Genomic DNA, 57,671 nt, shown 5'->3' with positions numbered 1-57,671 from the left:
TGCGCGTGCGCTTCCGCGTCGACAAGAAGAACAGCGTCGAAGCGGTGAAATGCATTTCGTTCAGCGTTCCGAGGAACAGCACGGTGGCGCTGGTGGGCGAATCGGGCAGCGGCAAGTCGGTCAGCTCGCTCGCCGTCATGGGCCTGCTGCCGCCCGAGACCACGATGATCGATCCGCAATCGAAGCTGGTGTTCGACGGCCGCGACCTGCTGTCGATGGCGCCGGCCGAACGGCGCGCGCTGTGCGGCAAGGAGATCTCGATGATCTTCCAGGAGCCGATGTCGTCGCTGAACCCGGTGTTCACGGTGGGCTACCAGATCGGCGAAGTGCTGCGCCGGCACATGGGCATGAACGCGCGCCAGGCGCGTGCGCGCACGCTCGATCTGCTGGGTGAGGTCGGCATTCCCGACCCGGCCAGGAAGATCGACGCATACCCGAGCCAGATGTCGGGCGGCCAGCAGCAGCGCGTGATGATCGCGATGGCGATCGCCTGCGAACCGAAACTGCTGATCGCGGACGAGCCAACGACAGCGCTCGACGTCACGATCCAGAAGCAGATCATGGACCTGCTTGCGAGCCTGCAGCGCAAGCGCGAGATGTCGGTACTGTTCATTACCCACGACCTGGGGCTGGTGGGCGAGATCGCCGACCGCGTGATCGTCATGCGCCACGGCGAGGTGAGGGAAGAGGGCGAGGCGCGCCAGGTGCTGGACGACCCGCAGGATTCGTATACGCGCGCGCTGCTGCACTGCCGCCCGAAGCTGGACCAGCGTCCGATCCGGCTCCCGGTCATCGACGACTACATCGCTGGCCGTGCCGCGCCGTCGATCGATATCCCGCAGCGCACGCGCGGCTATGCGCCGGGCGATACGAACGTGCTGGAAGTGCGCAACCTGTCCAAGAGCTTCTGGTTCCGCGAAGGGCTGTTCGGCAAGCGCGAATTCCGCGCGGTGAAGGACGTGTCGTTCACCCTCCCGCGCGGCAAGACGCTGGGCGTGGTGGGCGAGTCGGGATCGGGCAAGACCACGGTGGGGCTGACGCTGCTGCGGCTGCACAAGGCGACCGGCGGCACCGCGATGTTCGAAGGGCGCGACCTGGTCTCGATGAGCGACCGCGATTACATGGCCTACAAGCGGCGCATCCAGATCATCTTCCAGAATCCGTATGCGTCGCTGAACCCGCGCTTTACCGTCGGGCAGATCCTGATGGAGCCGATGCGCATCCATGCGATCGGCGCCAACGATGCCGAACGCCAGCGTGAAGCCATGCGGCTGCTCGACCGGGTGGGCCTGCCGGCGCAGGTCTTCCACCGCTACCCGCACGAGTTTTCGGGCGGCCAGCGGCAGCGCATCGCGATCGCGCGTTGCCTGACCATGAAGCCGGAGATCCTGGTGTGCGACGAGTCGGTGTCGGCGCTGGACGTGTCGGTGCAGGCGCAGGTGCTGAACCTGCTGCAGGATTTGCAGGATGAATTCGGGATGAGCTATATCTTCATCTCGCATGACCTTTCGGTGGTGAAGTACATGGCCGACCAGGTGATGGTGATGCACCAGGGCAGTGTGGTGGAGATGGCGAATTCGGATGAGCTGTACAGGAATCCGCAGCATGCTTATACGAAGACTTTGCTGGAGCGCGATGAGCCGAGGGGCGTCTGAAGCGAAAGCTCGCGGGTCCGCCTGCCCTTACCCGCCCTACGGGGTGGATTGACATGGTAGGGCGGATAAGGGCAATGCCCGCATCCGCGTGCCGGCGTCAGCGGGATGCCTGGCGGTAGGCGCGCTGCGCGCTTTCCCACCCTACATCTGAATGCGTCTTCCGCGCCACAGGCAAGCGGATTTCAGCGGCGTCCCGAATGCACAAAACGGATTTCAGCTAACATGATCGGATGCCCGACCTGATCGCCCTGCTGCAAACCTACGGTGTCCTCATCGTCTTCTCCATCGTGCTTGTGGAGCAGGCCGGCGCGCCGATTCCGGCGTTTCCCATCCTGATCGTGGCCGGTGCGCTGGCTGTCGACGGCGATATCAGCTGGGCCGCGGCAGTCGCCGTCGCGGTAGGCGCCTGCCTGATAAGCGACATCTTCTGGTTCCGCGCCGGCCGCTTCTACGGCAAGCGCATCCTCAACCTGCTGTGCCGCATCTCGCTTTCGCCCGACTACTGCGTCAGCCAAACCGAGGACAAGTTCCGCCGCTACGGCGCCAAGTCGCTGATCGTCTCCAAATTCATTCCGGGCTTTAACATCATCGCCTCGCCGATGTCCGGCGCCCTCGGCGTGCCCACCAGGCGTTTCCTCGCGTTCAGCATCACGGGCAGCCTGCTGTGGAGCAGCGCCGGCATCGCCATTGGCGCCTGGTTCCACACGAGCGTCGACCAAGTGCTGGACCTCATCAGCGAGGCCGGCACGACTTCGCTGCTGGTGCTGCTTGCGCTACTGGCCCTGTTCATCGCCTTCAAGTATGTCGAGCGCCGCCGCTTCCTGCGCGGCGTCCAGGTCGAACGCATCGGCGTGGGCGAACTGCTGCACCTGATGGAAGAGGGCATGGATCCGGTCATCGTCGATGCCCGCAGCGCCACCGCGCGCCAGCTCGAGGCCGCCATCCCCGGCGCCGTGATCTACGGCGACTGCGACCCTGGCAAGCTGATGGCCACGCTCGACAAGGACCGCCACATCGTCGTTTACTGTAGTTGCCCTAACGATGTAACCGCTGCTCAACTTGCGATGCAGTTCCTCGCCAATGGCTTCCATCGCACCCGCCCGCTGCACGGCGGCCTCGATTCCTGGAACGCCCATCACGGGCATCTGGTCGCCGAACGCCCCGACCCCTCCGAACCCAATCCCTGCGTCAGGTAGCAAGACTACGCGCCGAATCGGCCGAAGCCCCGCACCGCGATGCGAGAGGCATATGCACGTCCGTCAGCGACTTACGCAACAGTTAATGTACTAAAACTACAAAGAAAGCTTGCATTTCCGCCGCCTGATCCATTAAGCTTTGAAGTCCTAACCGATTTCATGCCATGACAGATCAGCAACATTCCCTGCCGCCTCAAATTGCCCAGCCTGCCAGCTTCGCCGACGGACCGCGCCTGCTCGCCGACATAGGCGGCACCAACGCCCGTTTCGCACTGGAGACAGCGCCAGGCAGGATCGAACTGATCGACGTACTTCCGTGCAAGGACTATCCGACCCTGTCCGCCGCACTGCGCGCCTACCTGGCGTCGCCGAACGTGGTGGCGGCTGGCATCGCCGGCATCCGCCACGCCGCAGTCGCGATCGCCAATCCGATCACGGGCGACCTGGTGCGGATGACCAACCATCACTGGGAATTTTCGGTCGAGGCGATGCGCATCGAGTGCGGCTTCGACACGCTGCTGGCGGTCAATGACTTCACTGCGCTGGCCTGCTCCCTGCCGCATCTGTCCGAGCTGCAAAAGGTGCAGGTCGGCGGCGGTGTTGCGCGCAAAGGCAGCCCGATCGGCCTGCTTGGCGCCGGAACCGGCCTCGGCGTGTCCGGCCTGGTCCCGGCCGGCGAAGGCTGGACCGCGCTGCTGAGCGAGGGCGGTCACGTCACTTTCTCGCCGGCGAATGAAACCGAAGTAAAGATCCTTCAATTCGCATGGCGCGAGTACGAGCACGTGTCGGCCGAACGCCTGCTGTCCGGCGACGGGCTCGAGCTGATGTACCGCGCGCTGGCCCATATCACCGGGCTGCCGGACGAAGGCCTGACGGCGCCCGATATTTCGCGCGGCGCGCTGGCCGGCGACTGCCCGCTGTGCACGCAGGTCATCGATACTTTCTGCGGCATGCTGGGCACAGTGGCCGGCAACCTGGCGGTCACGCTGGGCGCGCAGGGCGGTATTTATATAGGCGGCGGCATCGTTCCCCGCCTGGGCGAACGCTTCGCGCAGTCGCCGTTCCGCACGCGTTTCGAGCAGAAGGGGCGCTTCGTCAACTACCTGGCGCAGGTGCCCACTTACGTCATTACCGCCGAATATCCCGCCTTCCTCGGCGTGTCCGCCATCCTGTCGGAGAAGCTTTCGGGCTGAACGCCTGCGGCGGGTGCGCACCGGGGCTTTTGTCCGCGCCCGCATTTTATCGGGTACAATTGGGTCCAGTTGAAGGGAACGATGTCGATCGACCATGTAGCGCGCATGCCGGAGCCAGCCTCCTTGCCGCTGCGTCGAACCAGCGTTTCACTTGAAGAATCAACGGTTTGCGCCCAGACTGAATATGGCGGCCGGGTGAGCGGGTCAGCTCTCGCCACAGAAATATTCCGCCCAGCGCGCACCAGCCCGGGCGATGGAATCCAGTTTTAACGTGTCTCCGCCAACGCCGCTTTCCTGCGGCTTTCCGCTGTCATTCGTTCGACTGGTCTGTTTTCACGCAGCGTCTCGCAGCTTATTTGCACTACCTTGCACTATCCGCATACGACATCGTTATGAATACTGATGAGGCCAAGCTAGTCCTCGAAACCGCTTTGCTGTGCGCGCGCGAGCCGATGTCCATCCATTCGATGAAAAAGCTGTTCGTCGACGTGGACGACAACGGCAGGCCGATGGGCACCGGGGTCGGCGCCGACACCATCAAGCTGCTGCTGGAAGAGCTGCGCCACGACTGGCGCGACCGCGGCATCGAGGTGGTGGGCCTGTCGAGCGGATGGCGCTTCCAGAGCCGCCCCGAGATGAAGCAGTACCTCGAGCGCCTGAACCCGGAAAAGCCGCAGAAGTATTCGCGCGCCACGCTGGAGACGCTGGCGATCATCGCCTACCGCCAGCCTGTGACGCGCGGCGACATCGAAGAGATCCGCGGCGTCGCGGTGAATTCGCAGACCATCAAGATGCTGGAAGACCGCGGCTGGGTCGACGTGATCGGCCACCGCGAAGTAATCGGGCGCCCGGCGCTGCTCGGCACGACCAAGCAGTTCCTGGATGACCTGGGATTGAACTCGCTGTCCCAGCTGCCGCCGCTGCAGGAGATCAGCAGCATGCAGGGCGGTTCCTCCGCGATGGAAGAACTGGAGGCGGCCCTGCAGGAGAATTTTGAGAAAGCGGCTGCCGCGACGACGGCGGCCAACAACGATGGTGAAGGCAGCGGTGACGCGCAGGAGATTCCTGGCGACGTACAGCAGGCAGCCGGCGCCGACACTTCACCTGTTGAAGTCCCCATTTCCGACCCTGCGCCAGAAACACCTGTAGAAGAAGCGCCAGGTCAGCATGACCAAGAAACGAAAAATGAATCCAACTGATACTCCAGAGACTCCAGCCGGCGCAACGCCAGCATCCACCGACGCACCGGTGAAGGCAAAGCGCCGCACCAAGGCACAGATCGAAGCCGACGCGGCCGCCGGCGTCGAAGCGCCGAAAAAGCGCGCCGCGAAGAAGGCCGTAGCGGCCGAAGGCGAAGCGCCAGTCGAGGCGGCTGCGGAAACCGCGCCGAAAGCGCGCAAGCCACGCGCTGCCAAAGTGGTGGCGGCCGAATCGGTAGCGGCCGAAGCGCCTGCGCAGGCAGCGGCGCCAGCGCAGGCAGCTCCGGCTCCAGCTCCCGCGGTCCAGGCCGAAGCGCCTGCGGTTGGAGGCGAAGCGCGCCAGGAGCGCGGCCAGCGTCCACCGCGCGGCCCGCGCCAGATGCGCGAGCAGCGCGGCCAGCGCGAAGCGCGCAAGCCGCGTCCTGAAGGCGAAGCGGCAGCGGCGCCGGTCGCCGAAGCAGGCGCCGAGGCGGTCGTTGCGGCCGAGCGCGGCCCACGTCCGGAGCGCGGTCCGCGCGAACCGCGTGCCGATGGTCAGCCTCGTCAGAAGAAGAACAAGAAGGGCAATCCCGGCCTCCAGCATCACAAGAAGCCGCGCCAGAACGACGCCGATGCGGCGTTCTCGTTCGTCACGTCGGAAGCCTTCGATGCCAACGAAGGCGGACGTTCGCAGCCTGCCAAGCCAGTGCGCCGCGACCTGACTTCGGACGACGATGCGCCGAAGCTGCACAAGGTGCTGGCGGAAGCGGGCCTCGGTTCGCGCCGCGACATGGAAGACCTGATCGTCGCCGGCCGCGTGTCGGTCAACGGCGAGCCGGCCCACATCGGCCAGCGCATCCTGCCGACCGATGCGGTCCGCATCAACGGCAAGCTTATCCAGCGCAAGGTCAGCAACAAGCCGCCGCGCGTGCTGGTGTACCACAAGCCGGCCGGCGAAATCGTCAGCCACGACGATCCTGAAGGCCGTCCGTCGGTATTCGACCGCCTGCCGACCATGAAGGCCGGCAAATGGCTGGCCGTGGGCCGCCTCGACTTCAACACCGAGGGCCTGCTGCTGTTCACGACCTCGGGCGACCTGGCCAACCGCCTGATGCACCCGCGTTACAACATCGACCGCGAATACGCGGTGCGTACGCTGGGCGAGCTGGAAGAGGGCATGCGCCAGAAGCTGCTGGCCGGCGTCGAGCTGGAAGACGGCATGGCGTCGTTCACCAAGATCGCCGACGGTGGCGGTGAGGGCATCAACAAGTGGTACCGCGTGGTGATCGGCGAAGGCCGCAACCGCGAAGTGCGCCGGATGTTCGAAGCGGTCGGCCTGACCGTGTCGCGCCTGATCCGTACCCGCTACGGCATCATGACCTTGCCAAGCGGGCTGAAACGCGGGCGTTGGGAAGAGCTGGAAGAGAACACCGTGCGCGATTTGCTGGCTGCGTTCGGCGTCGAGAAAAAGGGTGGCAAGGCCGAGCCGCGTGGTCCGCAGGGCCGTGGCGAGCAGAAGCCGCGCGAAGCGGATGGCAACCGCATGGATCGTGCAGACGCAAACCGCAATGCGGATCCTTTCCCGCAAAAGCCGCGCAGCGGCCGCCCGGGCGGTGCGCCGCGCGGGCAGGGCGGGTTCGGCGCAGGCGGGTTTGGCCAGGGCCAGGGGCAAGGACAGGGTCCTCGCCAAGGGCAGGGGCCGCGCCAGGGTCAAGGCCAGGGCCAGGGTGGAGGTCAGGGCGGCCGCGGCAAGCCGGCAGGTGCAGGCGCCGGTTCGGGCCGTCCGCGCCAGCCGGACCCGCTGCAGACCACGTTTGGATTTGGTAATGCGAGCGGCGCGCAGCGTTCGCAGGGGCCGCGTGGCGCGGGGCATGGTGCGCCGCGCCGTGGACGTCGCGGGTAAGTGAACTCGCAAACGGCGTCAGCACGTCATTCCCGCGAAAGCCCCGGCGGCCCCGCGGTAATCCATGCTGAGCTCGCAGTACTGCCTGGGTTAGTGCTTACTCTCGCTCAGCATAGGTTCCCGCGGGGCCGCCGAGGCCTGCGCGGGAAGTCGTTTCCGCCAGTGGTGGGAACGACGTGCGAACGGTGTGTTCCCTTAGCAATTGTTGCTGCGCAGCACTGTTGTATGCTTGCTTATTTACCGTACGACGGATTGCGACGCAAGGGCCAATGCGCTATAATCCTCCGACTAATAAAAGTTCTTCACAGGGTTTTTGTGCAAGTGCTTTCATCTGGTCAGGAATTTAAGAAGATGGGCATGTGCCCATTTTTTTTTTGGTAAATTGTTTTTAGTGGTCCTTTACTTGGACCTGTGATCTGGAGAAATTGTTTGCAGCAATTTGATTTAATCGCCAGGACAGTTGGTGGCCTGGGTTACGAACTCGTCGAGGTAGAGTGGGGCGAGCGCGGAATCTTGCGCGTATATATCGATTTCACTGCAGCGGATTCGGCCGAAAAAGGCCCGATCACGGTTGAGGATTGCGCCACGGTGAGTCACCAGCTGTCGCACGTACTGACGGTCGAAAACGTCAACTACGAACGCCTCGAAATCTCGTCGCCCGGCCTCGATCGCCCGGTGCGTACCATGTCCGATTTCGAGCGCTTCGCTGGCCACGAATGCACGGTAAAACTGCGCGTGGCGATGCCCGGTACGGCGAACCGCAAGACCTACACCGGTATCTTGCAGGCCCCCCAGGGCGAAACACTGGGATTGGAATTTGAAAGTAAGGATGGTCCGGCGCTGTTGGAGTTTACGCTCGCCGACTTGGATAAGGCACGTTTGGTGCCGCAGGTGGATTTTAGGAGCCGCAAAGCATGAGTCGCGAAGTATTGTTATTGGTTGATGCGCTGGCGCGCGAAAAAAACGTCGACAAGGAAGTGGTGTTCGGGGCGCTCGAGTTCGCCCTGGCGCAAGCCACCAAGAAGCGCTATGAGGGCGAAGTCGACATTCGCGTCTCGATCGACCGCGAGTCGGGCGAGTTCGAATCCTTCCGCCGCTGGCACGTGGTGCCTGACGACGCCGGCCTGCAGCTGCCAGACCAGGAAATCCTGCACTTCGAAGCCGTCGAGCAGATTCCCGATATCGAAGTCGACGAATACATCGAAGAGCCGATCGAGTCGGTCGAATTCGGCCGCCGCTTCGCGCAAGACACCAAGCAGGTCGTCCTGCAGCGCGTGCGCGACGCCGAGCGCGAACAGATCCTGGTCGACTTCCTCGAGCGTGGCGATGCGCTGGTTACCGGCACCATCAAGCGCATGGAGCGCGGCGACGCCATCGTCGAATCGGGCAAGATCGAAGCGCGCCTCCCGCGCGACCAGATGATCCCGAAAGAGAACCTGCGTATCGGCGACCGCGTGCGTGCCTACATCCTGCGCATCGACCGCAACATGCGCGGCCCCCAGGTGATCCTGTCGCGCACCGCGCCGGAATTCATCATGAAGCTGTTCGAACTGGAAGTGCCGGAAATCGAACAGGGCCTGCTGGAGATTAAATCGGCTGCCCGCGATGCAGGCGTGCGCGCCAAGATCGCTGTCTACACCGCCGACAAGCGCATCGACCCGATCGGTACCTGCGTCGGCATGCGCGGTTCGCGCGTGCAGGCCGTTACCGGTGAACTGGGCGGCGAGCGCGTCGACATCGTGCTGTGGTCGGACGACCCTGCGCAGTTCGTGATCGGCGCGCTGGCTCCGGCCAACGTCTCGTCGATCATGGTCGACGAAGAAAAGCACGCGATGGACGTCGTGGTCGACGAAGAAAACCTGGCGATCGCGATCGGCCGTTCGGGCCAGAACGTGCGCTTGGCCGCCGAGCTGACCGGCTGGAAGATCAACATCATGACGGCCGAAGAGTCGGAGAACAAGTCGGCGGCTGAAACCGCGGCGGTTCGCGCGCTGTTCATGGAAAAGCTGGACGTCGACCAGGAAGTGGCCGACATCCTGGTGGAAGAAGGCTTCGCCAGCCTGGAAGAAATCGCCTACGTGCCGATCTCCGAAATGCTGGACATCGACTCGTTCGACGAAGACACCGTGAACGAGCTGCGCACCCGCGCCCGCGACGCACTGGTGACCGAGGCGATCGCATCGGAAGAAGGCCTGGAAGGCATGGACGAGCAGCTGGTCAACCTGGAGGGCATGGACCGCAACACGGCCGGCAAGCTGGGCCTGGCCGGCATCAAAACGGTGGAAGCGTTTGCCGCGCTTGCCTACGACGAATTCGGCGCCATCCTGGCGCTGTCGTCCGACCGTGCACGTGAACTGATCGGAAATGAGTTTAATGATGTGAGCGACGATGAGATGAAGCTGGTCGATTCGAAGTACGACGATCGTGCCAAGGCGCTCCAGGCAAAAGCCTGGTCCCTGGCAGAAACGGCCAAGGCTTAATTTGAGTATCTTTATCATCTCCGCGACACATAGAAAAGAGGACTGAATGGCGAGTAACAACGTAGCCCAATTTGCCACCGAACTGAAGATGCCGGCAGATTTGCTGCTGACGCAGCTGCGTTCTGCTGGCGTCGAAAAAAGTTCGACGTCAGATCCATTGTCGAAAGATGATAAGGATAAGCTGTTGAACCACCTGCGCCGTACCCACGGTGCAGCCGGCGACACCGAAAAGAAGAAGATCACGCTGACCCGCAAGGAAACCACCGAGATCAAGCAGGCTGACGCCTCCGGAAAATCGCGCACCATCCAAGTAGCGGTCAAGAAAGTACGCACCTTCGTCCAGCGCGATGAGCCGGTAGCAGCGGCGCCCGTGGCGGCGCCTGCCGTACCAGTGGTCGACGAAGCCGAAGTGGCGCGCCGCGCCGAAGAAGCGCGCCGCCAGTCGGAGCTGATCGCACGCCAGGAAGCGGAACTGCGCGAAAAACAGGAACGCCTCGCCAAGCTCGACGCCGAAAAAGAAGCCCAGGCCAAGCAGGCCGAAGCCGACGCCAAGCGCGAAGCCGAAGAACAAGCCAAGCGCGCGGCTGCAGCCAAGGCCGCAGCCGGCGAAGCCGCGACCGACGACAGCCGCAAGGCCGCCGACGCGGAAGCCAAGGCCAAGGCCGACGCAGCCGCCAAGGAAGTAGCCGAACGCGCTGCCGCCAACGAGCGTGCACGCAAGGCAGTCGCCGACGAAGTCGCCCAGATCAAGGCCATGATGAACGCGCCGCGCCGCGTGATCAAGGCGCCTGAACCTGCGCCTGCGCCGGTTGCCGCCATCAAGCCGAAAGTCGCTGCCGAAGGCACGCTGCACAAGCCGGCCGATAAAAAGCCGGGCGAAAAGGCAGCGGACAAGAAACCGGCCGACAAGAAGTCGATCAAATCGGCCAACGTATCCTCGACCTGGTCGGACGACGCCAAGAAGCGTGGCGCGCCTGGTTCGATCAAGCCACGCGGTAACGTCGGCGCGCCAGGCGGCCGTGACGGCTGGCGTGGCGGCGCACGTGGCGGCGGCCGCCGTTCGTCGCACAGCGACGACCGCGAAACCAACTTCCAGGTTCCGACCGAAGCAGTGGTCAAGGACGTGCACGTACCTGAAACCATCACCGTCGCCGAGCTGGCGCACAAGATGTCCGTCAAGGCATCCGAGGTGATCAAGCAGCTGATGAAGCTGGGCCAGATGTGCACCATTAACCAGGTGCTGGACCAGGAAACCGCCATGATCCTGGTCGAAGAGATGGGCCACAAGGCATTCGCGGCTGAACTCGACGATCCTGAGGCACTGCTGGCAGACCAGGGCGAACACGCGCACTTCGAAGCGATGCCGCGCGCGCCGGTTGTTACCGTCATGGGTCACGTCGACCACGGTAAAACCTCGCTGCTGGACTACATCCGCCGCGCCAAAGTGGCGTCGGGCGAAGCAGGCGGCATTACGCAGCACATCGGCGCATACCACGTCGATACGCCACGCGGCATGATCACCTTCCTCGACACCCCGGGCCACGAAGCGTTTACCGCGATGCGTGCCCGCGGCGCCAAGGCAACCGACATCGTCATCCTGGTTGTCGCAGCCGACGACGGCGTGATGCCGCAAACGAAGGAAGCGATCGCCCACGCGAAAGCTGCAGGCGTACCGCTGGTTGTGGCGATCAACAAAATCGACAAACCGGGCGGCAACGTCGACCGCGTCACCCAGGAACTGGTGGCCGAACAGGTCGTGCCTGAAGAATACGGTGGCGAGTCGCCATTCGTCCCGGTGTCGGCGAAAACCGGCCAGGGCATCGACGACCTGCTGGAGCAAGTGCTGCTGCAGGCCGAAGTGCTGGAACTGAAGGCGCCGGTCGAAGCGCCGGCGCGCGGCCTGGTGGTCGAAGGCCGCCTCGACAAGGGCAAGGGCCCGGTTGCAACCATCCTGGTCCAGTCCGGTACCTTGAAGCGTGGCGACGTGATCCTTGCTGGTTCCTCGTACGGCCGCGTCCGCGCGATGCTGGACGAGAACGGCAAGCCGATCTCGGAAGCCGGTCCTTCGATCCCGGTCGAAATCCAGGGCCTGACCGAAGTGCCGGTCGCCGGTGAAGAAGTCATGGTCATGGCTGACGAGCGCAAGGCGCGCGAAATCGGCCTGTTCCGTCAAGGTAAGTTCCGCGACGTCAAGCTGGCCCGCCAGCAGGCAGCGAAGCTGGAAAACATGTTCGACCAGATGGCCGAAGGCGAAGTCAAGAACCTGCCGCTCATCATCAAGACCGACGTACAGGGTTCGATGGAAGCGCTGGTCGGCTCGCTGCAGAAGCTGTCGACCTCGGAAGTGCGCGTGCAGGTTGTGCACTCGGCGGTTGGTGGCATCACCGAATCGGACGTCAACCTCGCGGTGGCGTCGAAGGCGGTCATCATCGGCTTCAACGCCCGTGCCGATGCACAGGCGCGCAAGCTGGCCGAGTCGAACGGCGTGGACATCCGCTACTACAACATCATTTACGATGCGATCGACGAAGTAAAAGCAGCGCTGTCGGGCATGCTGGCGCCGGAGAAGCGCGAGACCGTTACCGGCCAGGTCGAGATTCGCCAGGTTATCCTGGTCTCGAAGGTTGGCGCGGTTGCGGGTTGCCTGGTCACCGATGGCGTGGTCAAGCGTTCCTCGTCGGTACGCCTGCTGCGCAACAACATCGTGGTATGGTCTGGCGAAATCGACTCGCTCAAGCGCTTCAAGGACGACGCAAAAGAAGTACGCGCCGGCCTCGAGTGCGGCCTGTCGCTCAAGAACTACAACGACATCCAGGTTGGCGACACCCTGGAAGTGTTCGAAGTTCAAGAGATTGCACGTACGCTGTAATCAGTTGCAGTAACCCGTAGGGCGGATAAGCGTGGCTGCCGCCGAGGCCGCATCCGACATTCCATTGGAATGGCGCGATGGGGACTTGGCGACAGCCAGTTTATCCGCCCTACGTTTTTCCAGCACCAGAATCGGGGTCAGACCCCAGATTCGGGGTCAGACCCCAAATTCGGGGACAGACCCCAAATTCGGGGTCTGACCCCGAATTTGGCGAGCGCGATATCGCGTCAACGATTTCCCTTTAGTAGTAAAGTAAGAACATGGCAAAACACAGCAAATCCATTCCAGTGCGCGGCGTCCGCGTGGCCGACCAGATCCAGCGCGACCTGTCCGAGATCATCGCGTACGAGTTGAAAGATCCGCGCGTGGGCATGGTCACGATCTCCGAAGTCCAGCTGACCCCGGATTACGCCCATGCGAAGGTGTTCTTCACCCAGCTCAAGGACGACAAGGAATCGGTCAAGAACACGCTCGACGGCCTGTCCAAGGGCGCCGGCTACATGCGCAACCTGCTGGGCAAGCGCCTGCACATCCACACCCTGCCGCAGTTGCACTTCATCCACGACATCTCGACCGCACGCGGCATGGAAATGTCGCTGCTGATCGACCAGGCCAACGCCACCCGCGCGGCCGATGCCGAGCCGGACGCACCGAAACCAGACGCTGAATAAACCCGGCGTCATGAAACAACACATCAAGAAAGTCCGCGACCTGGTCGACGGCGTGCTGCTGCTCGACAAGCCGGTCGGCCTGTCGTCGAACGACGCCCTGATCAAGGCCAAGCGCGTGCTCAACGCCAAGAAGGCGGGACATACCGGCACGCTCGACCCCTTCGCCACCGGCCTGCTGCCGCTGTGCTTCGGCGAGGCGACCAAGTTCTCGCAGGATCTGCTGGAAGCGGACAAGACCTACGAGACCACGGTTCACCTGGGCATCACGACCAACACCGGCGACACCGAAGGCGAAGCCATCGATACACGCCCGGTCGACGTGACGGTGGAGCAGATCCAGGCGGCGCTGGCGAAGTTCCGCGGCCCGATCCTGCAAGTGCCGCCGATGTACTCGGCGCTCAAGCGCGACGGCAAGGCCTACTACGAGTACGCGCGCGAAGGCATCACACTGGAACGCGAGGCGCGGCCGGTGACGATCCACAAGCTGGAATTCATTGCCTACGAAGCGCCGATGCTCAAGCTGCTGGTTACCTGCAGCAAGGGCACGTATATCCGGGTGCTGGGCGAGGACATCGGCAAGGAGCTCGGCTGCGGCGCGCACCTGAATGCGCTGCGGCGCGTGCAGGTTGGGGCGCTGACGGCCGAGGGCATGATCACGCTGGAAGCGCTGCAGGCGCATGCCGAACCCTTGAGTTTGCTGGCGCCGGTGGATGCGCTGCTCTCGTCGTTCCCCGAGGTTCGGCTCACTGAAGAGCTGGCGCGGCGCTTCCTGCAGGGACAGCGCCTGGCGCTCGGCAAGGAAGCGGTCGAAGTGCCGCAGGAGCAGGGCAGGGTGCGTGTTTACCACGACAGCAAGTTGCTCGGCACCGGCATCCTGCACGAATATGCGATCCTCGCGCCGGAACGCTTGATCGCCGCGAAGCAATAGTCCCGATTCCGGAATCGAAGGGCGATTCCGTTCCTGCCTGCTACTTTGTCGAAAAAATTAGCAAGCCCTTGAAATAACACGCCTTTTTAGTTTAGTGCGTCGCAGCACGTGCTATACTAGTGGGTTCCAGTAATCCGCAGCATCCGTACACCTCCGTACGCCACGTACATTCTCATTACGACCATGTCAAACACAAAACGCGCAATTCGCAACATCGCCATCATCGCCCACGTCGACCACGGCAAGACCACCCTCGTGGATCAGCTGCTGCGCCAGTCCGGTACCTTCCGTGAAAACCAGGCGGTCGATACCCGCGTCATGGACTCGAACGACCTCGAAAAAGAACGCGGTATTACGATTCTGTCGAAGAACTGCGCGGTGGAGTACGAAGGCACCCACATCAACATCGTCGACACCCCGGGCCACGCCGACTTCGGCGGCGAAGTGGAGCGCGTGCTGTCGATGGTTGACTCGGTGCTGCTGCTGGTCGATGCACAGGAAGGCCCGATGCCACAGACCCGCTTCGTGACCCGCAAGGCGCTGGCGCTGGGCCTGAAGCCTATCGTGGTCGTGAACAAGGTTGACCGTCCGGGCGCGCGCGCCGACTGGGCCATCAACCAGACCTTCGAACTGTTCGACAAGCTCGGCGCAACCGACGAACAGCTGGACTTCCCTATCGTCTACGCTTCGGGCCTGAACGGCTACGCCGGCCTGACCGAAGACGTACGCTCGGGCGACATGAAGCCGCTGTTCGACGCGATCCTGGAACACGTTCCAGTCCGCGACGACAATCCGGACGGCCCGCTGCAGATGCAAATCACCTCGCTCGACTACTCTTCGTACGTCGGCAAGATCGGCATCGGCCGCGTCAACCGTGGCCGCGTCAAGACCGGCCAGGACGTCGTTGTCATGAACGGCCCTGACGGCACCCCGATCAAGGGCCGCATCAACCAAGTGCTGAACTTCAAGGGCCTGGAGCGCGTGCTGGTCGACGAAGCTGTCGCCGGCGACATCTGCCTGATCAACGGTATCGACGAAATCGGCATCGGTTCGACCATCTGCGCACCGGACACCCCGGAAGCGCTGCCGATGCTGACCGTCGACGAGCCGACCCTGACCATGAACTTCATGGTCAACAACTCGCCACTGGCTGGCCGCGAAGGCAAGTTCGTCACCAGCCGCCAGCTGCGTGACCGCCTCGAGCGCGAACTGAAGGCCAACGTCGCGCTGCGCGTTGCGCCAACCGACGACGACACGATCTTCGAAGTATCGGGCCGCGGCGAACTGCACCTGACCATCCTGATCGAAAACATGCGCCGCGAAGGCTTCGAGCTGGCTGTGTCGCGTCCACGCGTGGTCTTCAAGATGGTCGATGGCGTGCGCCACGAGCCGTTCGAGAACCTGACGGTCGACGTTGAAGAAGCCAACCAGGGCGGCGTGATGGAAGAACTGGGCCGCCGCCGTGGCGACCTGACCAACATGGAATCGGACGGCAAGGGCCGCGTGCGCCTCGAGTACAAGATTCCTGCGCGTGGCCTGATCGGCTTCCAGGGCGAATTCATGACCCTGACCCGCGGTACCGGCCTGATGTCGCACGTGTTCGACGAATACGCGCCAGTGGACAACACCAAGGGCGAAATGGCCGGCCGCCGCAACGGCGTGCTGATCTCGCAGGACGACGGCGCCGCCGTTGCCTACGCAATCTGGAAACTGCAGGACCGCGGCCGCATGTTCGTCGTCCACAACGACCCGGTGTACGAAGGCATGATCATCGGTATCCACTCGCGCGACAACGACCTGGTCGTCAACCCGATCAAGGGCAAGCAGCTGACCAACGTGCGTTCGTCGGGTACCGACGAAGCAGTGCGCCTGGTGCCGCCTATCCAGATGTCGCTCGAATACGCGGTTGAATTCATCGCCGACGACGAGCTGGTGGAAATCACGCCTAAGTCGATCCGCCTGCGCAAGCGCTTCCTGAAAGAGCACGAGCGCAAGAAGGCCAGCCGCGAGGCAGCGTAATCACGCGTTCGGGACTTCGCGTCCCGGGTTGCAAAAAAACCGCAGGCGCCGGAAACGGTCCTGCGGTTTTTTTTGGTTCTTGTGGCGCTCATGATATCGTGGTCGGTGGTCGGTAAGTAGCACCCGCAGCAGGCTTTCCTGTTTCTGTTCCGCATCAGGAGACATCGTCATGCGTATTGGAAGATGCCACAGGTCTGCTATCAGCTCCGCAGCCTCGTTCTTCGTCCTTGGGATGGCAGCGGGGCACGCTGTTGCCCAAGTGGCGCAAGTGTCCGGTGTCGAGCAGGCGCCGCCAGCTGAAGCCGAAGTCGTGCAAAAGGTCTACGTGACAGCGCAGCGCCAGTTCCAGTTGCTGCAGGATGTGCCGATGGCCGTCACCGCGTTGACGGCATCCGACCTGGCATCGCGCCAGATCAACAACGCACTCGACCTGCAGTACAGCGTTCCGAACCTGACCTTCACTAAGGCACAATTCGATGGCGCGACCTTCACTATTCGCGGCGTGGGCGAGCTGTGCACGGGCCTTTCCTGCGACCCGGCGACCGCCATCCATATCAACGACATGCCTGTGCTGCAGTCGCGTATCTTTGAAACCGAATTTTTCGACCTGCAGCGCATTGAAGTGCTGCGTGGGCCGCAGGGAACGCTGTACGGCCGGAATGCGACAGCCGGCGTCATCAACTTCATCACGGCCCGGCCGACCTTCGATAAAAAACATGGCAGCATCCAGGTCGAAGCCGGCAGCTACGACACGCGCCGGGTGACCGGCATGCTCAATGTCCCTTTCAACGATACCGTCGGCCTGCGCCTGGCGGGAACGTATCTGAAGAGAAACGGGTACACCAGGAATCTGTTCGATAACAGCCGCATCGATGGACGCGATCTGTATGCGCTGCGCACGACGCTGCGCATCATGGCCGGAAAGTCGACCACCCTGGACGTGATCGGCTCCTGGTTCCGCGAGGACGACAATCGTACCCGCTTCACCAAGCAGCTGTGCGCCCGCGACGAGGTCGGCATCATGGGCTGCCGGGCGGACCGGCTCGGGACCGACACGCCCAACTTCCACGGCATCGTCGCAGGCGCATTGGTATCGCGCGAGCTGTTTGCCATTGCGAGCGGAGGCAATCCCATGATCGCCGGCCTGGGATTGTCGAGCGTGTACGGCCCGGACCCTGTGTACGGCGGGGTGCCTTCGCCCGCGGACGTTCGCGAGGTGAGTTCCGACATGCAGCCGTCTTACCGTGCCGACAACGCCCACCTGATCCTGCGCCTCGAGCAAAAACTCGGCGATCGTTACGCGCTGACGATTACCGGGGGCTACGTTCGTGATCAGAGCGACCAGCGTACCGACTTCAACCTGGCGGCCGCGAATCCATTGACCGCGAACCCCGGCCTGCTGAACTTCGCAGCCCTGGCAGGCGCTCCGGGATCCGGCTTTCCCGGTGGCGTCAATCCCTTCACGCCGGCGGCACAGGCCTTGTTCCCGAATGGCCTGGCAGGAGGCGTGTGCACCTCGGAACCGAACCGCCAGTACACCGGCGTCTATGGTGGCCACGTCAGTGTCTGCTCGCCGCGCGGCGCTGAATTCGAGCGCTGGAGGGACAAGACCAGGCAGCGCATGGTCGAGGCGCACGTCGACAGCAAATTCGATGGCCCTTTGAATTTCCTCGTCGGCGCCATCTACCTCGATTCCAGACGCGACAATGATTATTTTGTGAACCTGTTCGCGCTGGACTACAGCGCGGCGGTATTGGGTGGACTCACCACCCTCGGCCAGCGCGCCGCAGGCAACCTGGCTTATCCGAACGTATTTCTTGGCCCCGGGTTCTACGATTCGGAGCTGCCCGAGCTGACACTGGAGAGCTACGGGGTGTTTGGCGAGGCTTACTACGACGTCAGCAAGAAGCTGAAGTTGACGGGCGGGCTGCGCTATTCAAGCGACGAGAAACGGCAACACCAGCGCGCCGTGCTGCTCTCGTTCCCCGTTCCTTTCGGCATACCGGACGCGTTCGAGTCTCCGTACACCAGCGCCTATGATGCGGATGCATCCCTGGAGGGCAGCCAGCTTTACGCGCACCAGCGGACCAAGTCCAGCGCCGTCACCGGCCGCTTCGTGGCCGACTATCGGCCGGACAAGGACACGCTCTACTTCGCTTCCTACTCGCGCGGCTACAAGGCGGGCGGCATCAACCCGGCTACCCCGGTGGAGTTCCAGGCTTCTTCCGATTTCAAGAAGGAAACGCTGGATGCCTTTGAGCTGGGCGCCAGGAATACGCTACTGGGTGGAAAGCTCAGCCTGAGCACGAGCGCCTTTGCCGTCCGCTACAACGATTTGCAGATCAGCCGCCTGGTGGCGCGTTCGGCCGTGAACGATAACGCCGACGCGGATATCCATGGGGCAGAGCTGGAGTCGGTACTGATTCCCGTGCGCGGCTTCAGGGTGAATTTGTCGGCCAGCTTCCTCAAGACGAAACTGAAGGAGTTGTCGATCATCGATCCGCGCGACCCGTCCGGCGGGCGCACCGACGTCGTGGTGATCAAGGATATAGCGAACGGTTCGAACTGCGCCGTCATCCCGGCGGCGGGAGGAAGTGACGCTGGGGCCAACGAACTGGTGGCAGCCGTGAATGCGCAACTGGGCCTGAGGGCGCCGGTTCCGCTGCCCGGAACCAGTGCGGCCGGCGCTTTCAGCATATGCGATGCGCTCAGGGCAGCCGGGGGATCGCAGTACACGGTGGCCAACGGCGTCGAGGTAAACCTCGCGGGGAACGAATTGCCGCTATCGCCGCGTTTCAAGCTGTCGTCCGGCGCCGAATACACCTTCAATCTCGGCGATGGCATGCTCCTCGTACCGCGGATAGACGCGCATTTCACGGGAAGGACATTTTCCAGCGCATTCAACAAGCCACACGACCGCCTCAAGGGCTACGCAAACGTCAATGCCCAGGTCCAGCTGTCTGGTCCCGAGAAGCAGTGGTTCGTGCGTACTTACGTACAAAACCTGACTGGCAACGACGCCACGACGGGACGCTTCATCTCCACCCAGGCGGCTGGCACCTCTACCAACATCTTTGTGCTGGAACCGCGTCGCTATGGCGTGGTTGTGGGAGGCCAGCTATAAGTCCCGGGCGCTTGCGAGCATTCATCGAATAGCGAATGGCCTCAAGCATCAGCGTTGGTGATACCATCGGTTCATTCTTGAGGGGACAGCGGATGGACCTGCGCCAGATTCAGTACTTCATATGCCTGTACGAGGAGGGCAGCGTCACGCGCGCCGCGCGCCGCCTGAGCATCGTGCAGCCGGCGCTCAGCATGCAGCTGGCGCGGCTGGAGGATGACCTCGGGCAGAAGCTGTTCGAGCGGAACAGCCAAGGCATGGTGCCGACAGCCGCGGCGCGCCAGATGTACCGCCTGTTCCTGCCGATCCTGCAGGACTTCGCGCGCGCGCGCGAACAGGTCATGTGCAGCGATGGCGAACTCACGGGCCATGTGAACATCGGCCTGATCGCATCGATCACCGCCGGCGTGCTGGCCGACACACTGTCGGCGTTCTCGGCGCGCTACCCCAAGGTCGGCGTCACGATCGCCGACGGCTACAGCACCACGCTGTCGGACTGGGTAACCGGCGGGCAGATCGAAGCGGCGGTGGTCAACGGCGTGCGCCGCCACGGCCAGCTGAAGGTCGAGCACATCATCGACGAGGACCTGGTGCTGGTGACGGCTGCCGGCCACCTGTCGCCGCCGCCCGCGCGCCTGACCCTGCAGCAGGTCGCCCAGCTGGGCATCGCCCTGGTGCTCCCGACCCGCAACCACGGCCTGCGCGACGTGATCGACAGCTTCGCCCACAACGAGGACGTCGAGCTGGCCCCGGTCTATGAAGTCGATTCGCTGGTGACAATGACGCGGCTGGTCGAGTCGACCCAGCTGGCCACCATCCTGCCGCGCATCGTGGTGAACGAACGGGTGGAGGCGGGCGCGCTGCAGCTGCACACGGTGGTATCGCCGCGCCTGACGCGCCAGGTGGTGCTGGTGTCGCATCCGCGCCGGCCGCTCAGCCCGGCCAGCGCGGCCTTCGTCGCCATCCTGAAGGCGCAGATCCTGCTCAAGACACAGTTTCCAGTCCCCGCTTCGTGATGCCGTCCCAGCGCTTGACCAGTCCCTCGTGTTCGATATCGAACAGGTCGAGCACGCGGCCGACGGTGTGGTTGACGATGTCGTCCACCGTTTCCGGCCGGGTGTAGAAGGCCGGCACCGGCGGCAGGACGATGCCGCCCATTTCAGTCACGCTGGTCATATTGCGCAGGTGCGCCAGGTTGAGCGGCGTCTCGCGTGCCATCAGCACCAGCCGGCGCCTTTCCTTGAGCATGACGTCGGCTGCGCGGCTGACCAGGTTGTCGGCCAGCCCGTGCGCGATGCTGGCCAGGGTCTTCATCGAGCAGGGCGCGATGACCATGCCCAGCGAACGGAACGAGCCGCTGGCGATGGTGGCGCCGACGTCCTTGGCGTTGTGCACCACATCGGCCAGGCCTTCGATATCGCTGCGCTTCATGTCGAGTTCCTGCGACGCGGTCAGCGCGCCCGACGGCGACATGACCAGGTGCGATTCCACCGCGCCGCTGGCACGCAGCTGCTCCAGCAGGCGCACGCCGTAGATCACGCCGCTGGCGCCCGTGATGGCCACCACGAGGCGCGGACGCGCGTTCATCGCAATACCTGCATGCAGGACCAGTCGACCGTCGCGCCGGCGCTGACTTCGGTCGCCAGGTCGACCGTGTCTTCGCCCGGCACCTTCACCTTGGTGAATACGTGCTCGTGGTAGACCACCGGCCGGGTCGCGTCGATGCCCATCTTGGCGCTGATGCCCTGCATGTGGGGCGGCGGCGGTGCGCCGCCGGGCATCTCAATGCCGACCGTGGTGGAGGGGTCGAGCACCGAGCCTTGCGCGCCCGCGATGACGACCAGGTCGCGGTCGGCCTGGAAGCGCGTGGCCACCGCCCATTCGACCTGCAGCGGATCGTGCACGTCGACGTCGTCGTCGACCACGGTCACCTGCTTGAGGTCATAGTGGGCGCCGAACGCGCACAGGATGACGTTCTTGGCTTCGCCTTCGCGCTTCTTCCTGAACCTGACGTGCAGGTGGTAGCGCCCGACGCCGCCGATCGACAGGTGGACGTCGCTGACGCCGGGGTGGCTGCGCTGCAGCAGAGCCAGCAAGGTCGCTTCGCGCGGGATCGCGCCCAGCAGCAGGTGCTCCATTTCGGCCGGCACGATGGTGTGGAACAGCGGCGATTCGCGGTGCGTGATGGCGCTTACCTGGATCACCTCGCGGTCTTCGCGCGCGCTGTAGTACTTTGGGAACTCGCCGAATGGGCCTTCGGGTTCGCGCACCTTCGGCAGCAGCTTGCCCTCGATGACGATTTCGGCGCGGGCCGGCACGCGCACATCGCTGCTTACGCATTTGACCACCGGTAGCGGCGCGCCATGCAGGGCGCCGGCGATTTCCAGTTCGTCGTGGTCGATCGGCGAGATCGCCTGCGAGGCGAGCAGGGTAAGCGGGTCGGCGCCGATCACCACCGCCACGTCGAGCGCCGCGCCGCGCGCTTCCGCGGCCTGGTAGAAAGCATGCAGGTGGCGCGGCAGCATCAGGATCGCCATGCGGTCCCTCGCATGCACCTGGATGCGGTTGATCGAGACGTTCTGGATACCGGTGACGGGATTGCGCGCGATCACCAGGCCCGCCGTGATGTAGGGACCGTTATCGTGCTCGCTGTGGGTCGGGATCGGCAGTGCGGCGAGCAGGTCGACATCGCGCTTGACCACCTGCTGGCAGGGCGCATCGTTGGCGGCCACTTCCTGCCAGGGCAGCGGGTTGTCGGAGGCATTGCGGTAGGCCGCAAGCAGCTCCGTCTCGGTCACGCCCATTGCTTCCGCGATCCAGGCGCGGCGCGACATGAAGCCCGATACCACCGGAATCGCGTACCCGTCCGGATGCGGGAAAAAGGCGGCCTGCTTGCCGTCCAGCCGCTTGGCGATCGCCGCCAGTTGGTGCTTCAGCCGCACGCCCTCGCGCACGACGGCGACCCGCCCGCTGGCGCCCAGGTGGGCCAGCCATGTACGCAGGTCGCTGGCCGGCCCTTGCTCGAAATTGTTTGAATTCACTTCGGTCTCCTCGTTGTGAATCCAGTATAGGGAGTGGTGATATATAACTTCAAATAATAAATTTTGATATTTAATATCATAATTAATGATCGCAAAATTGCGGGTCGACGTGCGCGGTGCGCGTTTTTCGTGCATGATTAGCGCAATTTGCCGGCCCGGCGTCATGCAGCATGCATGAATTGCGCCGCGCAAGAGCAAGCCACCATGGACAACCATTAGAGCGTGCTACCGCCAGGATCCCGATCCGGCGCTGCGAAACGCCCCGCAAGGAGACAGGCATGTCAGCTGCTGTACGTGTTTTGCAAGGTAAGTTCGGGCGGGTCTGCCTGCTGGATATGGACCGTCCGCTGGTCACCCACGGCCATTCGCAGTGCCACGTGCTGATCAAGGTCAGCGGCGAAGACACGTCGTTCACCGTGCGCGACAAGTCCTATCCGCTGACCGACCAGACCGCGGTGCTGATCAATTCGTGGGAGCCGCACGCCTACACCCACCACGATCCGGACGCGCCGGGCACCATCATCCTGGCGCTGTACATCGAGCCGCTGTGGCTGGGCGAGATCGAGAAGGCCCTGATCTCCAGCGGCCAGCCGGGCTTCTTCCCGCAACCCTGCGTCGAGATCTCCAAGCCGATCCGCAACCTGTCGAACCAGCTGGCGATGCAGATGCTGTATGGCGACCAGCTGAGCGCGCAGCAGCTCGAGATACAGCTGTCGAACCTGATGATCGCGGTGGTCGACGCGTTTTCGGAATGGCGCAACTTCAATGACATGCGCAAGGCCGAACTGCCGCGCATTCCCGATCCGCGCATCCGCCGCGCCATCAGCTACATGCGCAGCAACGTCGGCGCCGAACTCGATATCGACAGGATGGCGTCCGAAGCCTGCCTGTCGCGCGCCCACTTCTTCAAGCTGTTCCAGCAGGACACCAGCCTGACGCCTACCCTGTACGTCAACGTGCTGCGCATGGAAAAGGCGATCGAGGGCCTGACGCAAAGCCGGGTCCCGCTGGTCAGTTTGTCCGATAGCCTGGGGTTCAGCGCGCAGAGCCACTTCACCCGATTCTTCCAGCAGCACCTGGGCGCGGTGCCGAGCCAATACCGCAAGGTGGTCGATGTTTACGACCACCATTGACATCGCAAGCGCGTAAAAAAAAAGACTGTACGGTAAATCCACACACCCTCGGGTAACAGCTTTCGGGACACACAGGCCTACACTTTTTGCAACAGTAATGCTGCGAAAAGGGCCACACAGTGAACCAGATTTCCCCAGTGCCTGCCGAGGGTTTTGCCGCCGCGGCCGACGCCGCGCCCAGCGGCCATGTCGGCAAGGCGCTGCCCCGCTTCGAAGACGCCGCCCTGCTGACAGGGCGCGGCAGCTACGCCGACGACATCGGCGTCAAGCCAGGCACGCTGCACGCAGCCATCCTCCGCTCCCCGCACGGCCACGCCGAGATCCTCGCGATCGACAGCAGCGCGGCGCTGGCGCTGCCCGGCGTGCGCGCGGTGCTGACCGGCGCCGACGTCGCCGCCTGGTCGACCCCATTCGCGGTCGGCGTCAAGCAGCCGATGGAGCACTGGTCGATCGCAATCGAACGCGCCCGCTACGTCGGCGAGCCGGTCGCGGTGGTGATGGCCGAAAGCCGCTACCTGGCTGAAGACGCGCTGGAACTGGTCAAGGTCGAGTACCGCCAGCTGAAGGCGGTGGTCGACCCCGAAGCCGCGCTGGAGGAGGGCGCGCCGGTGCTGCATCCGGCCGTGGGCGCCAACCTGGTCAACGACCGCCATTTCTCGTACGGCGAGCCGGAAGCCGCCTTCGCCGCCGCCGGGCGCACGGTCAAGCTCAAGGTCCACTACCCGCGCAATTCCTGCACTCCGATCGAATGCTTCGCCGTCGTCGCCGAATACCTTGCCGGTGACGAAGGCTACGACGTCCTGTCGAACTTCCAGGGACCGTTCGCGCTGCATCCTGTGATGGCGCGCTCGCTCAAGGTTTCCGGCACCCGGCTGCGCCTGCGCGCGCCGCGCGATTCCGGCGGCAGCTTCGGCACCAAGCAGGCCGTGTCGACCTACATCGTGCTGCTGTGCCTCGCTTCGCGCAAGGCCGGCGCGCCGGTCAAGTGGATCGAGGACCGCCTCGAACACCTGCAAGCTTCGGTCTCGTCGACCAACCGCGTCACCACCATCGAAGCCGCTGTGACGCCTGAAGGCGACGTCATCGCATTGCGCTACCACCAGATCGACGACTGCGGCGCCTACCTGCGCGCGCCGGAGCCGGCCACCTTCTACCGCATGCACGGCATGCTGACCGGCGCCTACAAGTTGCGCCACCTCCAGGTTCACAACCAGGTGGTCCTGACCAACAAAACCCCGTCCGGCCTGGTGCGCGGCTTCGGCGGCCCGCAGGTGTACTTCGCGCTGGAGCGCCTGATGCAGCGTATCGCGGTCGAGCTGGACCTCGATCCGTTCGACGTCATCGCACGCAACATGATCACGCCGGATGCCTTTCCCTACCGCGCGCCGGCCGGCTCGCTCTACGACTCCGGCAACTACCAGCTGTCGATGGCGATGGCGGCCGAACGCGGCGGACTGGCCGAACTGAGGGCGCGCCGCGACCAGGCCCGCGCCGAAGGCCGCCTGTATGGCATCGGCTACGCCGCCGTGGTCGAGCCGTCGATTTCCAATATGGGCTACATCACCACCGCGCTCACGCCGGCAGAACGCGCCAAGGCGGGCCCGAAGAACGGCGCCAACACCAGCGCCACCGTTGCCGTCGATGCGCTCGGCAGCGTCAGCGTGATGATCGATTCCGTGCCGCAGGGGCAGGGCCACCGCACGGTGGTGGCGCAGGTGGTGGCCGACGTGCTGGGGCTGGAGCCGTCGGACGTGCTGGTCAACGCCGAACTCGATACGCAAAAGGACGGCTGGTCCATCGCCGCGGGCAACTACTCGAGCCGCTTCGCCGGCGCGGTGGCGGGCACCGTGCACCTGGCTGCGGTCAGGGTGCGCGACAAGCTGGCCCTGATCGCCGCGTCCATCCTCGATGTCCCGGCCTCCGACATCGTGTTCGAAGGCCGCAAGGTGTACGCGCGCGCCAATCCGGCCGGCAAGCTCCCGTTCCACCGCGTGGCGGGCGGCGCCCACTGGTCGCCGGCGAGCCTGCCGGAAGGGATGGCATCGGGCGTGCGCGAAACCGTGTTCTGGACGCCGGCGCAGCTGCAGGCGCCGGACGAAAACGACGTGATCAACAGCTCGGCCGCCTACGGTTTCGTGTTCGACATCTGCGCGGTCGAAGTCGACAAGATCACCGGGCAGGTACGCATCGACCGCTACGTCACCTCGCACGACGCCGGCCGCATCCTCAACCCGGCGCTGGCCGACGGCCAGATCCGCGGCGCCTTCGCGCAGGGGCTGGGCGCGGCGCTGATGGAGGAATTCGACTACGGCAGCGACGGCAGCTTCAAGTCCGGCACCTTTGCCGATTACCTGGTGCCGACCGCCTGCGAGGTGCCGGAGCCGGTGATCGTCCACATGGAAACGCTGTCGCCGTTCACGCCGCTGGGCGCCAAGGGCCTTGGCGAAGGCAACAACATGAGCACTCCTGTGTGCATCGCCAATGCGGTGGCCGATGCGCTGGGCGTGGCCGACCTGCGCTTGCCGCTGACGCCGTCGAAGATCCATGCGCTGCTCGGCGTGGACGACCCGGCGCCGAGCAAGCCGCGCGGCGCCGCGCCGGTCAAGGCGCCGCAAGGCGGCCACGCGCTGTCGATGTCAGGCTCGGTCGAACTGCCGGCCACGCCGGAGCAGGTGTACGCGGTGCTGCTCGACCCGGACGCGCTGGTCAAGGTCATCCCCGGCTGCCACGCGCTGGACAAGGCCGGCGAGAATCACTACCGCGCCGACGTCACCATCGGCATCGGCCTGGTCAAGGCGCGCTACGCCGCCGAGATTCGCCTGTCCGACCTCGATCCGCCGCACGGCCTCGCGCTGGGCGGCAAGGGCGTCAGCTCGCTCGGCTCGGCCGAAGGCGCTGGCCGCATCCGCCTCGAACCGGCGGGTCCGGGGACCTTGCTGACCTACGACTACAGCGCCGCCGTCAGCGGCAAGGTCGCGGCCGTGGGCGGCCGCATGCTGGAGGGCGCCGCCAAGATCGTGCTGCGCCAGCTGTTCGAACAACTGGGGCGCCAGGCCGGGGGCGGCGCAGCCTTGCAGAAGCGCTCACTGTGGCAGCGCATCCTGCACGCACTGGGAGTATCCAAATGAAGCCGGCCGCATTCGATTACATTCGCGCCGACAGCGCGCAAGAGACGGTGGGCCTGCTTGCCCGCCACGGCGAGGACGCCAAGATCCTGGCCGGCGGCCAGTCGCTGATGGCGATGCTGAACATCCGCCTGGCGCAGCCGGCGATGCTGGTCGATATCTCGCGCTGCCAGGACCTGGACTACGTGCGCGTCGAGAACGGCAACTTGGCGGTGGGTGCCGCAGCCACCCAGGCCAGCGTCGAAACGCGCGCCACCCTGGGCTCGGAAGTGCCGCTCCTCGGCATGGCCTTCCCGTGGATATCGCACTTCCAGATCCGCAACCGCGGCACCGTGTGCGGCTCGGTCGCCCATGCCGACCCGAGCGCCGAGTTGCCGCTGTGCCTGACCGCGCTGCAGGGCGAAGTGGTGCTGCGCTCGCAGTCGGGCCGGCGCGTGTTGAAGGCCGGCGACTTCTTCCAGGGGATGCTGATGACAGCGGTGCGCCCCGGAGAAATCGTCGAGGAAGTGCGCTTCCCGCTGCGCCGGCAGGGCGCGCGCTACGCCTTCCGCGAAGTCTCGATGCGGCACGGCGACTTCGCCATCGTGGCGCTGGCCGCTGTGGTCACCAGCGGCGCCATCGAACTGACCGTCGGCGGCGTGGCCGACCGCCCGATCCGCAGGCGCTGGGCGCGCATCGACGGCGACGACCTGGATGCCGCACTCAACGACTTCGCATGGGAACTCGAAGCCCAGGGCGACGCACACGCCAGCGCCGAGTATCGGCGCCACCTGGTGCGCCAGCTGGGCCGTCAACTGATAGTGAAGGCAAGCATATGAAACACTACGAAAAGAACATGGAATACCCGGTGACCATCACGCTGAACGGCGTGGCGCGCACCGCGCCGGCCGAAGCGCGCATGCTGCTGTCGGACTTCCTGCGCCACAAGCTGGGTGCGACCGGTACCCACGTCGGCTGCGAGCACGGCATCTGCGGCGCCTGCACCGTGCGCGTCGACGGCGTGGCCCAGCGCTCGTGCATGCAGCTGGCGGTGCAGGCCGACGGGCGCTGTGTCGACACCGTCGAGGGTCTTAATAAGGGCGCCGGCGCCGAACTGGGCGACCTGCAGGCCGCCTTCAAGCGCCACCACGCGCTGCAGTGCGGCTTCTGCACCGCCGGCATCCTGATGTCATGCAGCCATTTCCTCGAGCGCGTCCCCGCGCCGAGCGAAGAACAGGTGCGCGACATGCTGTCCGGCCACCTGTGCCGCTGTACCGGTTATACAAATATCGTCAACGCCGTGCTCGACGTTGCAGCGCAACGCCAGGCCGCCATTCATGGGAGTAAAGAACATGCTTGATCTGGGCCGCAGTTTCCTCGCATCGGTAGAACGCAGTCCCGACCAGCTGGCGCTGGTGGACGGCGGCCTGCGCCTGACCTACGGCCAGTGGTTCGACCGCGTGGCCGCGGTGGCCGGAGGCCTGCAAGGGATCGGCCTGCAGCGCGGCGACCACCTGGTCGCGCTGCTGCAGAACCGCTGGGAGATGGCTACCCTGCACTGGGCCTGCCAGTTCGCCGGCATCATCGTCACGCCGCTCAACTGGCGCGCCAAGCTGGACGAGATCGACTACTGCGCCGGCGACGCCGATGCGCGCGCCATCGTGTTCCAGGACGTGTCGGCCGACGCTGTGCGTGACTCCGTGGTGGCGCAACGCCTGCCGCGCATCGCGGTCGGCGCCGCAGCGGGCGCCACGCTGCAGTTCGAACAGCTGCTGGCGGCCCAGCCGCCAGTCCCGCTGCTGAACGCCGGCGCCGATGACTGGTCGCTGATGCTGTACACCTCCGGCACCACCGGCAAGCCGAAAGGCGTGCCGCGCCGCCACCGCCACGAACGGGCGGCCGCGCTGGCGCACGTCGCCCAGAACCAGTACGGCCGCCACGAGCGAACGCTCGGCGTGATGCCGCTGTATCACACCATGGGCGTGCGTTCGCTGCTGGCGATGGCGCTGGTCGACGGCTGCTTCGTGTGCGTGCCGAAGTTCGACCCGGTGGCGGTGCTGGCGGCGATCGAAGCAGAGCGCATCACCAACCTGTACCTGGTGCCGACCCTTTACCACGACGTGATCGCCCACCCGAACTGCGCCGCCACCGACCTGTCCTCGGTGCGCAAGCTGGGCTTCGCGGGCGCGTCGATGAACGAGGCGCTGCTGAAGAAGCTCGACGCGCTGTTCCATCCCGAGCTGTTCGTCAACCACTACGGCTCGTCCGAGGTGTACACCTTCAGCATCGACCAGGACGCCGTGAAGAAGCCCGGCAGCGCCGGGCGGGCCGGCATCAACCAGCGCCTGCGCGTGGTACGGCTCGACAGCGGCAACCCGGACATGGCGGCCGAACGCTACGAGGAGGGCGAGATCATCGTCGACCTGTGCGGCGACGAAGCCTTCGAGGGCTACTGGAACCGGCCCGACGCCAACGCCAAGGCGCTGCGCGGCGGCTGGTACTTCACCGGCGACACCGGCTACCTGGACCGCGACGGCGACCTGTTCGTGTCTGGGCGCACCGACGACATGATCATCAGCGGCGGCGAAAACATCTCGCCGGTCGAAATCGAGAGCCTGCTGTCGCTCCACCCGGCAGTCGACGAAGTGGCGGTGGTCGGGCTGGCCGACGCGCGCTGGGGCCAGAGCGTCACGGCCTTCGTCAAGCGCCGCGCGGCGGTCACCAGCGAGGAACTCGACACGCATTGCCGCACTTCGGGCCTGGCCAACTTCAAGCGGCCGCGCTCCTATGTCTTCGTGGTCGAAGTGCCGCGCTCCCCGGTCGGCAAGCTGTTGCGCCGCAAGCTGGTCGCCAATGAGTACGAAGCAGAAGCACAGCAGTGATTCAATCCATTCCTAAAAACGCAGGAGACAAACATGAAAACAGCATTCGCATACAAGTTGATGGCCGCGGCGGTGATCGCCGGTTTTGGCGGCGGCGCCTCGGCCCAGGACGGCCCGATCCGCATCGGCGTCGTGACGCCGCTGTCGGGCACCTATTCCGCGCTGGGCCAGCAGGTCAAGTGGGGTATCGAGCTCGCGACCAAGGAAATCAACGCTTCCGGCGGCATCATGGGCCGCAAAGTCGAACTGCTGTTCGAGGACGAGGAGGCCAATCCGTCGGTCGCCACGCCGAAAGCCGAAAAGCTGTTCCAGGTATCGAAGGTCGACTTCCTTACCGGTACCGTCAATTCGGCATCGACCTTGGCGGTCGGCCAGCTGGCCGAGCGCAACAACCGCCTGATCGCCACCACCGTCTCGTTTTCGGACACCATCACCGGCGAGAAGTGCTCGCCCAACGTATTCCGCGTGAACGCCAAGGCCGGCCAGCAGTCGGCCGCGCTGGCCGAGTGGCTGAGCAAGGCCAAGCCGAATGCCAAGGTTTTCTATCTCGGCCCCGACTACGAGATGGGCCGCAGCACCGTGGCCGCGTTCAAGAGCGCGGCCGAGCAGAAGAACGCGAAGACGGTCGGCGAAGTGTTCGCACCGCTCGACAACAAGGACTACTCGCCGTTCTTCGGCCAGGTGCGTGCGGCGCGTCCCGACGTGATGTACACCTCGGTGGCCGGCAACGACACGGTGCGCCTGTTTAACCAGATGGCCCAGTACGGCCTGCTGAAGAACATGACCGTGGTGGGCGCATCCGGCACGCTGACCTCGCAGAACCTGGCGGCGGTCGGCAAGGCCGGCGAAGGCTTCGTCACCGGCGTCGGCTACTCGGTCGAGATCGACCTCCCCGAGAACAGGAAATTCGTGCAGGCCTTCCAGCAGCATGCCAAGGCGGCTCCCGACCTGTACGGCGCCGACTCGTATGGCGTGATGTACTTCTACAAGGCGGCGGTGGAAAAGGCGAAGAGCACCGACACCGACAAGGTGCGCGCCGCGATGCGCGGTCTCGAATGGATGACCCCGCAAGGCAGGAAGACCATGCGCGCGGGCGACCACCAGGCTGTCCAGGACATGTACGCGACCCAGATGAGCAACGGTAAGTTCAAGGTCCTGAGCAAGGTGGCTGGCGCCGCCGCGATAGGCCCCGACACCTGCACCAGGTTCTGAGGATGGCGATCATGGGTGGCTTCATCGACACACTGCAGTTCGTGCTGGCTCCACAGGTCGTCAACGGACTGTCGATCGGCGTGGCTGTGATCCTGATGGCGCTCGGGCTGACGATCATTTTCGGCCTGCTCGACGTGATCAACATGGCGCACGGCGAGTTCTACGCGCTCGGCGCCTACCTGGGCGTGAGCCTGGCCGCGGCAGGCGTCAATTTCTGGCTGATGCTGCTGCTGGTACCGCTGATCATGGCGCCACTCGGCTATGCCTTCGAACGGATGCTGATCCAGCGCGTGTTCCACCACAAGGACCGCCATATCCTGACGCTGCTGCTCACCTTTGGCCTGGCGATCATCATGGAAGACCTGTTCAAGGTGTTCTACGGCCCGCAGGCGCTGACCGCCGCCCCCCCGATCGAGGGCGCCAGCGAGATCGCAGGCATGTTCTTCCCCAACTACCGCCTGTTCCTGATGGCGGTCGGCAGCGCGATCATCGTCACCGTCTGGCTGGTGGTCTACCGCACCAGCCTCGGCGCCATGGTGCGCGCCGCCGCGTTCGACAAGAACATGGCATCGTCGCTGGGCGTGCCGGTCTCGCACGTCTACGCCGGCACCTTCGCGTTCGGCGTGGCGCTGGCCGCACTGGCGGGCGTGCTGCTCGCCCCCGTGTACTCGGTATTCCCGACGATGGGCAAGGACTTCATCCTGATGGCGTTCAGCGTCGTCATCGTCGGCGGCCTTGGCAGCATCAAGGGCGCGGTGATCGCGGGACTAGTGCTGACCCAGATCCAGGCCATCGCCAGTTTGTACATGTCGCCTTCGTGGACCGACCCGCTGGTATTCGCCATCATGGTGGCGGTGCTGATGGTGCGCCCGCAAGGACTGTTCGGGAGGCTCGGCCATGCTTGATAACGTCACCCCAATCCGCAGCGCGCCCGCGCCTGCCCTGGCGCCGGTGCTGGGCGCGGTCGCCCGCCGCGAGCGCATCGCCCGCAATGCGGTGCGCTACTTCGCCTTCCTGTTCATCGCGCTGGCGCTGGTGTTTGCCGCCATCGCCGCGGTGCTGCAGGATGTATTCTTCTTCCGCCTCGCCACCGAGGCGCTGATCTATGGCGGTTTCGCCATGGGCGTCGACCTGCTGCTCGGCTTCGCCGGCCTGCTGTCGCTCGGCCATGCGCTGTTCTTCGGGCTTGGCGCCTATGTCTCGGGGCTGGTGCTGAAGGAATGGACGGCCTCGTTCTGGCTCGCGCTGGGCGTGACCCTGGCCGCATCCACCGTGGCCGGCGCCGTCGCCGGGATCATCGCGATCCGGGCGCGCGGCGTCTACTTTGCGCTGATTACCTTCGGCCTGGCCGAAGTGGTGTCCAAGGTGGTGTTCAACACGCGTGAACTTGGCGGTTCGGACGGCATTATCGGCATCCCCGTGGTGCAGGCCGACTTCCTGTTATTCACGGTCGACAGCAGCAACGCGGCCAGCTTTTTCCTGCTGGTGCTGGCGCTGGTCATGGCCATGTACTTCGCGCTGGAAGCCCTGCTGCAGACGCCAGCCGGGCGGTTGGTGGTGGCGATCAAGGCCAACGAGCACCGCGTGCCCTTCCTCGGCTTCAGCGCGCAGCGCTACAAGCTGCTGGCCTTCATCCTGGCCGCCAACGTCACTGCCATGGCAGGCTCGCTGTACCCGATGCTGCGCGGTTTCGTATCGCCCGAGCTGATGTTCTTCCAGGCGTCCGGGAATGCCGTGATCACCGTGATCCTGGGCGGCGTCGGCACCCTGATCGGCCCGCTGTACGGCAGCGTGATCCTGAGCGCACTGAAATCGGTGGTCGGCTCGTACACCGAACACCACCTGATCATCATCGGCGTGCTGTTCATGATTTCCGTGATCTTCTTCCCCAAGGGCCTGATCGGCTACCTGCGCCCGCGCCTCGAAGCGTGGCTGTCGCGAAAGGAGCAGCGATGAACCAGCCAGACCAGAACGTGCTGTCGGTACGCGGGCTGTCGGTGCGCTTCGGCGCGCTCACCGCGGTGAATAACGTCAGCTTCGACGCGAAACGCGGCCACATCACCTCGGTGATCGGCCCGAACGGCGCCGGCAAGAGCACCTTGTTCAACCTGATCAGCGGCGCCATCCGCCCGAGCAGCGGCAAGGTCAGTTTCAACGGCCAGGACGTCACCGCGCGCGGCCCGGACCACTTGGTGAAGGCGGGCCTGGCGCGCTCGTTCCAGATCACCAACCTGTTCTTCGAGCTGTCGGTGTTCGAGAACCTGCGCCTTGCCGCACAGGCGCTGGAACCGGCCATCCACGCGTGGCTGCCGGTTCGCCGCAGCGGCATCGCTTTGGCCCGCGCCGAGGAACTGATTGCCCAGTTCGGTCTGTCGGCCAAGGCGCACGAACTGGCCGGCTACCTGTCGCACGGCGAGCAGCGCCGGCTCGAGATCGCGGTGGCACTGGCCTGCAAGCCCAGGATGCTGCTGCTGGACGAGCCGACCCAGGGCATGTCGCACGCCGACACCGAGGAAACCGGCGAGATGATCAAGTCGCTGGCGGGCGAGCTGTCGATCCTGCTGGTCGAGCACGACGTCGGGCTGGTGATGAACCTGTCCGACCACGTGGTCGTCATGACGCAGGGCGCCAAGCTGGCCGAGGGCCTGCCGTCCGCCGTGCGCGCCAACCCAGCGGTGCAAGCCGCATATTTCGGACAGGGAGGGCACCATGCTTGAACTTGACAAGGTCCACACCCACTATGGCCTGAGCCATGTGCTGCAAGGCGTGTCGCTGACCGTCGGCGCCGGCGAAGTGGTGGTGCTGTGCGGCCGCAACGGCGTCGGCAAGACCACCGTGATGAAAACTATCGCCGGCTGGGTCAAGCCGAGCGCGGGATCGGTGCGTTTCAACGGCGCCGAGATCGGGCCGCTGGCGCCGGACCGCATCTGCCGCCTGGGCATTGGCCTGGTGCCGGAAGACCGCCGCATCTTCCCCGGCCTGACGGTCGAGGAAAACCTGAAGCTCGGCTTCCTGCAGTGCCCGGGCCGCAGCAAGGCCGAATCGCGCGCGGTGCTGGAGCAGGCCTACGAGCGCTTCCCGCGCCTGAAGGAACGCCGGCCGCAGCTGGGCACGTCGCTGTCGGGCGGCGAGCAGCAGATGCTGGCCATGGCGCGCGTGCTGGTAGGCGCGCCCAAGCTGCTGCTGATCGACGAACCGACCGAGGGCCTGGCCCCGATCATCGTCGACGAGATATTCGCCATTATCGAGCGCCTGCGCGATGACGGCATTCCCATCCTGCTGGTGGAACAGAACGTCCAGCGGGCGCTCGATGTCGCCGACCGCTTCTACGCGCTCGAACGCGGCCAGGTGATCCTGGCCGGCGACGCCGCCTCGAGCAGCGCCCGCAGCAGCCTGCAAGAAGCGATCGCGGTTTAACTTTCCAACTCATACAAAAGGAAACAACATGTCCCATCTTTCCCATCCAGCGCACACCCTGCTCGAAAAGCTCGACGGCTTTTCGGTGATCATCGACGCCGAACGCGAGCGCGCCGACATCGTGCTCGAACGTCCTCCGTTCAACATCATTTCGATGGCCCAGCGCGACCAGCTGCGCCTGGTGTTCGAATCGCTCGACGAGAACCCCGCGGTGCGCGTGATCGTGCTGCGCGCGGTTGGCGAACATTTCTCCAGCGGCGGCGATATCCGCGGCTTCCTCGACGCGACGCCGGAACACGTTTCCAAGCTGGCATGGAACATCGCCGCGCCTGCACGCTGCAGCAAGCCGGTGATCGCAGCCAACCGCGGCTTCTGCTTCGGCGTCGGCTTCGAGATCTCGCTGGCGTGCGACTTCCGCATCGTATCCGAGACCTCGCAGTACGCGCTGCCGGAACAGAAACTGGGCCAGATTCCGGGTTCGGGCGGCTCCGCGCGCCTGCAGAAAATGGTCGGCATCACGCGCACCAAGGACGTGGTGATGCGTTCGCGTCGGGTCCCGGGCCAGCAGGCATACGACTGGGGCATCGCCACCATGTGCGTCCCGGACGGCGACCTGGAAAAAGCCACCGATGCGCTGGTCGAGGAACTGCGCGCGTTCTCACCGATCGCGCAACGCACCGCCAAGAAGCTGTTGAACGATACCGAGGACTCGACCCTGGCCATCGCGATCGAACTGGAAGGCCACTGCTACAGCCGCCTGCGTTCGTCCGACGACTTCCGCGAGGGCGTCGAAGCCTTCCACCAGAAGCGCAAACCTGATTTCAAAGGAAGTTGAGCAAAGCCGCAGGACGCAGCACCATCCCCATAACAGCTTGGAGACAGACAAAATGAAGAACGCAAAACGTACCACCGCCGCGGCAGTCGCGAGCGGCCAACAGCGCCGCCGGCTCGCCGCCGGCGCTGCCGTGCTGGCTGCGGCATGGGCATGCGGCATGCCTGCCGCCGCCGCCGCACCGGCCGAGGTCCGCATCGGCGTCAACAATGTGGTCAGCGATGCCCCGTTCTTCATCGCCAACAAGAAGGGCTATTTCACCGAGCAGGGAATCAAGGTGGTGTTCGTGCCGTTCGACGCGGGACCGAAGATGATTGCGCCGCTGGGAACCGGCCAGCTGGACGTGGCGGCCGGCGCCATGTCGGCCGGCCTGTACAACGCCGCCGCGCGCGACATCAACATCAAGGTGGTGGCCGACAAGGGCTCCACCCCGCCGCAGTACGACTACATGCCGATCCTGGTGCGCAAGGCGCTGGTCGACAGCGGCAAGGTCAAGAGCTACAAGGACCTCAAGGGCCTGAAGGTGGCGGAAGCTGCCAAGGGAGGCTCGCCCGGCTCGAAGCTGAACGAAGCGCTCAAGAGCGGCGGCCTGTCGTACAAGGACACCGAGCACGAATACATCGGCTACCCGCAGCATGTGGCGGCGCTGATGAACGGCGCGATCGACGCCAGCGTCACCACCGAGCCGTCGGCCACCCAGGCCATCGAACGTGGCGCGGCGGTGCGCCTGACGAACACCGATCCGTATCCGAACCAGCAGATCGCGGTGCTGCTGTACGGCGGCGATTTCATTAAGAAGCAGCCGCAGCTCGCGCAGAAGTTCATGATCGCCTACCTGAAGGGCGCACGCTTCTACAACGACGCGCTCAAGGACGGCAAGTTCGCCGGCCCGAACGCGGCCGAAGTCATCGCCATCCTGGCCGCGGACAGCAACGTCAAGGACCCGGCGCTGTACAAGAAGATGACGCCGAATGGCATCCACCCGGACGGCAAGATCAACGAGGCAAGCCTGGCGCGCGACTATCAGTTCTACAAGGAGCAGAAGTACGTGGATGGCAGCGTGAAGATGGAACAGGTGGTCGACACCTCGTTCGTGAATGCCGCGGTCAAGGCGCTGGGCCCCTACCAGCCGAAGCAATAAGATGGGAGCGACCATGAAACTGGCTGAGAACATACCAGGCCTGGCGGCGCCCAAGATCCGCATCGCCAACCTGACCAAGCAGTTCGCCGCCAGGGGCGGCACCTTCACCGCGATCGACAACATCTCGCTCGACATCGCGCCGGGCACCTTCTTCGTCATCGTCGGCCCCAGCGGCTGCGGCAAGACCACGCTGCTGCGCATCCTGGCCGAACTCGAGAAGCCAAGCAGCGGCACGGTCGAAGTGCGGGCAGACCGCCCGGGCCGTCCCAGCAACTCGATGGTGTTCCAGGGCGACTCGATCTTTCCGTGGATGACCGTGTGGGACAACGCCGCCTACGGCCTGAAGCTGCGCGGCCTGCCGGAAGCGGAAGTGAAAGAGACGGTCGGCCACTACCTCGACAAGACCGGCCTGACCAAATTCGCCAGGCATTACCCGCACCAGCTGTCGGGCGGGATGAAGCAGCGCGTGTCGATCGCGCGCGCCTTCGCCAACGACCCGGAAATCCTGCTGATGGACGAGCCGTTTTCGGCGCTCGACGAGCAGAACAAGACCCTGCTGCAGGAAGAAGTACTGCGCATCTGGGAAGCCGACAAGAAGACCGTGGTGTTCATCACCCACAGCGTCGACGAGGCGGTGACCCTGGGGGACAAGATCATGGTGATGTCGGCCCATCCGGGTAACGTGAAAGCGATCATCGACGTGCCGTTCGCGCGCCCGCGCAACGTGCTGGAGCTGCGTTCGCAGCCGGCCTACGGCGAGATGGTCTACAACATATGGGGACACCTGCGCGAGGAAGTGCAGCGCGCCAAGGCGCAAGAGGAGGCACGCACATGAAAATGAACGACAAGGTCCGCGACCGCCTGCTGGGCATCGCTTCGCCGCTGGCGCTCCTGCTGCTGTGGGAGATCAGCGCCCGCGCCGGCGTGGTCGACACGCGCTTCTTCCCGGCCCCGACCAGCATCGTCAAGCAGGCCGTCGAGCTGACCGGATCGGGCGAACTGTGGGGTCATCTGTCGGCCAGCCTGCAGCGCCTGCTGTGGGGCTCGCTCCTCGGCGGCATCCCGGCGCTTTTGCTCGGCATCGCGATGGGCCTGTACCGGCCGATCCGCGCCGCCATCGATCCGCTGATCTCGGCTACCTACCCGGTGCCGAAAAGCGCGATCCTGCCGCTGATCCTGCTCATCTTCGGCCTCGGCGAGGCGTCCAAGATCGTGATGGTGGCGCTGGGCGTGTTCTTCCCGGTGCTGATCAACACCATCACCGGCGTGCTCCAGATCGACAAGATCTACCTCGACGTCGGCAAGAACTTCCGCGCCAGCCGCTGGCAGACCTTCCGCACCGTGGCCCTGCCAGGTGCGCTGCCGTCGATCATGGCGGGCATCAAGCTTGGCATCGGCATGGGGCTGATCCTGATCGCGATCGCGGAAATGGTCGGCGCCAAGAACGGCATCGGCTTCATGATCTGGGACGCGTGGCAGATCCTGTCGGTCGAAACCATGTACGTCGGCCTGATCGTCATTTCCGTCCTGGGCTTCCTGTTGACGCTCATCCTGAATGAAATCGAGGGATGGATACTGCCATGGAAGCAAGAGCGATAAAACCCGAGGTGCATCGCTTGCGCGCGCAGAACCTGGTCGGCGGCCAGTGGCAGCCTGCCGGCGGCGCGCGCGAGGGCGACAGCATCAACCCTGCCAACGGCCGCGAGATCGGCGGCTTCGCCGCGGGCGCGGCGGCCGATGCGCGGCAGGCCACCGATGCGGCGCGGCTTGCGTTCGAGCGCGGCGGCCTGTCGCACGACCCGGCCAGGCGCGCGGAGCTGCTGCTGCGTTGGGCCGAACGCCTGGAAAAGCGCGGCGACCTGGCGCACCTGCTGACGCTTGAAAACGGCAAGGTGCTGGCGCAGTCGCGCCACGAGATCGCCACTGCGATTGCGTGCGTGCGCCATCACGCCGGGCAGCTGTTGCAGCCCGCAGCGGCCAGCGGTGCCGCGCCGGCGGCGGGCGTGGTCGCCATCCTGGTGCCCTGGCATGCGCCGGTGGCGCTGCTCGTGGCGTCGCTGGCACCGGCGCTGGCGGCCGGCTGCTGCGCCGTGGTCAAGCCGGCGCGGCAAAGTGCGCAGGTCACCGCGGCCGTCATTGGCGAGCTGGCGGCAGTCGAAGGCCTGCCGGCCGGCGTGGTCAACCTGGTGTCGGAGACGGGACAGGAGGTGGCGCGCGAGCTGGTCGCCTCGCGCGGCGTCGACGTGCTGTGCTTCACTGGCTCGCAGGAGACCGGACGCAAGATGGCGCAGGCCGCGGCGCCCAGCGCCAAGCGGCTGCTGTTCGACCTGACCCGAAAGTCGTGCAGCCTGGTGTTTGCGGACATCGATATGCAGGCAGTGGCCGGACAGCTGGCGGCAGCGGCGCTGGTCGCCGCCGGCCAGCACAATGGCGCACCGCGCCGCATCCTGGTGCACGCGTCGCGCTTCGGCGAAGCCAGGGCGGCGCTGAAACGGGCGCTGGAGCAGGTGGTCGTCGGGGCAGGGGACCGGGCCGGGTGCGGCATGGGACCGCTGATCGATGCATCGGCGCTGGTCGCGGTGGGCGTGCGCACCGAGCAGGCACTGGCCCGCTGCGACGAGGTGCTGCTGCACGGCCGCCGCGCCGGCGGCGATCTGGCCGACGGCTACTTCCTGTCGCCGACGCTGGTGGCGGAGAGCGATTGCACTGGCGCCTCCGCGCTGGAGGATATCTACGGGCCGTTCGTCTCGATCGGCCGGTTCGAGGAAGACGGCGAGGCGGTCGCGTGCGCCAACGCGATGCGCATGGCGCGTTCGGTCAGCGTATGGACCGGCGACCCGGCGCGGGTGCAGCGGCTGGCTCGCGCGCTGCGCAACGACAGCGTGCTGGTCAACCGGCACGACTGGCTGGCGCCGGGCAGCGCGGAGCGCGGTGGTGATAGCATGGCGCATCGCGGCCGCCAGGGATGCGGCAGCCTGGCCGATTTCCTGGCCACGCCGCGCCAATAGAAAAGGAACCGCCTTTGCAGCGCACATCGATCGCCATCGACGGGCAGCCCGTCACGCTTGAATACGAATGGATCGCCAGTGGCCGGAAAGATGCGCCGCTGATCGTGTTCCTGCACGAAGGCCTCGGTTCGGCCGCGATGTGGGGCGGCTGGCCGCGCAGCTTGTGCGAAGCAACCGGTTGCCGCGGCCTGGTGTTTTCGCGCTACGGCTACGGGCATTCGGACACGCGGCCCGGATCCGGGCAAGGCTGGCCGCTGGATTACCTGGAGCGCGAGGCGCGCGAGAACCTGCCGGCACTGTTCCAGGCGCTCGGCATCGACGCGGCGCGCGAACGCCCGGTTATCTTCGGGCACAGCGACGGCGCGACCATCGCGCTGCTGTATGCGGCGGCCTTCCCGGAGCGTGCCGGCCCAGTGGTGGTGCTTGCCCCGCATGTGTTTGTCGAACAGGTGGCGCGCGAGCGCATCGCGCGGCTGCAGGTCACCTGGGACGACGGACGCATGGCGGCCCATCTCGCGCGGCTGCACGATGACCCGGCTGGCGTGTTCAATGGCTGGAGCAGGTGCTGGCTGTCGCCCGCGTTCAGCGGCTGGAACGTGGCCGGGGCGATCGAAAGCATCGCGAGCCCGCTGCTGGCGGTGCAGGGCAGGCAGGACCAATACGGGACACTGGATCAGTTATACGAAATACAGCGGCGCGTTCCGCACGCTGAGTTGATGGTGCTGGAAGACTGCCGGCATGTGCCGTACGAGGAGCATCCCGAGGCCGTGATCGCGGCAGTGAGCGGTTTCCTGGCGCGCAGCCTGGCTGGGGGCGGCTGACCGGTCTGCGAGTCCTTTTCGTGCGCCGTTGGCGGAACGACGGTAAAATGCTGCTCCAGTACATCGCGCGCGCCGCACTGCGCCTACAGCACCGTCCTGTTCCAACTCCCTCCATATCTGCCGCCGCCACAAGGGCGACATCGTGGCATGTTTGCTATCTATATATAGGCAGGGTCCGGGAACAGCCACGCGCGCGGCCTATCCAATTGAAAGTTGCAGATGAGTAATAGCGTCAGTCCAATCAATAATGAGCAACAAAAGCCGGGCGCCATTGGCGGGCGCAGGCTGAGCGTCGCCCCGATGATGGACTGGACCGACCGCCACTGCCGCGTATTCCATCGCCAGATCACGCGCCACACCTGGCTGTACACCGAGATGGTCACCACCGGCGCGCTGGTCTACGGCGACATCGGGCGCCACCTGCGCTTCAACGAGGAAGAGCATCCGGTCGCCCTGCAGCTGGGCGGCAGCGACCCGGCCGACCTTGCCAAAAGCGCAAAGCTGGGCGAGGAGTGGGGTTACGACGAGGTCAACCTGAACTGCGGCTGCCCGTCCGAGCGGGTGCAGAAGGGCGCCTTCGGCGCCTGCCTGATGGCCGAGCCGCAGCTGGTGGCCGACTGCGTCAAGGCGATGCGCGATGCGGTGAGCATCGACGTCACTGTCAAGCACCGCATCGGCATCGACCGCAACGAGGAATACGGCTTCGTGCGCGACTTCGTCGGCACCATCGCCGATGCGGGTTGCAAAACCTTCATCGTGCACGCCCGCAACGCCGTCCTGAAGGGCTTGTCGCCGAAGGAAAACCGCGAGATTCCTCCGCTGCGCTATGAAGTCGCCTACCAGCTCAAGCGCGAATTCCCGGACCTGGAAATCATCATCAATGGCGGCATCAAGAGCGGCGACGAGGTGGCCAGCCACCTGCAGCATGTCGACGGCGTGATGCTTGGCCGCGAGGCCTACCACAATCCCTACGCGATGGCCGAGTACGATGCGCGCTTCTACGGCGACGACTCCGCAGTCAAAACCCGCGTCCAGGTGCTGGAAGCGATGATTCCCTACATCCAGGCCCAGCTCGCCGCCCATGGCGCCCACGGCTTGAAGCTCAATACCATCACCCGCCACATGCTGGGCATCATGGCCGGACTGCCAGGTGCTCGCGGGTTCCGGCAGGCCATGTCCGACCCGTCCAGGCTGTCGAAAGGCGATGCCCACCTCCTGCTGGACGCCTGCGCGCACATGGCAGGCGCCTGACGCGCAAATGCAACACACGGGGCCATCCCGGCCCCGTACAGGCGCCCGTCCAGGGTGCCGTTTTACCCTCCGTCGCACTCTGGGATAGCGCAAACTCGCACGCTTTCATCGGCGTATTGACAGCGCGCGCATTCCTTGTTAAATCTTCAGTTTTGCTTGCTTAAAGGCAAGATTCGAATCTATAATTCAATACCTGCTCCCCGGCAACATCTGCACACGGATTGTTACAACTGTTGTTCTATCGAAACAATATGTGCCTGCGTAAAGTTTTTTTGCATGCGCAGTCATTTATTTGATTTATCCTGACGGAAACACGTTGAGGTTCATTGCGTGGCAGTCAGCAGCAGTTCCGCGGCGCCTGCGCTGCAATGATCCAAGCGATTTCGATCAATACGAAACATAGAAAAGACACGAGATGAATTTATCCAGCATGAAGGTCGGGACCCGCCTTGGCCTTGGTTTCGCAGTAGTTTTGTTCTTCATGGTGGCTGTCACCATCGTCGGCATCTTCCGCATGGCCGAGATCCAGGACCGCCTTGACCGTGTGGTCAGCGTCAACAACGTCGTCTCGCGTCTCGTGGTCGACATGCGCAACAACGTCAACACCCGCATTTCATCGCTGAAGGTCCTGACCATGATGACCGATCCGGCCGACATGGAACCGGAAATGAAGGCCATCAAGGACCAGGCCGACAAGTACGCCGACGACCAGAAGAAGCTGAGCGACAAGTTCGCCCGCGAAGGTTCGCCGCAGGAAAAAGCGCTGCTGGCGCAAATCAAGGAAGCCGAAGCGCTGGCCATGCCCGCGATCGCCAAGGCGTCGGAACTGTGGCTGGCCAACGACGCGCTGGGCGCGACCCGCGTGCTGATCAAGGAAATCCGTCCGCCACAGAAGAAGTGGATCGACACCCTGGACCAGCTGGCCGCACTCGAAGTGAAGATGAGCGCACAGGCGCAGCTCGAAGCGGAAGGTGGCTTCAACAACGCACGCAACACCATGATCATCCTCGGCCTCGCAGCTGGCGCCATCGGCCTGCTGCTGGCATGGTTCATCACCCGCGGCCTGCTCAAGCAGCTGGGCGGCGAGCCTGACTACACCGCCAAGATCGCCAGCAGCATCGCCGCCGGCGACCTGTCGGTCCGCATCGACACCGCGCAAGCCTACGAAGGCAGCCTGCTGATGGAAGTGCGCGAAATGCGCAACAGCCTGAAAGGCATCGTCGGCCAGGTCCGCGGCGGCACCGAAACCATCGGCACCGCCTCGCGTGAAATCGCAGCCGGCAACATCGACCTGTCGTCGCGTACCGAACTGCAAGCCAGCGCACTGGAAAAGACCGCGTCGGCGATGGAAGAACTGACTTCGACCGTCAAGCAGAACGCCGACAATGCCCGTGAAGCCAACCTGCTGGCGGCGACCGCATCGGACGTGGCGCGCAAGGGCGGCGACGTGGTGGCGCAGGTTGTCGACACCATGGGTTCGATCAACACTTCGGCCAACAAGATCGTCGACATCATCGGCGTGATCGATGGCATCGCCTTCCAGACCAACATCCTGGCGCTGAACGCCGCGGTGGAAGCGGCACGTGCCGGCGAACAGGGCCGCGGTTTCGCGGTGGTGGCGTCGGAAGTGCGCAACCTGGCGCAGCGTTCGGCAGCGGCAGCGAAAGAAATCAAGACCCTGATCGGCGACTCCGTCGAGAAGGTCGAGCGCGGCAGCAAGCTGGTCGGCCAGGCCGGCGTAACGATGGACGAAGTGGTTGCCAGCGTCAAGCGCGTGACCGACATCATGAGCGAGATCGCCAATGCAAGCCAGGAACAGTCGGCAGGCATCGAGCAGGTCAACCTGTCGATCATCGAGATGGACAGCATGACCCAGCAGAACGCGGCGCTGGTGGAAGAAGCGGCTGCTGCAGCGCAGAGCCTGCAAGACCAGGCCGGCGAACTGGCGCGCGTGGTCAGCATCTTCAAGCTGGTTGAAGGCGAGCTGGTCCAGGTAGACGCGCCTCCGGCGGCGCCTGCCCCGGTGGCCAAGGCCCCGGCCGTCGTCGCCAAAGCCAAGCCGGCGCTCAAGCGTCCGGCCCCTGCGGCGGCAACGCCTGCCCCGCGCAAGATCACTGCCGCGGCCGGCAATGACGAGTGGGAAGAATTCTAAGGGTTCGCAGTATTGAGTGGGTTTTGAATTTTTAACGATTTGGGATTTTAAATAACATGAACAAGCGTACCAGCATCATCGCCGCCCTGTCTTTCGCCGCTGTCAGCAGCACCAGTTTCGCAGCAGAAGTACCGGCAAGTTTCGACGCAAAGAACTGCAAGGCTGAATATCCAAAGACTTCGCTGATGAACGAAGAGCAGGGCGCCGTCACGATGGCCTTCCTGGTGTCGGCCGACGGCAAGGTTGTCGAATCGAAGATCGAAAAGAGCTCGGGCTTCAAGAACCTGGACAAGGCAGCGGTAAAAGCGATTTCCGCATGCAAGTTCAAGCCAGGTACCAAGGATGGTGCGGTTGCCCAGACCTGGACCAAGGTCGACTACGTTTGGTCGCTGTAATTCTTAGATAGCAGAACAAAAAATTTTTGGGAGAGAATCATGTCTACAAATAAGCGTTGTCTTCGTGTTGTCGCCGCCCTGGTACTGACGGGCGTAAGCTTTGCTGTTGTAGCTGCTGAAGTTCCGGCAAGCTTCGATTCCAAAAACTGCAAGGCCGAGTATCCAAAAGCGTCGTTGATGAACGAAGAGCAGGGCACCGTGTCGATGTCGTTCCTGGTGAACGCCGACGGCAGCGTGGCCGATTCCAAGCTGGACAAGACCAGCGGCTTCAAGAACCTGGACAAGGCGGCGATCAAGTCGATCAGCGCCTGCAAGTTCAAGCCGGGTACCAAGGACGGCGCCCCGGCGCAGACCTGGACCAAGGTCGACTACGCCTGGAAGCTCGACTAATCGAGGCTTTATGCAGCGGCCCTTCGGGGCCGCTGTTGTTTTACCCCTCCCCATTTGTTCCCACCCGCGCGCTGCGCTGCGTGCGTTCGCTGTTACCCTCGCCCTGTTGTCATCTGGTCCGCCTGGGCTCGATGCGGCGCGCAAGCCGGTGGAGGCGTGTCCGATCCAGCGCAGGTAGGTGCAGTAAATAAACATTTTGGTTTACTTACTGGCCGGCCCATGATAGCATTCGCTTCTTCCGAATGTTCCTGGCAACCCATGCAACATGCTCTCCTGATCGCCGCCGCTTGCCTGATGGCCCTGCTGTCCACGGTCGGCGCCGCGCTGCCATATCCAATCCTGCCGCCGTTGTTCGCCTCGGGCGTCGCCAACGGACTCAATTCCTTCATGGACTTGCCGCCCAAGTCGCTGCTGGGCGTGGCGCTGGCGATCAACCCGCTCGGCCTGCTGATCGGCTCCGCCGTTCTCGGCCCGTTGTCCGACCGCTTCGGCCGCCGTCCGATGATGGTGCTGGCCTCGCTCGGCGCCGCCTGCGGCCACGGGTTGTCGGCGCTGGCGCTGGTGGCCGAATCCTATCCGCTGTTCCTGTTCGCGCGCTTCGCCACCGGCCTGCTGGAAGGGCGCAGCGCCGTGGCGCGCGCGCTGCTGGCCGACCACCTGAGCGGCCAGCTGCGCCTGCGCGCGATGTCGTGGCTGAACGGCGCCTTCTACCTTGGCTGGCTGGTCGGCCCGCTAATGGCCGCGGCGACGCTCGGCTTCGGCCTGACCGTCCCGTTCTGGACCGCCGCCGCCGCGCTGCTGCTGTCCGCGCTGTTGGTGGCTCTGGCGCTGCCGCGCGAAGCGGCATCGACGGCGACGACCTCATGGTGGCAGGTCGCGCGCGACCAGCACTCGCTGAACCTGCTGCGCCACGACGAACTGCGCCGCCTGTTCATCGTGCAGCTTGCGCTGACCTGCGGTGTTACCGCGTTCTATGAGTTCTATCCGCTCTGGCTGGTCGAAGTGGCCGCTTACGACGCGCGCGGCATCGCGTGGATGACGGCTGCCATGTGCGCCGTGATGACGGCCGTGTCGCTGTTCGGCGGGCGCCCCAGCGCCATTGCGCCGTTGCGCCGCGCGTCGTGGAATGCGATGGGCGTGGCCTGCGCTGTCGGCACGGTCGCCGCGGGAAATGCCAGCTTCGGCATGGCTGCCATCATCCTGTTCGGTGTGCCGATGTCCTGCTACAACGCGGTCGTACCCGGCTGGTGCGCCGAGCGTTTCGGCGACCACGGGCAGGGCGCTGTCATGGGCCTGCTGTCCACCACCTTTTGTCTCGCGAACATCCTGATGGCGGTGGCCGGCTCCCTACTTGCGCTGGTCGACACCCGCCTGGTGCTGGGACTGGGCGCCTTGCTGGCGGCATGGGCGAGCTGGCGCCTGCAAGGCTGGCACGGCGAAATGGCGGCATCCCAGGCAAGCGAGGCCGCGCGATGAACACTTTCGACAAGGTTCTTTACCTGATGAAGACGCGCGGTCCCCAGACGGCGCAGCAGGTTGCCGCTATGTTAGGGCTTACTTCGATGGGTGCGCGCCGCCAGCTGGAAGCCGCCGAAGAAAAAGGCTTGGCCGCCCACGCGGACGTGGCCGACAAGGCAGGCCGCCCGTCGCGCCGCTGGAGCCTGACGGCGGCAGGAAATGCGCGCTTCCCCGACCGTCATTCCGACCTGACGGTCAACATGATCCAGCAGGTGCGCTCGGTGTTTGGCGAAGCGGGGCTGGAGCGCCTGATCGCGGCGCGCGAGGTGGCGATTGAAGCGCATTACAAGCAGGAGGTCGACGAGGCGCACGAGCTCGCCGGCCGTGTGGCCGCGCTCGCGCATGCGCGTGGCGAGGAAGGCTACATGGCCGACACCGAAGTGCGCGGGGACGGCAGCGTGCTGCTGATCGAGAACCACTGCCCGATCTGTGCCGCCGCGACCGAATGCCAGAACTTCTGCCGATCGGAGCTGGAAATTTTCCAGCGCGTGATGGGGGAGGGCTGCAGCGTCGAGCGCGCCGAGCACCTGCTGTCGGGCGCGCGCCGCTGCGTGTACGTCATAAAGCCCGTCTGAGCAGTACAGGCCAGTCAGATCGCGGCGCGCGCAATGGCGCGGCGGTTGGCCTGGCGGCGGTCGTAGTTGTCCAGCAGCGCCTGCTGCGCGACTTCCCCTTCGATGCCGCGCATTTTCAGGAAGCGCTGGGCCGCGTCATCGCCGAAAGCGCGCTGGAAGGCGAGTGCCTCGCTCACAGTGCCGGCCATCTCATGATCGTGGCGCCGGTCTTCGGCGCGGCGTTCCGTTTGATCCATGTCAATCTCCCGATGTCTTTTTTACATTTATAGCACGATTGTGGCAGCGCACGGTTGGGTTGATATGGCACAAAGGGTGAATGGAATGGCATTGATGCGCGTAACGTTACGCGTTACGATGTGACATGATAAAATCGTTTCAGCATAAGGGCCTGAAGGCGTTTTTCGAGACGGGAAGCATGGCCGGCATTCAAGCTGCCCATGCCCAGCGACTTGGCGCCATGTTGCGCCGCCTGAATGAGAGCCCGAGTCCCCAGGGCATGAACCTGCCGGGTTGGAAGTTGCACCCCTTAAAGGGGCGCGAATTCCACGGGCAATTTTCCGTATGGGTTAGTGGCAACTGGCGCATGACGTTCAAAATTCGATGGCATGGATGCCGTGCTGGTTGATTACCAAGATTACCACTAAGAAGGGGGCCAACTATGGCACGCATGTTTAACCCACCGCATCCCGGCCTGACCCTGCGCGATGACGTGTTGCCCGCGCTGGGACTGTCCGTAACCCAAGCCGCGCAACAACTGGACGTAAGTAGGGTAACGCTGTCCCGCGTGCTCAATGGCCACGCCGCAATCTCGCCTGAAATGGCATTGCGCATCGAGGCATGGCTAGGCGTTGAGCGTGGCGGCGACGCCCGCTTGTGGCTGGCGGAGCAAAGCGCCTATGACATTTGGCAGGCGGAGCAGCGATTCAAGGCTGCTCCGATGCAAGTGCAACCTGCGCCGGACTTGTGCGAGGTAGTAGTCGCCTGACGATGCCAGCCAAGTCGCGTGAACTGACTCTGAAAACAAAAAGCCGCACAGGGCGGCTTTGATGTTTGTTGGATTGCACGTTCAGAAAATGGGGTGGCTGATGGGGCTCGAACCCACGACAACAGGAATCACAATCCTGGACTCTACCAACTGAGCTACAGCCACCACTGAACTTGCATTTGTCTCGATGCTTCCGGGACAGCTAGAGATTATACAAACTTATTTTTGGATTGGCAAATCTAATTGCCGTGATGGCGGAAATGCCTTCTACACGGGACTCAGCACGGCTTCCGTGACCGGCGCCTGCAGCCCCAGCAGGCCGCTGAATGCCACCGACAGGGCGCTCGCGCTGCCCGTGGTGAAGCCTTCGATGCCGGCTTTCGCCTGCGACCGGTTGGCAAGTTCAGCCGCAGCCAGCAGGCGGGCCAGCTGGCGCGCTACCGCGTCGCCTGTGTCGATCAGCGTCACGTCTTTCGATCCGCTGCGGCGCGCGATGGTTTCTATCGCGGCGCTCACAAAAGGGTAGTGGGTGCAGCCGAGCACCAGCGTATCGGCGCCCTGGTTCAGCAGCGGCACTACGTAGCCTTCGAGCATGGCCATGGTGGCGGCGGAGTCCAGTTCACCCAGTTCGATCTGGTCGGCGAGGCCGGTGCAGCCGCGCAGCAGGAAGTCCACCTTGCTGGTCTGCGCGACTTGTTCGCGCAATTGCAGGAATTTCTCGCCGCCCAAGGTGCTTTCGGTTGCCAGCACGCCGATCTTGCCGCTGCGTGAGGCGGCCGCCGCAGGCTTCAGGCCGGGCTCGACGCCGACGATGGGCAAGTCGGGGTAGTGCTCGCGCAGCAGGCGGATGGCGGCGATGGTGGCGGTGTTGCAGGCGACTACCAGTGCCTTGGCGCCGCGTTCGACCAGGAAGGCGGCGATGGCGAGCGAGCGTTCGGCGACCACTTGCTCGGGCTTGTCGCCGTAGGGGGCGAAGCCGGAGTCGGCGAAGTACATCAGGTGTTCGTGCGGGAGCTGGGCGTGGATGTGGCGCAGCACCGACAGGCCGCCCACGCCGGAGTCGAATACGCCGATGGGGGCGCTGGTGTTGGGGGACGTCGTCGTGGTCATATTTGCGAATGGTAGCGCAGTTTTCGGCCAGTGAAAAAAAAAAAGCGCATCCGCCATTCAGCATGTGAATGGCGGATAAAGGAGTCTCCGCTGCAAGCGGAGACCGTTCCGCGCGCTCATCGCGCGCGATTCGAAACCCGCGCTCCACCGCTCCGCTTATCCGCCCTACGTGATTTTAACGAATCAAGCGGTGACGATTGGGACGTTCAGCGCTTCGATCTTGGCGGCCCATTCCTTCGGGCCGGTGTTGTGGACCGAGGTGCCTTGCGAGTCGACTGCCACCGTTACCGGCATGTCGGTTACGTCGAACTCGTAGATCGCTTCCATGCCCATGTCTTCGAAGCCCAGCACTTTCGCGCTCTTGATCGCTTTTGATACCAGGTAGGCCGCACCGCCGACCGCCATCAGGTAGGCCGACTGGTGCTTCTTGATCGATTCGATCGCCGCAGGGCCGCGCTCGGCCTTGCCGATCATCGCGATCAGGCCGGTCTGCTCCAGCATCATGTCGGTGAACTTGTCCATGCGGGTCGCGGTCGTCGGACCTGCAGGGCCGACGGCCTCGTCACGCACCGGATCGACCGGGCCGACGTAGTAGATCACGCGGTTGGTGAAGTCAACCGGCAGCTTTTCGCCCTTGGCCAGCATGTCCTGGATGCGCTTGTGCGCGGCGTCGCGGCCGGTCAGCATCTTGCCGTTCAGGAGCAGGGTCTGGCCCGGCTTCCACGATGCGACTTCTTCCTTGGTCAGGGTGTCGAGGTTCACGCGGCGCGATTTTTCGGTGTCCGGGGTCCAGTGCACTTCCGGCCAGGTCGACAGCGCAGGCGGTTCGATGTAGCTCGGTCCGGAGCCATCGAGCACGAAGTGCGCGTGGCGCGTAGCGGCGCAGTTCGGGATCATCGCCACCGGCTTCGATGCGGCGTGGGTCGGGTGCATCATGATCTTCACATCGAGCACCGTGGTCAGGCCGCCCAGGCCCTGCGCGCCGATGCCCAGCGCGTTGATCTTGTCGCACAGTTCGATACGCAGTTCTTCGGTCTTGTTCTGCGGGCCGCGCTGCTTCAGCTCATACATGTCGATGTCGTCCATCAGGACTTCCTTCGCCATCAGCATCGCCTTTTCGGCGGTGCCGCCGATGCCGATGCCCAGCATGCCTGGCGGGCACCAGCCCGCCCCCATGGTCGGCACGGTCTTCATCACCCAGTCGACCAGCGAGTCGGACGGGTTCAGCATGACGAACTTCGACTTGTTCTCGGAGCCGCCGCCCTTGGCCGCGACCTTGACGTCGACGGTGTCGCCTTCGACCAGTTCCATGTGGACCACGGCCGGGGTGTTGTCCTTGGTGTTCTTGCGGTCGAACTGCGGGTCGGCCACGATGGAGGCGCGCAGCTTGTTATCGTCGAAGTTGTACGCGCGGCGCACGCCTTCGTTGATCGCGTCGGTGACGGTGCCGCTGAAGCCTTCGAAGCGCACGCCCATGCCGATCTTCAGGAACACGTTGACGATGCCGGTGTCCTGGCAGATTGGGCGCTTGCCTTCGGCGCACATGCGCGAGTTGGTCAGGATCTGGGCGATCGCATCCTTCGCCGCCGGGCTCTGTTCCGCCTCATACGCGCGCGCAAGGTGCTGGATGTAATCGGCAGGGTGGTAATAGCTGATGTACTGAAGCGCGGCGGCGACGGATTCGATCAGGTCTTCCTGTTTGATGACGGTCATGGCAATTCTCGGTTGATGTTAATGATTGGCTTTTGAGGCGGCTTGGGTCGCCGTCATGATGCGGTCGGTATACGCGATCGCAACCGCGGACACCAGGAACACGCAGTGGATCACGGTTTGCGCGATCAGCACCTTCGGTTCGTAGGCGGCCGCGTTGATAAAGGTTTTCAGCAGGTGGATCGAAGAAATGCCGATGATCGCCATCGCCAGCTTGGTCTTCAGGACCGAGGCGTTTACATGCGACAGCCATTCCGGCTGGTCCCGATGGCCTTCCAGGTTCATGCGCGACACAAAGGTCTCGTAGCCGCCGACGATCACCATGATCAGGAGGTTCGAAATCATCACCACATCGATCAGGCCGAGCACCACCAGCATGATGGTTGCTTCGTTCAGTTTATCCGGGCGCGGCGCGTCCGGCACCGTGACGGCGTCGAGCAGGTGCTTGAGCGAATCCACATTGCCCATCGCCGCTCCGATCAGGTCCTTCAGCTCGACCCAGAAATGGAACACGTAGACGCACTGCGCCAGGATCAGGCCAAGGTATAGCGGCATCTGGAGCCAGCGGCTGGCGAAAATCACGCGGTTCAGGGGCGTCATTCGTGCAGGAAGGGTGTTCGTATTGCGCGGAACGGCCATGCGGTCAATGCTCCAATGGAATGCAGAAATTTGCGATGCGTCATTTTACACGGGCTAGGCGATGACGTTTTGCAAGGTGCGGACTTTGGCAGCGATTGAAACGTTGGTAAAATCACAGCCAGCAAGCGCCGGATGCGGCGCACCATAACAAAGCGGCATCGTGGACTTTTTTGCACTGTAAGGGGGCAGTAAGCGACGGTGTCTAATGTACTTGCCAAACTAGCGCAAACCTACAGGGAGACAGGCATGACCAATCAGCAGGAAGAAATTCACGGCTTGCAGGAGAACCGCATCTTCGAGCCGCCGGCGCAATTCAAGGCGCAGGCCGCCGTTTCGGGCATGGACGCCTACAACAAGCTGTGTGCGGAAGCGGCAAGCGACTACGAAGGTTTCTGGTCGCGCCTCGCACGCGAGAACCTGGACTGGCACAAGCCATTCACGTCCACGCTAAACGAATCCGAAGCGCCGTTCTACAAGTGGTTCGACGACGGCGAGCTGAATGTCTCCTACAACTGCCTCGACCGCAACATCAAGAATGGCCTGGGCGACAAGACCGCCATCATTTTCGAAGCGGACGACGGCACCACAACCCGCGCCACCTACCAGCAGCTGTACGAAAAAGTTTGTAAATTTGCTAACGGCCTGAAATCGCGCGGCATCAAGAAGGGCGACCGCGTGGTCATCTACATGCCGATGTCGATCGAAGGCGTGGCCGCGATGCAGGCTTGCGCGCGCATCGGCGCCACCCACTCGGTGGTGTTCGGCGGCTTTTCGGCCAAGTCGCTCCAGGAGCGCATCATCGACGCGGGCGCCGTCGCCGTCATCACGGCGGACGAGCAGGTACGCGGCGGCAAGCAGCTGCCGCTGAAATCCATCGTCGACGAGGCGCTGGCGCTGGGCGGCTGCACCACGATGAAGGACGTCATCGTCTACAAGCGCACCGGTGGCAAAATCTCGTTCACCGAAGGCCGCGACACCTGGCTGCATGACCTGGTCGAAGCGCAGCCGGCCGAGTGCGAGCCTGAATGGGTCAACGCCGAGCACCCGCTGTTCATCCTTTACACCTCCGGTTCGACCGGCACCCCGAAAGGCGTGCAGCACGCCAGCGGCGGCTTCCTGCTGTGGGCCGCGCTGACCATGAAATGGACCTTCGACATCAAGCCAAGCGACGTGTTCTGGTGCACGGCGGACATCGGCTGGGTAACCGGCCACACCTACATCGCCTACGGTCCGCTGGCTGTCGGCGCCACCGAAATCGTGTTCGAAGGCGTGCCTACCTTCCCGAACGCCGGCCGCTTCTGGGACACCATCGACAAGCACAATGTCAGCATCTTCTACACCGCGCCGACCGCGATCCGTTCGCTGATCAAGGCGTCGGACGTCGACCCGAAGGTACATCCGAAGAATTACAAGCTGTCCAGCCTGCGCCTGCTTGGCTCGGTGGGCGAGCCGATCAACCCGGAAGCCTGGATGTGGTACTACCGGAATGTCGGCAACGAGAAATGCCCGATCGTGGACACTTTCTGGCAGACCGAAACCGGCGGCCACATGATCACCCCGCTGCCGGGCGCCACGCCGATGGTGCCGGGTTCGTGCACCTTGCCGCTGCCGGGCATCATGACCGCGATCGTCGACGAAGCCGGCCACGACGTGCCGAACGGGCAGGGCGGCATCCTGGTGGTCAAGCGCCCGTGGCCGTCGATGATCCGCACCATCTGGGGCAACCCGGAGCGCTTCAAGACCAGCTACTTCCCGGAGGAACTGGGTGGCCGTATGTATCTGGCTGGCGACGGTGCGATCCGCAACAAGGACACTGGTTACTTCACCATTACCGGCCGTATCGACGATGTGCTGAACGTGTCGGGCCACCGCATGGGCACGATGGAAATCGAGTCGGCGCTGGTGGCCAACCCGCTGGTCGCGGAAGCGGCGGTGGTGGGCAAGCCGGACGACACGACCGGCGAATCGATCTGTGCCTTCGTGGTGCTGAAGCAGGCGCGCCCGACCGGCGATGAGGCGAAGAAGCTGGCGCTGGAACTGCGCAACTGGGTCGCGAAGGAAATCGGTCCGATTGCGAAGCCGAAGGAGATCCGTTTCGGCGACAACCTGCCGAAGACCCGTTCGGGCAAGATCATGCGCCGCCTGCTGCGCGTGCTGGCCAAGGGCGAGACGATTACTCAGGATATCTCGACGCTGGAGAATCCGGCGATCCTGGAGCAGTTGAAAGAGGCTTCGTAAGCTATTAACACGTAGGGCGGACAAGCGCTTCGCGCTTGTCCGCCCTACGGGAATTCGTTTTGGGGCGCCTAAAACAACGTCCTTTGACGGCTCGTCAACTTCGAAAAATCATCCCCCACAAACGGCAATATGGCATCGGCGACAGGCTGCAGCTGCTTCGTCAAATAATGCTCATAATCGATCGGTGACCGCTGCGTCTCCAGCGGCTCTGGCCCCGCCACGGTGATCACATACCGGATCCACCCGCCATTCTGGTACTGCAGCGGGCGCCCGTGCTTCCGGTTGTATTCATCGGCCATGCGCGCCGCGCGCACGTGCGGTGGCACGTTGCGTTCGTAATCGTCCAGGGTGCGGCGCAGGCGCTTCCGGTACACCAGCAGTTCATCAAGCTCGCCCGCAGCGGTACGCGCGGCGAAATCGCGCACGTAGTCCTGGTATGGTCCGCCCTTGAAGATGCGCATGTACAGCTCCTGCTGGAACTGCTGCGCCAGCGGCGTCCAGTCGCTGCGCACCGTCTCCAGGCCCTTGTACACCATGGTCTCGCTGCCATCCGGCATGCGGATCAGGCCCGCATAGCGCTTCTTGCTGCCCTCGTCCGAACCGCGGATAGTCGGCATCAGGAAGCGGCGGTAATGCGTTTCGAACTGAAGTTCCAGCGCGCTGTCAAGCCGGAATTCCGTTCGCAAGTGTTCCACCAGCCACTGGTTGACGTGCTTTACCAGCGCGCGGCCGATTTCGGCCGCCTTCTCTTCGCCATGCGCGTGCTTGAGCCAGACGAAGGTGGAGTCGGTGTCGCCGTAAATCACGTCATAACCCTGCTCCTCGATCAGCCGGCGCGTGAGGTGCATGATCTCCTGCCCGCGCAGCGTGATCGACGACGCCAGCCTGGGGTCGAAGAAGCGGCAACCGCTCGACCCGAGCACGCCGTAGAATGCGTTCATGATGATCTTCAGCGCCTGCGACAGCGGCTTGTTGTTGTCGCGCTTGGCCGCGTCGCGGCCGTCCCAGATCTGCTTGACGATCGCGGGCAGGCAGTGCTTGTCGCGCGAGAAGCGCGCGCCGCGGAAGCCTTCCACCGTCGCCTGTCCATCTTCGGTGCGCGTGCCTTCGACCAGCCCGACCGGGTCGATCAGGAAGGTGCGGATGATCGAGGGGTACAGGCTTTTGTAATCGAGTACCAGCACCGAGTCGTACAGGCCCGAACGCGAATCCATCACATAGCCGCCCGGGCTGTTTTCGCCGGCGACGTCGCCGAGGTTGGGCGCCACGAAGCCTTGGCGGTGCATCATCGGCATGTACAGGTGCTCGAACGCGGCGACCGATCCGCCGCTGCGATCGGCGGCCAGCCCGGTCACGCTGGCGCGTTCGAGCAGGAAGGTCAGCAGCTCGGTCCTGTGGAAGATGCGCGTCACCAGCTCGCAGTCCTTCAGGTTGTAGCGCGCCAGCGCCGGCTTGTCCTCGGCGAAGCGGCGGTCGATTTCCGCCATTCGCTGGTACGGATTGTCGATGGACTTGCCTTCGCCGAGCAGCGCCTGCGAAACGTGCTCCAGGCTGAACGACGGGAAGCTCCACGTGGCCGACTTGAGCGCCTCGATGCCGTCGATGATCAGGCGGCCCGCGGCAGCCGCGAAGAAGTGCTGCTTGCTGCCGTGTTCGCGCCATTCCATCGGAGTGCCGCCGCGCCCGAGCAGCAGCGGAATCTTGTTGCGCTCCGCGTGGCGCTGCAGGACGCGCAGGTCGAACTGCACCAGGTTCCAGCCGATGATGGCGTCAGGGTCGTGCGTTTCCATCCACTGGTTCAGCCTCTCCAGAATCCGCGAATGGCTGTCGCAGTATTCGAGGTCGAAGTCGAGCGCCTCGCTGCCGCCGTTGGGAGGCCCCAGCATGTAGACCTGGCGCTGGCCGCATCCTTCCAGCGCGATGGAATACAGTTCGCCGTGCGCGGTGGTTTCGATATCGAGCGACACAAGCCGCAACTGCGGTCGGTAGCCGGGCGCGGGCTTCATCAGCGCATCAAGCAGCGGGCCTTTGGCGTCCGGATTGCCTGCACCGTCGAACACGACGGGCGCGGTGATGAAGCGTTCCATCAGGTAGCGTTCGGGCGGACGGATATCGGCTTCGTACACGTCGACGCCGTATTCGCGCAGGCGCTTCGACAGTTTTAGCAGCTGGCGGTACTGCGTGCAATACAAGCCGAGCACGGGACGGTGGTGGAAATCGCTGAGGGCGAGCGGGCGCAACTCGTAGCCGCGTTCGGCCTGCAAGACCTGCTCTGCCTGTGCGCGCTGTTCGGCCGGGATGAAAGCCACCGATGGATGATTCGCAAGGCGGATGTGGCGCGGGCCGGCGTCGGTCGCCAGCCAGAACTCGACCTCCGTCCCGGCCGCCGTGTCGCGCCAGTGCCGGGTGAGGAGAAATCCTTGCTGTAGTTGGTCCAACGCGCTGCCTTTTTTCCTGGATCGGGCTGTTTAACATATCATGGCCGCCAGCATGATAAGGCACGGCGCGAATCCTGTGCACGGCCGTCGGCAGCCCGCATACGAAAACGAAAAGAGAAATGACAATTATCGAACTACCCTTCCGGGCGACCACAGAACAGGCTTGCGAGTGGATGGCGCAGCAAACCGGCACGCCATGGACACTGGCGCGGCTGATCGAGAATGCGCTGATTCCTTATGTATGGCTGGATTATGACGCCAACCATCCGGAGCTGTTCGGCGACGCTAACGGCGGCTATGCCGCGCCGATTTTCTACGAGGGCGACACCAGGCGGCTGGCAGAAGGAAGCAGCGATGTGCTGATCACGATGACCAAGGACGCCTACAAGATCGTGGCGAAGCTCGACGCTCCCGGCTTCCGGCGCGAACTTCACGAGTTGCGTTTCCTGAAAAAGGACCTGGAGCGCCTGGCCAAACAACTGAAGCGCGACGCCGAACCGCAGCCCGCCAAGGCCGAATCAGCAAAGGAATCGCAGGCCGGGATCAACCGGGAGCAGGTGCTGGCGGCTTTCGGCTCGCTGGTGCGGATCGACCTCGCGCAGGCGCTGCTGGATGCCGGCGGCATCTTCGGCGACGACGGCTCGCGCGTGAAGGCCAGCGCCAAGAAGGGCAAGAACAAGGCGGTGTGGAACCCGGTTACGCTGGCGCTTGGGCTGAACGATGTGTACCGCGTGCCGATTTCCCAGTTGAAGCGCGCGTTCAAGGCGCATGACTTCCTGTACGAGTGGGAAGGCGAGTGGAATCAGTCGCTGGTGCTGCTCGGCAAATAAAAAAGATCGCAAAGCTGTCACAACCAGCGCGTCCCGCCCGTCTTACAGGGTATGGAAGGCGCATCCCGCGCCGTCCGCCCTCAAGTCAAAGGCACGCCATGACCCATACTGCACGTCTCCCTTTCTACACGCTTGCCCCGGCCAACCTGAAGGCGATGATCAACCTGTCGGCATCCGTGAAGAACAGCTCGATCGGCGCTCATCTGGTCGAACTCATCAACCTGCGCGTTTCGCAGATCAATGGCTGCGGCGTTTGCATCGACATGCACTGGCGCGAACTGATCAAGCACGACGCCAACCCGCGCCACCTGAACGCCATCGCGGGATGGCGCGAGGCGCCGTTCTTCAGCGACCGCGAACGCGCCGCGCTGGGCTGGGCGGAAGCTGTCAATGCGCTGCCGCAGCGCGACGATACGGACGCCGCCTATGCGGAGCTGCAGCCGCACTTCAGCCCCGCTGAAATCGTGGAACTCAGCTACGCGGTAGCCGTGATCAAGGGATGGAATATGCTCAACCTGAGCCTGCGCAACCAGATCCCGGAAGTGCCGCCTCCAGGCATGTAAGCCGCTGCCGGCTGTCCGCGCGGGGACGGGACTACACTGTAGTCACCGTCCCCGTCCAACGTCTCCACTTGCTACACCATGACCGACCACACCCGCCCTGACGACATCGATGTCTTTGCCGCACTCCGGCCGCGCCTATTCTCCATCGCGTACCGCATGCTCGGCATGCGCGCCGATGCGGAGGACGTGGTCCAGGACGCGTGGCTGCGCTGGCACGGCAGCGACCATGCCGGGGTGGAGTCGATGGAGGCGTGGCTGGTCACCGTCACCACGCGCCTGGCCATCGACCGCCTGCGCACCCGCAAGGCGGAACGCGAAACCTACATCGGCTGGTGGCTGCCGGAGCCGCTGGTGGAAGTGGATGAACGCACACCCGAGAGCGCGGCGGAACAGGCAAGCGAGGTGTCGGTGGCCTTCATGTGGGTGCTGGAACGGCTATCGCCGGACGAGCGCGCCGCCTTCCTGATGCGGCAGGTGTTCGACCAGGACTACGCCGATATCGCAGCCATGCTGGGCAAGTCCGAAGCGTCGTGCCGCCAGCTGGTGCACAGGGCGCAGGAGAGGGTGCAACAGGAGCGCCCGCGCTTCGATGTGCCGAAGGACGCGCACCGCGAACTGCTGGCGAAGTTCATGCAGGCTGCGGCCAGCGGCGACCGTGCGTCGATGAAGGCGATGATGTCGGAGGATGTGCAACTGGTCGCCGACGGCGGTGGCAAGGTCAAGTCCTTCCACCGCGTGCTACACGGGGCGGGCCGCGTGGCCGGCGTCTACTGGTCGCTGGAGCACCAGTTCCCGTCCGAGGTCGTGTACCGCGCCGCGCGCGTCAATGGCGAACCCGGGCTGCTGCGCTATGTCGGCGGCAAGCTCGAATCGGCGCAGTCGTTCATCATCGACGATGGCCGGATCGTAGCGGTGTTCATAATGCGGAACCCCGACAAGCTCACCTCGCTTCCCCAATCCCTTTCCAGTGGCGATGCCTGACAAGACTGTCCCGGCCTAGCCAACTTAACAGGTTGACAGCAGATGTTTTTAATTGGACATTAGCTTGTTCACAACACTGCCGGGACCGTCAC

Annotated in this window: 48 protein-coding genes and 2 tRNA genes (1 of these 50 running past the window's edge); 41 read left to right on the top strand and 9 right to left on the bottom strand. The window is 64.2% G+C overall.

The window, feature by feature from the left end:
• The 13 genes from D3872_RS19550 to D3872_RS19490 all read left to right on the top strand — a co-directional run.
• On the top strand, positions 1-1,655 hold the 3' portion of the coding sequence (locus D3872_RS19550) for an ABC transporter ATP-binding protein (protein ID WP_119812383.1). Its footprint begins 40 nt before the window's first position; only the last 1,655 of its 1,695 coding nucleotides appear in the window; its start codon lies off the left edge, out of view; the stop codon is at positions 1,653-1,655.
• 230 nt (positions 1,656-1,885) lie between these two features.
• On the top strand, positions 1,886-2,851 hold the full coding sequence (locus D3872_RS19545; RefSeq protein WP_119812382.1) for a VTT domain-containing protein: 966 nt from the start codon (positions 1,886-1,888) through the stop codon (positions 2,849-2,851).
• Between the two features lie 164 nt (positions 2,852-3,015).
• The gene (locus D3872_RS19540; protein ID WP_119812381.1) at positions 3,016-4,044 is read left to right on the top strand and encodes a glucokinase; all 1,029 of its coding nucleotides are present in this window, start codon (positions 3,016-3,018) and stop codon (positions 4,042-4,044) included.
• A gap of 392 nt (positions 4,045-4,436) precedes the next feature.
• The gene (scpB, locus tag D3872_RS19535; RefSeq protein WP_119812380.1) at positions 4,437-5,243 is read left to right on the top strand and encodes an SMC-Scp complex subunit ScpB; all 807 of its coding nucleotides are present in this window, start codon (positions 4,437-4,439) and stop codon (positions 5,241-5,243) included.
• Positions 5,230-7,125 (top strand): 23S rRNA pseudouridine(2605) synthase RluB, encoded by a 1,896-nt coding sequence (gene rluB / locus D3872_RS19530; RefSeq protein ID WP_119812379.1) that lies wholly within the window; start codon positions 5,230-5,232, stop codon positions 7,123-7,125. The genes scpB and rluB overlap by 14 nt, the downstream gene beginning before the upstream one ends.
• Before the next feature lie 429 nt (positions 7,126-7,554).
• Entirely contained in the window at positions 7,555-8,043 is a 489-nt protein-coding gene (gene rimP, locus D3872_RS19525; RefSeq protein WP_119812378.1) for a ribosome maturation factor RimP, read from the top strand.
• Entirely contained in the window at positions 8,040-9,605 is a 1,566-nt protein-coding gene (gene nusA, locus D3872_RS19520) for a transcription termination factor NusA (RefSeq protein ID WP_119812377.1), read from the top strand. Before rimP ends, nusA begins: the two co-directional genes overlap by 4 nt.
• 46 nt (positions 9,606-9,651) lie before the next feature.
• The gene (infB, locus tag D3872_RS19515) at positions 9,652-12,474 is read left to right on the top strand and encodes a translation initiation factor IF-2 (protein ID WP_119812376.1); all 2,823 of its coding nucleotides are present in this window, start codon (positions 9,652-9,654) and stop codon (positions 12,472-12,474) included.
• 260 nt (positions 12,475-12,734) lie between these two features.
• Positions 12,735-13,145, top strand: coding sequence for a 30S ribosome-binding factor RbfA (gene rbfA / locus D3872_RS19510; RefSeq protein WP_119812375.1), 411 nt, complete (start codon positions 12,735-12,737; stop codon positions 13,143-13,145).
• A gap of 10 nt (positions 13,146-13,155) precedes the next feature.
• A complete protein-coding gene (gene truB, locus D3872_RS19505; protein WP_119812374.1) occupies positions 13,156-14,073 on the top strand; it encodes a tRNA pseudouridine(55) synthase TruB in 918 nt (305 codons plus the stop codon).
• A gap of 183 nt (positions 14,074-14,256) precedes the next feature.
• Positions 14,257-16,092 carry a translational GTPase TypA gene (gene typA / locus D3872_RS19500; protein WP_119812373.1) on the top strand — a complete coding sequence of 612 codons (1,836 nt, stop codon included), beginning with the start codon at positions 14,257-14,259 and terminating at the stop codon, positions 16,090-16,092.
• A 169-nt stretch (positions 16,093-16,261) separates the two neighbouring features.
• Positions 16,262-19,216, top strand: coding sequence for a TonB-dependent receptor (locus D3872_RS19495; RefSeq protein ID WP_119812372.1), 2,955 nt, complete (start codon positions 16,262-16,264; stop codon positions 19,214-19,216).
• Between the two features lie 92 nt (positions 19,217-19,308).
• The gene (locus tag D3872_RS19490) at positions 19,309-20,229 is read left to right on the top strand and encodes a LysR family transcriptional regulator (RefSeq protein WP_119812371.1); all 921 of its coding nucleotides are present in this window, start codon (positions 19,309-19,311) and stop codon (positions 20,227-20,229) included.
• Here D3872_RS19490 and D3872_RS19485 read toward each other — a convergent pair.
• Positions 20,198-20,800: a UbiX family flavin prenyltransferase gene (locus tag D3872_RS19485; RefSeq protein WP_119812370.1), complete on the bottom strand. Its 603-nt coding sequence runs from the start codon at positions 20,798-20,800 to the stop codon at positions 20,198-20,200. The two genes, D3872_RS19490 and D3872_RS19485, sit on opposite strands and share 32 nt — an antisense overlap.
• Positions 20,797-22,254 carry a UbiD family decarboxylase gene (locus D3872_RS19480; RefSeq protein ID WP_229459422.1) on the bottom strand — a complete coding sequence of 486 codons (1,458 nt, stop codon included), beginning with the start codon at positions 22,252-22,254 and terminating at the stop codon, positions 20,797-20,799. Before D3872_RS19480 ends, D3872_RS19485 begins: the two co-directional genes overlap by 4 nt.
• Positions 22,255-22,532: 278 nt before the next feature.
• Between D3872_RS19480 and D3872_RS19475 the strand changes: the two genes are divergently transcribed.
• The 22 genes from D3872_RS19475 (at position 22,533) to D3872_RS19370 (ending at position 46,085) form a co-directional block, all read left to right on the top strand.
• The gene (locus tag D3872_RS19475) at positions 22,533-23,387 is read left to right on the top strand and encodes an AraC family transcriptional regulator (protein WP_119812369.1); all 855 of its coding nucleotides are present in this window, start codon (positions 22,533-22,535) and stop codon (positions 23,385-23,387) included.
• 128 nt (positions 23,388-23,515) lie between these two features.
• A complete protein-coding gene (locus D3872_RS19470; RefSeq protein WP_229459427.1) occupies positions 23,516-26,515 on the top strand; it encodes a xanthine dehydrogenase family protein molybdopterin-binding subunit in 3,000 nt (999 codons plus the stop codon).
• The gene (locus D3872_RS19465) at positions 26,512-27,330 is read left to right on the top strand and encodes an FAD binding domain-containing protein (RefSeq protein WP_119812368.1); all 819 of its coding nucleotides are present in this window, start codon (positions 26,512-26,514) and stop codon (positions 27,328-27,330) included. Before D3872_RS19470 ends, D3872_RS19465 begins: the two co-directional genes overlap by 4 nt.
• Entirely contained in the window at positions 27,327-27,851 is a 525-nt protein-coding gene (locus D3872_RS19460) for a (2Fe-2S)-binding protein (RefSeq protein ID WP_119812367.1), read from the top strand. The genes D3872_RS19465 and D3872_RS19460 overlap by 4 nt, the downstream gene beginning before the upstream one ends.
• On the top strand, positions 27,844-29,373 hold the full coding sequence (locus D3872_RS19455) for an AMP-binding protein (RefSeq protein ID WP_119812366.1): 1,530 nt from the start codon (positions 27,844-27,846) through the stop codon (positions 29,371-29,373). The genes D3872_RS19460 and D3872_RS19455 overlap by 8 nt, the downstream gene beginning before the upstream one ends.
• A gap of 33 nt (positions 29,374-29,406) precedes the next feature.
• Positions 29,407-30,585, top strand: coding sequence for an ABC transporter substrate-binding protein (locus D3872_RS19450; protein ID WP_229459421.1), 1,179 nt, complete (start codon positions 29,407-29,409; stop codon positions 30,583-30,585).
• Between the two features lie 11 nt (positions 30,586-30,596).
• Positions 30,597-31,490 (top strand): branched-chain amino acid ABC transporter permease, encoded by an 894-nt coding sequence (locus D3872_RS19445; protein WP_119812394.1) that lies wholly within the window; start codon positions 30,597-30,599, stop codon positions 31,488-31,490.
• Positions 31,483-32,541 (top strand): branched-chain amino acid ABC transporter permease, encoded by a 1,059-nt coding sequence (locus D3872_RS19440; RefSeq protein ID WP_119812365.1) that lies wholly within the window; start codon positions 31,483-31,485, stop codon positions 32,539-32,541. Before D3872_RS19445 ends, D3872_RS19440 begins: the two co-directional genes overlap by 8 nt.
• Positions 32,538-33,302 (top strand): ABC transporter ATP-binding protein, encoded by a 765-nt coding sequence (locus D3872_RS19435; protein WP_119812364.1) that lies wholly within the window; start codon positions 32,538-32,540, stop codon positions 33,300-33,302. Before D3872_RS19440 ends, D3872_RS19435 begins: the two co-directional genes overlap by 4 nt.
• Positions 33,295-34,002: an ABC transporter ATP-binding protein gene (locus D3872_RS19430; protein WP_119812363.1), complete on the top strand. Its 708-nt coding sequence runs from the start codon at positions 33,295-33,297 to the stop codon at positions 34,000-34,002. Before D3872_RS19435 ends, D3872_RS19430 begins: the two co-directional genes overlap by 8 nt.
• 28 nt (positions 34,003-34,030) lie before the next feature.
• Positions 34,031-34,837, top strand: coding sequence for an enoyl-CoA hydratase/isomerase family protein (locus D3872_RS19425; RefSeq protein WP_119812362.1), 807 nt, complete (start codon positions 34,031-34,033; stop codon positions 34,835-34,837).
• 52 nt (positions 34,838-34,889) lie between these two features.
• Complete coding sequence (locus D3872_RS19420) at positions 34,890-35,975, top strand: ABC transporter substrate-binding protein (protein ID WP_229459420.1); 1,086 nt, start codon at positions 34,890-34,892, stop codon at positions 35,973-35,975.
• A 13-nt stretch (positions 35,976-35,988) separates the two neighbouring features.
• Entirely contained in the window at positions 35,989-36,810 is an 822-nt protein-coding gene (locus D3872_RS19415; RefSeq protein ID WP_119812392.1) for an ABC transporter ATP-binding protein, read from the top strand.
• Positions 36,807-37,574 (top strand): ABC transporter permease, encoded by a 768-nt coding sequence (locus D3872_RS19410; protein ID WP_119812361.1) that lies wholly within the window; start codon positions 36,807-36,809, stop codon positions 37,572-37,574. The genes D3872_RS19415 and D3872_RS19410 overlap by 4 nt, the downstream gene beginning before the upstream one ends.
• Positions 37,556-38,983: an aldehyde dehydrogenase family protein gene (locus D3872_RS19405; protein WP_182915865.1), complete on the top strand. Its 1,428-nt coding sequence runs from the start codon at positions 37,556-37,558 to the stop codon at positions 38,981-38,983. The genes D3872_RS19410 and D3872_RS19405 overlap by 19 nt, the downstream gene beginning before the upstream one ends.
• Positions 38,984-38,997: 14 nt before the next feature.
• Positions 38,998-39,804, top strand: coding sequence for an alpha/beta fold hydrolase (locus D3872_RS19400; protein WP_229459419.1), 807 nt, complete (start codon positions 38,998-39,000; stop codon positions 39,802-39,804).
• A 219-nt stretch (positions 39,805-40,023) separates the two neighbouring features.
• A complete protein-coding gene (gene dusA / locus D3872_RS19395; RefSeq protein ID WP_119812358.1) occupies positions 40,024-41,055 on the top strand; it encodes a tRNA dihydrouridine(20/20a) synthase DusA in 1,032 nt (343 codons plus the stop codon).
• Between the two features lie 415 nt (positions 41,056-41,470).
• Positions 41,471-43,207: a methyl-accepting chemotaxis protein gene (locus tag D3872_RS19390; RefSeq protein ID WP_229459418.1), complete on the top strand. Its 1,737-nt coding sequence runs from the start codon at positions 41,471-41,473 to the stop codon at positions 43,205-43,207.
• Positions 43,208-43,263: 56 nt separating this feature from the next.
• Positions 43,264-43,602, top strand: a complete 339-nt coding sequence (locus D3872_RS19385; protein ID WP_119812356.1) for an energy transducer TonB — start codon at positions 43,264-43,266, stop codon at positions 43,600-43,602.
• A 39-nt stretch (positions 43,603-43,641) separates the two neighbouring features.
• On the top strand, positions 43,642-43,992 hold the full coding sequence (locus tag D3872_RS19380; RefSeq protein WP_119812355.1) for an energy transducer TonB: 351 nt from the start codon (positions 43,642-43,644) through the stop codon (positions 43,990-43,992).
• 258 nt (positions 43,993-44,250) lie between these two features.
• Complete coding sequence (locus D3872_RS19375; protein ID WP_119812354.1) at positions 44,251-45,468, top strand: MFS transporter; 1,218 nt, start codon at positions 44,251-44,253, stop codon at positions 45,466-45,468.
• Positions 45,465-46,085, top strand: coding sequence for a helix-turn-helix transcriptional regulator (locus tag D3872_RS19370; RefSeq protein WP_119812353.1), 621 nt, complete (start codon positions 45,465-45,467; stop codon positions 46,083-46,085). The genes D3872_RS19375 and D3872_RS19370 overlap by 4 nt, the downstream gene beginning before the upstream one ends.
• A gap of 14 nt (positions 46,086-46,099) precedes the next feature.
• Here the strand turns inward: D3872_RS19370 and D3872_RS19365 are convergent, their stop codons facing one another.
• Positions 46,100-46,321: a hypothetical protein gene (locus tag D3872_RS19365; protein WP_119812352.1), complete on the bottom strand. Its 222-nt coding sequence runs from the start codon at positions 46,319-46,321 to the stop codon at positions 46,100-46,102.
• Between the two features lie 125 nt (positions 46,322-46,446).
• On the opposite strand from D3872_RS19365, the gene D3872_RS19360 reads away from it, so the two are divergent.
• Together D3872_RS19360 and D3872_RS19355 are read left to right on the top strand one after the other, a co-directional pair.
• Positions 46,447-46,710 (top strand): type II toxin-antitoxin system RelE/ParE family toxin, encoded by a 264-nt coding sequence (locus tag D3872_RS19360; protein WP_370660980.1) that lies wholly within the window; start codon positions 46,447-46,449, stop codon positions 46,708-46,710.
• Between the two features lie 33 nt (positions 46,711-46,743).
• Positions 46,744-47,070 carry a HigA family addiction module antitoxin gene (locus tag D3872_RS19355; protein ID WP_119812351.1) on the top strand — a complete coding sequence of 109 codons (327 nt, stop codon included), beginning with the start codon at positions 46,744-46,746 and terminating at the stop codon, positions 47,068-47,070.
• An 89-nt stretch (positions 47,071-47,159) separates the two neighbouring features.
• On the opposite strand, the gene D3872_RS19350 is transcribed toward D3872_RS19355, so the two are convergent.
• The 5 genes from D3872_RS19350 to D3872_RS19335 all read right to left on the bottom strand — a co-directional run bounded on the left by D3872_RS19350 (position 47,160) and on the right by D3872_RS19335 (position 50,529).
• A tRNA-His gene (locus D3872_RS19350) sits at positions 47,160-47,235 on the bottom strand.
• Positions 47,236-47,337: 102 nt separating this feature from the next.
• Entirely contained in the window at positions 47,338-48,180 is an 843-nt protein-coding gene (murI, locus tag D3872_RS19345; protein ID WP_119812350.1) for a glutamate racemase, read from the bottom strand.
• 69 nt (positions 48,181-48,249) lie between these two features.
• A tRNA-OTHER gene (locus tag D3872_RS25785) sits at positions 48,250-48,345 on the bottom strand.
• An 18-nt stretch (positions 48,346-48,363) separates the two neighbouring features.
• Positions 48,364-49,893: a fumarate hydratase gene (locus D3872_RS19340; RefSeq protein ID WP_119812349.1), complete on the bottom strand. Its 1,530-nt coding sequence runs from the start codon at positions 49,891-49,893 to the stop codon at positions 48,364-48,366.
• A gap of 18 nt (positions 49,894-49,911) precedes the next feature.
• Positions 49,912-50,529: a YqhA family protein gene (locus D3872_RS19335; RefSeq protein WP_119812348.1), complete on the bottom strand. Its 618-nt coding sequence runs from the start codon at positions 50,527-50,529 to the stop codon at positions 49,912-49,914.
• Between the two features lie 246 nt (positions 50,530-50,775).
• Between D3872_RS19335 and acs the strand changes: the two genes are divergently transcribed.
• Positions 50,776-52,767 (top strand): acetate--CoA ligase, encoded by a 1,992-nt coding sequence (gene acs, locus D3872_RS19330; RefSeq protein WP_119812347.1) that lies wholly within the window; start codon positions 50,776-50,778, stop codon positions 52,765-52,767.
• A gap of 68 nt (positions 52,768-52,835) precedes the next feature.
• On the opposite strand, the gene D3872_RS19325 is transcribed toward acs, so the two are convergent.
• Positions 52,836-55,205, bottom strand: coding sequence for a DNA polymerase II (locus tag D3872_RS19325; protein ID WP_119812346.1), 2,370 nt, complete (start codon positions 55,203-55,205; stop codon positions 52,836-52,838).
• Between the two features lie 119 nt (positions 55,206-55,324).
• Here D3872_RS19325 and D3872_RS19320 point away from each other — a divergent pair, with 119 nt between their 5' ends.
• From D3872_RS19320 to D3872_RS19310, 3 genes are all read left to right on the top strand, one after another.
• A complete protein-coding gene (locus D3872_RS19320) occupies positions 55,325-56,035 on the top strand; it encodes a hypothetical protein (protein WP_119812345.1) in 711 nt (236 codons plus the stop codon).
• A gap of 98 nt (positions 56,036-56,133) precedes the next feature.
• Positions 56,134-56,598, top strand: coding sequence for a carboxymuconolactone decarboxylase family protein (locus tag D3872_RS19315; protein WP_119812344.1), 465 nt, complete (start codon positions 56,134-56,136; stop codon positions 56,596-56,598).
• A gap of 78 nt (positions 56,599-56,676) precedes the next feature.
• A complete protein-coding gene (locus D3872_RS19310; protein WP_119812343.1) occupies positions 56,677-57,579 on the top strand; it encodes an RNA polymerase sigma-70 factor in 903 nt (300 codons plus the stop codon).
• Positions 57,580-57,671 lie beyond the last annotated feature (92 nt).

It is taken from the genome of Massilia cavernae, assembly GCF_003590855.1.
Taxonomy (GTDB): Bacteria; Pseudomonadota; Gammaproteobacteria; order Burkholderiales; family Burkholderiaceae_D; genus Telluria_A; species Telluria_A cavernae.
This window is presented reverse-complemented; position numbering and strand designations above follow the sequence as displayed.

Coding starts and splice junctions, on each gene's coding strand:
- D3872_RS19545 (WP_119812382.1), top strand. CDS start 1,886: ATGCCCGACCTGATCGCCCTGCTGCAAACCTACGGTGTCCTCATCGTC.
- D3872_RS19540 (WP_119812381.1), top strand. CDS start 3,016: ATGACAGATCAGCAACATTCCCTGCCGCCTCAAATTGCCCAGCCTGCC.
- scpB (WP_119812380.1), top strand. CDS start 4,437: ATGAATACTGATGAGGCCAAGCTAGTCCTCGAAACCGCTTTGCTGTGC.
- rluB (WP_119812379.1), top strand. CDS start 5,230: ATGAATCCAACTGATACTCCAGAGACTCCAGCCGGCGCAACGCCAGCA.
- nusA (WP_119812377.1), top strand. CDS start 8,040: ATGAGTCGCGAAGTATTGTTATTGGTTGATGCGCTGGCGCGCGAAAAA.
- infB (WP_119812376.1), top strand. CDS start 9,652: ATGGCGAGTAACAACGTAGCCCAATTTGCCACCGAACTGAAGATGCCG.
- rbfA (WP_119812375.1), top strand. CDS start 12,735: ATGGCAAAACACAGCAAATCCATTCCAGTGCGCGGCGTCCGCGTGGCC.
- truB (WP_119812374.1), top strand. CDS start 13,156: ATGAAACAACACATCAAGAAAGTCCGCGACCTGGTCGACGGCGTGCTG.
- typA (WP_119812373.1), top strand. CDS start 14,257: ATGTCAAACACAAAACGCGCAATTCGCAACATCGCCATCATCGCCCAC.
- D3872_RS19495 (WP_119812372.1), top strand. CDS start 16,262: ATGCGTATTGGAAGATGCCACAGGTCTGCTATCAGCTCCGCAGCCTCG.
- D3872_RS19490 (WP_119812371.1), top strand. CDS start 19,309: ATGGACCTGCGCCAGATTCAGTACTTCATATGCCTGTACGAGGAGGGC.
- D3872_RS19485 (WP_119812370.1), bottom strand. CDS start 20,800: ATGAACGCGCGTCCGCGCCTCGTGGTGGCCATCACGGGCGCCAGCGGC.
- D3872_RS19475 (WP_119812369.1), top strand. CDS start 22,533: ATGTCAGCTGCTGTACGTGTTTTGCAAGGTAAGTTCGGGCGGGTCTGC.
- D3872_RS19465 (WP_119812368.1), top strand. CDS start 26,512: ATGAAGCCGGCCGCATTCGATTACATTCGCGCCGACAGCGCGCAAGAG.
- D3872_RS19460 (WP_119812367.1), top strand. CDS start 27,327: ATGAAACACTACGAAAAGAACATGGAATACCCGGTGACCATCACGCTG.
- D3872_RS19455 (WP_119812366.1), top strand. CDS start 27,844: ATGCTTGATCTGGGCCGCAGTTTCCTCGCATCGGTAGAACGCAGTCCC.
- D3872_RS19450 (WP_229459421.1), top strand. CDS start 29,407: ATGAAAACAGCATTCGCATACAAGTTGATGGCCGCGGCGGTGATCGCC.
- D3872_RS19445 (WP_119812394.1), top strand. CDS start 30,597: ATGGGTGGCTTCATCGACACACTGCAGTTCGTGCTGGCTCCACAGGTC.
- D3872_RS19440 (WP_119812365.1), top strand. CDS start 31,483: ATGCTTGATAACGTCACCCCAATCCGCAGCGCGCCCGCGCCTGCCCTG.
- D3872_RS19435 (WP_119812364.1), top strand. CDS start 32,538: ATGAACCAGCCAGACCAGAACGTGCTGTCGGTACGCGGGCTGTCGGTG.
- D3872_RS19430 (WP_119812363.1), top strand. CDS start 33,295: ATGCTTGAACTTGACAAGGTCCACACCCACTATGGCCTGAGCCATGTG.
- D3872_RS19425 (WP_119812362.1), top strand. CDS start 34,031: ATGTCCCATCTTTCCCATCCAGCGCACACCCTGCTCGAAAAGCTCGAC.
- D3872_RS19420 (WP_229459420.1), top strand. CDS start 34,890: ATGAAGAACGCAAAACGTACCACCGCCGCGGCAGTCGCGAGCGGCCAA.
- D3872_RS19415 (WP_119812392.1), top strand. CDS start 35,989: ATGAAACTGGCTGAGAACATACCAGGCCTGGCGGCGCCCAAGATCCGC.
- D3872_RS19410 (WP_119812361.1), top strand. CDS start 36,807: ATGAAAATGAACGACAAGGTCCGCGACCGCCTGCTGGGCATCGCTTCG.
- D3872_RS19405 (WP_182915865.1), top strand. CDS start 37,556: ATGGAAGCAAGAGCGATAAAACCCGAGGTGCATCGCTTGCGCGCGCAG.
- dusA (WP_119812358.1), top strand. CDS start 40,024: ATGAGTAATAGCGTCAGTCCAATCAATAATGAGCAACAAAAGCCGGGC.
- D3872_RS19390 (WP_229459418.1), top strand. CDS start 41,471: ATGAATTTATCCAGCATGAAGGTCGGGACCCGCCTTGGCCTTGGTTTC.
- D3872_RS19385 (WP_119812356.1), top strand. CDS start 43,264: ATGAACAAGCGTACCAGCATCATCGCCGCCCTGTCTTTCGCCGCTGTC.
- D3872_RS19380 (WP_119812355.1), top strand. CDS start 43,642: ATGTCTACAAATAAGCGTTGTCTTCGTGTTGTCGCCGCCCTGGTACTG.
- D3872_RS19375 (WP_119812354.1), top strand. CDS start 44,251: ATGCAACATGCTCTCCTGATCGCCGCCGCTTGCCTGATGGCCCTGCTG.
- D3872_RS19370 (WP_119812353.1), top strand. CDS start 45,465: ATGAACACTTTCGACAAGGTTCTTTACCTGATGAAGACGCGCGGTCCC.
- D3872_RS19365 (WP_119812352.1), bottom strand. CDS start 46,321: ATGGATCAAACGGAACGCCGCGCCGAAGACCGGCGCCACGATCATGAG.
- D3872_RS19360 (WP_370660980.1), top strand. CDS start 46,447: ATGATAAAATCGTTTCAGCATAAGGGCCTGAAGGCGTTTTTCGAGACG.
- D3872_RS19355 (WP_119812351.1), top strand. CDS start 46,744: ATGGCACGCATGTTTAACCCACCGCATCCCGGCCTGACCCTGCGCGAT.
- murI (WP_119812350.1), bottom strand. CDS start 48,180: ATGACCACGACGACGTCCCCCAACACCAGCGCCCCCATCGGCGTATTC.
- D3872_RS19340 (WP_119812349.1), bottom strand. CDS start 49,893: ATGACCGTCATCAAACAGGAAGACCTGATCGAATCCGTCGCCGCCGCG.
- D3872_RS19335 (WP_119812348.1), bottom strand. CDS start 50,529: ATGGCCGTTCCGCGCAATACGAACACCCTTCCTGCACGAATGACGCCC.
- acs (WP_119812347.1), top strand. CDS start 50,776: ATGACCAATCAGCAGGAAGAAATTCACGGCTTGCAGGAGAACCGCATC.
- D3872_RS19320 (WP_119812345.1), top strand. CDS start 55,325: ATGACAATTATCGAACTACCCTTCCGGGCGACCACAGAACAGGCTTGC.
- D3872_RS19315 (WP_119812344.1), top strand. CDS start 56,134: ATGACCCATACTGCACGTCTCCCTTTCTACACGCTTGCCCCGGCCAAC.
- D3872_RS19310 (WP_119812343.1), top strand. CDS start 56,677: ATGACCGACCACACCCGCCCTGACGACATCGATGTCTTTGCCGCACTC.